The 41,592-nt window shown below is 66.6% G+C and carries 38 protein-coding genes and 1 tRNA gene; 11 read left to right on the forward strand and 28 right to left on the reverse strand.

Going from position 1 to position 41,592, the window contains the following annotated elements:
* A partial coding sequence (locus AC5RWX_RS17655; RefSeq protein WP_494097679.1) for a LysM peptidoglycan-binding domain-containing protein occupies window positions 1-1,304 on the forward strand: 1,304 nt, incomplete at its 5' end.
* A gap of 81 nt (window positions 1,305-1,385) precedes the next feature.
* Complete coding sequence (gene pknB, locus AC5RWX_RS17660; RefSeq protein WP_493957917.1) at window positions 1,386-3,368, forward strand: Stk1 family PASTA domain-containing Ser/Thr kinase; 1,983 nt, start codon at window positions 1,386-1,388, stop codon at window positions 3,366-3,368.
* 129 nt (window positions 3,369-3,497) lie between these two features.
* Here the strand turns inward: pknB and AC5RWX_RS17665 are convergent, their stop codons facing one another.
* Window positions 3,498-4,883, reverse strand: a complete 1,386-nt coding sequence (locus AC5RWX_RS17665) for a class II 3-deoxy-7-phosphoheptulonate synthase (RefSeq protein WP_493957918.1) — start codon at window positions 4,881-4,883, stop codon at window positions 3,498-3,500.
* Window positions 4,884-4,965: 82 nt separating this feature from the next.
* Window positions 4,966-6,015: a lysophospholipid acyltransferase family protein gene (locus AC5RWX_RS17670; RefSeq protein WP_493940307.1), complete on the reverse strand. Its 1,050-nt coding sequence runs from the start codon at window positions 6,013-6,015 to the stop codon at window positions 4,966-4,968.
* A 156-nt stretch (window positions 6,016-6,171) separates the two neighbouring features.
* Here AC5RWX_RS17670 and AC5RWX_RS17675 point away from each other — a divergent pair, with 156 nt between their 5' ends.
* Window positions 6,172-6,960 (forward strand): alpha/beta hydrolase, encoded by a 789-nt coding sequence (locus AC5RWX_RS17675; protein ID WP_493957919.1) that lies wholly within the window; start codon window positions 6,172-6,174, stop codon window positions 6,958-6,960.
* Window positions 6,947-7,414, forward strand: coding sequence for a hypothetical protein (locus AC5RWX_RS17680; RefSeq protein ID WP_493940305.1), 468 nt, complete (start codon window positions 6,947-6,949; stop codon window positions 7,412-7,414). Before AC5RWX_RS17675 ends, AC5RWX_RS17680 begins: the two co-directional genes overlap by 14 nt.
* 17 nt (window positions 7,415-7,431) lie before the next feature.
* On the opposite strand, the gene AC5RWX_RS17685 is transcribed toward AC5RWX_RS17680, so the two are convergent.
* Window positions 7,432-8,391, reverse strand: a complete 960-nt coding sequence (locus tag AC5RWX_RS17685) for an ROK family glucokinase (RefSeq protein ID WP_493957920.1) — start codon at window positions 8,389-8,391, stop codon at window positions 7,432-7,434.
* A gap of 174 nt (window positions 8,392-8,565) precedes the next feature.
* On the opposite strand from AC5RWX_RS17685, the gene AC5RWX_RS17690 reads away from it, so the two are divergent.
* Window positions 8,566-10,374 (forward strand): AMP-dependent synthetase/ligase, encoded by a 1,809-nt coding sequence (locus tag AC5RWX_RS17690; protein ID WP_493957921.1) that lies wholly within the window; start codon window positions 8,566-8,568, stop codon window positions 10,372-10,374.
* Window positions 10,375-10,460: 86 nt separating this feature from the next.
* Here AC5RWX_RS17690 and AC5RWX_RS17695 read toward each other — a convergent pair whose 3' ends face one another.
* Window positions 10,461-13,892, reverse strand: a complete 3,432-nt coding sequence (locus AC5RWX_RS17695) for a pyruvate carboxylase (RefSeq protein WP_493957922.1) — start codon at window positions 13,890-13,892, stop codon at window positions 10,461-10,463.
* Between the two features lie 314 nt (window positions 13,893-14,206).
* Here AC5RWX_RS17695 and AC5RWX_RS17700 point away from each other — a divergent pair, with 314 nt between their 5' ends.
* On the forward strand, window positions 14,207-15,046 hold the full coding sequence (locus AC5RWX_RS17700; protein WP_493940301.1) for a ParA family protein: 840 nt from the start codon (window positions 14,207-14,209) through the stop codon (window positions 15,044-15,046).
* Window positions 15,047-15,151: 105 nt separating this feature from the next.
* On the opposite strand, the gene AC5RWX_RS17705 is transcribed toward AC5RWX_RS17700, so the two are convergent.
* From AC5RWX_RS17705 to AC5RWX_RS17770, 14 genes are all read right to left on the reverse strand, one after another.
* Window positions 15,152-15,748, reverse strand: a complete 597-nt coding sequence (locus AC5RWX_RS17705) for a MerR family transcriptional regulator (protein ID WP_493940300.1) — start codon at window positions 15,746-15,748, stop codon at window positions 15,152-15,154.
* Window positions 15,749-15,978: 230 nt separating this feature from the next.
* Window positions 15,979-16,482, reverse strand: a complete 504-nt coding sequence (locus tag AC5RWX_RS17710) for a bifunctional nuclease family protein (RefSeq protein ID WP_493940299.1) — start codon at window positions 16,480-16,482, stop codon at window positions 15,979-15,981.
* Window positions 16,483-16,493: 11 nt separating this feature from the next.
* A complete protein-coding gene (gene ftsR / locus AC5RWX_RS17715; protein WP_493942932.1) occupies window positions 16,494-17,237 on the reverse strand; it encodes a transcriptional regulator FtsR in 744 nt (247 codons plus the stop codon).
* A 9-nt stretch (window positions 17,238-17,246) separates the two neighbouring features.
* Window positions 17,247-17,726, reverse strand: coding sequence for an FHA domain-containing protein (locus AC5RWX_RS17720; RefSeq protein ID WP_493957923.1), 480 nt, complete (start codon window positions 17,724-17,726; stop codon window positions 17,247-17,249).
* A 73-nt stretch (window positions 17,727-17,799) separates the two neighbouring features.
* Window positions 17,800-18,186, reverse strand: a complete 387-nt coding sequence (gene gcvH / locus AC5RWX_RS17725; protein ID WP_127514488.1) for a glycine cleavage system protein GcvH — start codon at window positions 18,184-18,186, stop codon at window positions 17,800-17,802.
* Between the two features lie 316 nt (window positions 18,187-18,502).
* Window positions 18,503-18,576, reverse strand: a tRNA-Pro gene (locus AC5RWX_RS17730).
* A 128-nt stretch (window positions 18,577-18,704) separates the two neighbouring features.
* The gene (der, locus tag AC5RWX_RS17735) at window positions 18,705-20,258 is read right to left on the reverse strand and encodes a ribosome biogenesis GTPase Der (protein ID WP_493942930.1); all 1,554 of its coding nucleotides are present in this window, start codon (window positions 20,256-20,258) and stop codon (window positions 18,705-18,707) included.
* Between the two features lie 189 nt (window positions 20,259-20,447).
* Window positions 20,448-21,152: a (d)CMP kinase gene (gene cmk / locus AC5RWX_RS17740; RefSeq protein WP_493957924.1), complete on the reverse strand. Its 705-nt coding sequence runs from the start codon at window positions 21,150-21,152 to the stop codon at window positions 20,448-20,450.
* A complete protein-coding gene (locus AC5RWX_RS17745; protein ID WP_493957925.1) occupies window positions 21,149-22,267 on the reverse strand; it encodes a prephenate dehydrogenase in 1,119 nt (372 codons plus the stop codon). Before AC5RWX_RS17745 ends, cmk begins: the two co-directional genes overlap by 4 nt.
* A gap of 3 nt (window positions 22,268-22,270) precedes the next feature.
* A complete protein-coding gene (locus AC5RWX_RS17750) occupies window positions 22,271-23,584 on the reverse strand; it encodes a pseudouridine synthase (protein ID WP_493957926.1) in 1,314 nt (437 codons plus the stop codon).
* 59 nt (window positions 23,585-23,643) lie between these two features.
* On the reverse strand, window positions 23,644-24,279 hold the full coding sequence (gene scpB, locus AC5RWX_RS17755; RefSeq protein ID WP_493942926.1) for an SMC-Scp complex subunit ScpB: 636 nt from the start codon (window positions 24,277-24,279) through the stop codon (window positions 23,644-23,646).
* Window positions 24,272-25,204 (reverse strand): segregation and condensation protein A, encoded by a 933-nt coding sequence (locus AC5RWX_RS17760; RefSeq protein ID WP_493940291.1) that lies wholly within the window; start codon window positions 25,202-25,204, stop codon window positions 24,272-24,274. The genes scpB and AC5RWX_RS17760 overlap by 8 nt, the downstream gene beginning before the upstream one ends.
* Complete coding sequence (locus AC5RWX_RS17765) at window positions 25,204-26,094, reverse strand: ParA family protein (protein WP_493940290.1); 891 nt, start codon at window positions 26,092-26,094, stop codon at window positions 25,204-25,206. Before AC5RWX_RS17765 ends, AC5RWX_RS17760 begins: the two co-directional genes overlap by 1 nt.
* Before the next feature lie 137 nt (window positions 26,095-26,231).
* Window positions 26,232-26,621: a VOC family protein gene (locus tag AC5RWX_RS17770; protein ID WP_493940289.1), complete on the reverse strand. Its 390-nt coding sequence runs from the start codon at window positions 26,619-26,621 to the stop codon at window positions 26,232-26,234.
* A 313-nt stretch (window positions 26,622-26,934) separates the two neighbouring features.
* Here AC5RWX_RS17770 and AC5RWX_RS17775 point away from each other — a divergent pair, with 313 nt between their 5' ends.
* Genes AC5RWX_RS17775 through AC5RWX_RS17790 form a run of 4 tightly spaced genes read left to right on the forward strand, consistent with a single transcriptional unit; the run spans window position 26,935 to window position 31,262 of the window.
* Window positions 26,935-27,654: a GntR family transcriptional regulator gene (locus tag AC5RWX_RS17775; RefSeq protein ID WP_493957927.1), complete on the forward strand. Its 720-nt coding sequence runs from the start codon at window positions 26,935-26,937 to the stop codon at window positions 27,652-27,654.
* Complete coding sequence (locus AC5RWX_RS17780) at window positions 27,654-29,174, forward strand: MmgE/PrpD family protein (protein WP_493957928.1); 1,521 nt, start codon at window positions 27,654-27,656, stop codon at window positions 29,172-29,174. The genes AC5RWX_RS17775 and AC5RWX_RS17780 overlap by 1 nt, the downstream gene beginning before the upstream one ends.
* Entirely contained in the window at window positions 29,175-30,080 is a 906-nt protein-coding gene (prpB, locus tag AC5RWX_RS17785; protein WP_494077318.1) for a methylisocitrate lyase, read from the forward strand.
* Between the two features lie 21 nt (window positions 30,081-30,101).
* Window positions 30,102-31,262: a bifunctional 2-methylcitrate synthase/citrate synthase gene (locus tag AC5RWX_RS17790; protein WP_493957930.1), complete on the forward strand. Its 1,161-nt coding sequence runs from the start codon at window positions 30,102-30,104 to the stop codon at window positions 31,260-31,262.
* Here AC5RWX_RS17790 and AC5RWX_RS17795 read toward each other — a convergent pair.
* From AC5RWX_RS17795 to AC5RWX_RS17840, 10 genes are all read right to left on the reverse strand, one after another.
* Complete coding sequence (locus AC5RWX_RS17795; RefSeq protein ID WP_493942920.1) at window positions 31,259-31,762, reverse strand: 8-oxo-dGTP diphosphatase; 504 nt, start codon at window positions 31,760-31,762, stop codon at window positions 31,259-31,261. The two genes, AC5RWX_RS17790 and AC5RWX_RS17795, sit on opposite strands and share 4 nt — an antisense overlap.
* A 50-nt stretch (window positions 31,763-31,812) precedes the next feature.
* Window positions 31,813-32,706 (reverse strand): site-specific tyrosine recombinase XerD, encoded by an 894-nt coding sequence (gene xerD / locus AC5RWX_RS17800; protein WP_493957939.1) that lies wholly within the window; start codon window positions 32,704-32,706, stop codon window positions 31,813-31,815.
* Between the two features lie 93 nt (window positions 32,707-32,799).
* A complete protein-coding gene (locus AC5RWX_RS17805) occupies window positions 32,800-33,468 on the reverse strand; it encodes an NUDIX domain-containing protein (RefSeq protein ID WP_493943747.1) in 669 nt (222 codons plus the stop codon).
* 7 nt (window positions 33,469-33,475) lie between these two features.
* Window positions 33,476-35,197 (reverse strand): CTP synthase, encoded by a 1,722-nt coding sequence (gene pyrG, locus AC5RWX_RS17810; RefSeq protein ID WP_493942919.1) that lies wholly within the window; start codon window positions 35,195-35,197, stop codon window positions 33,476-33,478.
* Window positions 35,198-35,316: 119 nt separating this feature from the next.
* The gene (gene recN, locus AC5RWX_RS17815) at window positions 35,317-37,029 is read right to left on the reverse strand and encodes a DNA repair protein RecN (RefSeq protein WP_493957931.1); all 1,713 of its coding nucleotides are present in this window, start codon (window positions 37,027-37,029) and stop codon (window positions 35,317-35,319) included.
* On the reverse strand, window positions 37,026-38,021 hold the full coding sequence (locus AC5RWX_RS17820; protein ID WP_493940280.1) for an NAD kinase: 996 nt from the start codon (window positions 38,019-38,021) through the stop codon (window positions 37,026-37,028). The genes recN and AC5RWX_RS17820 overlap by 4 nt, the downstream gene beginning before the upstream one ends.
* The gene (locus tag AC5RWX_RS17825; protein WP_493940279.1) at window positions 38,018-38,890 is read right to left on the reverse strand and encodes a TlyA family RNA methyltransferase; all 873 of its coding nucleotides are present in this window, start codon (window positions 38,888-38,890) and stop codon (window positions 38,018-38,020) included. Before AC5RWX_RS17825 ends, AC5RWX_RS17820 begins: the two co-directional genes overlap by 4 nt.
* A 4-nt stretch (window positions 38,891-38,894) precedes the next feature.
* Complete coding sequence (locus AC5RWX_RS17830) at window positions 38,895-39,098, reverse strand: hypothetical protein (protein WP_493940278.1); 204 nt, start codon at window positions 39,096-39,098, stop codon at window positions 38,895-38,897.
* Between the two features lie 61 nt (window positions 39,099-39,159).
* Window positions 39,160-40,140: an HAD-IIA family hydrolase gene (locus AC5RWX_RS17835; protein WP_493940277.1), complete on the reverse strand. Its 981-nt coding sequence runs from the start codon at window positions 40,138-40,140 to the stop codon at window positions 39,160-39,162.
* Window positions 40,130-41,017: a hypothetical protein gene (locus tag AC5RWX_RS17840; protein WP_493940276.1), complete on the reverse strand. Its 888-nt coding sequence runs from the start codon at window positions 41,015-41,017 to the stop codon at window positions 40,130-40,132. The genes AC5RWX_RS17835 and AC5RWX_RS17840 overlap by 11 nt, the downstream gene beginning before the upstream one ends.
* Before the next feature lie 141 nt (window positions 41,018-41,158).
* Here AC5RWX_RS17840 and AC5RWX_RS17845 point away from each other — a divergent pair.
* Window positions 41,159-41,592 (forward strand): hypothetical protein (locus tag AC5RWX_RS17845; protein WP_494097680.1); only part of this gene is annotated, 434 nt, incomplete at its 3' end.

Raw genomic sequence — 41,592 nt, forward strand, 5'->3', positions numbered from 1 at the left:
GCGATACGCTCTCCGGCATCGCCGCCAAGCACGGGATGAGCCTGAGCGCGGTCCTCTCGGCCAACAACCTCAAGATCAACTCGGTCATCTACCCCGGGCAAAAGATCAAGGTCAACGGCGCAGCGTCCTCCGTTTCCAGCGCCTCGGTCAGGACCACCGCTAAAGCCTCCCCCAGGGTCGGCCAAGCCTCCAGTTCCGGCAACTACACGGTTAAGTCCGGCGATACGCTCTCCGGCATCGCCGCCAAGCACGGGATGAGCCTGAGCGCGGTCCTCTCGGCCAACAACCTCAAGATCAACTCGGTCATCTACCCCGGCCAAAAGATCAAGGTCATGGGCGGAGCGGCTTCCGTAGCCAGCAGTTCGCCCAAGACCAGGTCGAAAGCTTCCACCAAGACCGGCAGCACCTCCGCCAGCGGCAACTACACGGTCAAGCCGGGCGACACGCTCTCCGGCATCGCCGCCCGCCACGGCATGAGCCTGGCCGCCGTCCTCTCCGCCAACAACCTCAAGGTCACGTCGGTGATCTATCCCGGGCAGAAGATCAAGGTGACCGGCGCCTCCGTATCCAGCGCATCGACGTCGTCCAAGGCACCGGTCCAGAGCAGCACCGCCACCGGCTCCGGCAGCTACACGGTCAAGTCCGGCGACACGCTCTCCGGGATCGCCGGCAAGCTCAATGTGACGCTCTCCAGTCTGCTGCAGGCCAGCGGCCTGAAATCGACGTCAATCATCTACCCGGGCCAGAAGATCAGCGTCCCCGGCAACTCGACGGCCTCGCAAACCACGACGTCGAACGTCGGCACTGCTTCCACCGCCCCGCTGGTGCCGAGCACCTTCCTGCACTACACCTACCCCGAGGCAGTGGTGTCCAGGGCGAACGAGAACAAGCGGTTGTTGCTCTCCACGCCGCAGCCCAGCCAGGCGCAGATGAAGGACATCATCGCCGAGACCGCCCGCAAGATGGGCGTCGATCCCAAGCTGGCGCTGGCGCATGCCTATCAGGAATCCGGCTTCCAGCAGACCGCCGTATCGCCGGCGAACGCGATCGGCGCCATGCAGGTCATCCCCTCCTCGGGCGAATGGGCCTCGGGTTTGGTGGGCCGCAAGCTCAACCTGCTGGATCCCTATGACAACGCAGCCGCCGGGGTAGCGATTATTCGGTCCCTGGTCAGCACCAGCCGGTCCTTGGACATCGCCATCGCGTCGTACTACCAGGGCCAGTACGGCGTGCTGACCTACGGCATGTACGAGGACACCAAGGCCTACGTGGCTGCGGTGAAGTCGCACATGAAGAAGTTCTAGCCGGCCACCGGCCCACGGCGAAAAGGACCCGAATTACACAGTTGATTCGGGTCCTTTCGCACATCGGACTAGGATCGTAGAGTGCAGCAACCGGCAACTGATTCACTGGTCGGCGCCCTGATCGACGGGCGCTACCGCGTTGTCTCGCGCCTGGCGCGCGGCGGCATGTCCACCGTCTATCTGGCGTCCGACACCCGGCTTGACCGCAATGTTGCGCTCAAAGTCCTCTATCCATATCTGGCAGAAGACCGAAGCTTCCTTGAGCGGTTTGAGCGCGAAGCCAAATCGGCTGCCCGGCTTTCACACCCGCATGTGGTGGGCGTTTACGACCAAGGGATTGACGGCAACGTCGCCTATCTGGCGATGGAGTACGTACGCGGGCACACGCTCCGCGACTTGCTGAACGAGTCTGCGCCGCTGACGCCCCGGCACGCGCTGGCCGTGCTGGATCCTGTCGTCGAGGGGCTCTCCGCCGCGCACGCCGCCAACCTGGTCCACCGGGACATCAAGCCGGAGAACGTTTTGATGTCCGACGACGGGCGGATCAAGCTGGGGGATTTCGGCTTGGCGCGCGCCATCACCACCAGCACCAGCACCGGCACCCTGATCGGGACGGTGGCCTATCTGCCGCCCGAATTAGTCACCGGCACGGCGGCCGATGAACGCAGCGATGTCTACTCCGTAGGGATCATGCTGTTCGAGATGCTGACCGGACGCCAGCCCTTCACTGGCGAGGTGCCCATCCAGGTGGCCTTCCAGCACGTCAATTCCACCGTTCCGGCGCCCTCCACCCTGGTGCCCGGGCTCGCTGCCGATTTGGACGAACTGGTGCTCTGGTGCACGGGGTCGGACCCGGAACAGCGGCCGGTGGATGCAGCGGCCCTGCTCGGCGAACTGCGGCACGTGCACAAGTCGCTCAGCGACGCACAGCTGGATCTCCAGGCCGGACCGGCCAAACCGGCGGGGGCATCGGCCACCGAGGTGATTGCCTCCGATCCACACCGCACCACCGTGATCTCCCGTCCCACCCAGCACACACAGATTTTCAGCGCTGGCGAGGCCGCCGCGCCGCCGGCGGACGAGCAGCGGCCGCTGTCCACTCGGGAGGCGAAAAAGCGCCAGCGGGAACTCACCCGCAACGCCCGGCGTCCCGAACAGAACCTGCGTCCCGGCAACCCGCGGCGCCGCGGCGTGATCTGGATTGTGGTGCTGGCGATCCTGGCCGCACTGGTTGCCGCCGCGGGGTGGTTCTTTGGCATGGGTCCCGGCGCGCTCGTTTCCGTCCCCGACGTCGCCGGAAAACCAGTGGCGGAAGCCCAGAGCATGCTCCAAGAGCAAGGGCTGGAGTACAGGCTCCAGGAAGTCTTCGATGAGAAGGTGGCCAAGGGGATCGCCGTGGGCACGGAGCCGGATGCGCCCATCGAAGTGCGCCGGTTCGAGCATCTGGCGCTCGTCGTGTCGAAGGGGCCGCAGCTGTTCCCGGTCCCGCCGCTGGCCGGAATGACCCTAGACAAGGCCACCGCCGCCCTGGAAGAGGCCAATCTGAGCGCCGGCAAGGTCAAGAAGGCCTACGACGAGGACGTGGCCGCGGGCACGGTGCTCGGCCAGAAACCTGCCGAAGGCGAACAGCTCAGGCGGGGCACCGCCGTCGAGCTGACCGTTTCGAAGGGGCCCAAGCCTTTTGACGTCCCGCAGGTAATAGGCCAGTCCCAGGGCGACGCCGTCGCCGCACTGGAAGGAGCCGGGCTGAAGGTCGAGATAGCACCTGAGGCCGTCTTCGACCGCAATGTCCCGGAGGGATCGGTCGCCTCGCAGGCTCCCGCCGGGGGCCAGGTGGTCCGCGGCGACACGGTCACCCTGACCCTCTCCAAAGGACCGCGGATGGTCGACGTTCCGGACATGGTGGGCAAGCAGCTAGACGATGCAAAGCGCCAGCTGAGGGAACTGGGCTTCGAGGTGGAAGTCAACAAAATCCTCGGCGGCTTCTTCGGCACCGTCCGGGCCCAGGATCCGGTCAATGAGTCGGTGCCCGAAGGCTCCGTCATCACGCTGACCGTGGTGTGATTCCGGCAGCCCGGGCCGTGCGCCGGCCGGGCGGACCGTCGACCCCGCGGCACGTCAGGACGCCAGAAGGCCCGGAACCTGTTCGATGGTTCCGGGCCTTCTGCGGTTTGTTCGGCGCAGCTGCGGCAGCTACCGCTGGCGGGACAGTGCTCCGGCCACCAGGAACGCCATCTCCAGCGACTGCATGTGGTTGAGCCGCGGGTCGCAGACGGACTCGTAGCGGTCCAAGAAGGCGTTCTGGTCGATTGGATCGGCGCCGCCGAGGCACTCGGCCACGTCGTCTCCGGTCATTTCCACGTGCAGGCCGCCCGGGAAGGTGCCGAGTTCGTGGTGCACGTCGAAGAAGCCGCGGACTTCGTCGATCACGTCGTCGAAGTTCCGGGTTTTGTAGCCGTTCGGCGAGGTGACGGTGTTCCCGTGCATGGGGTCGGTCACCCACAGCACCTTGGCGCCGCTGTCCGTCACCCGCTTGACCAGTTCCGGCAGCTTCTGGCGGATATTGCCGGCGCCCATCCGGGTGATGAACGTGAGCCGCCCGGGCTCGCGTTCCGGGTCCAGCTTGTCGATCAGCCGGAGGGCTTCGTCGGCCGAGCTGGTCGGTCCCAACTTGACCCCGATCGGGTTGCGGACCTTGGACAGGAATTCCACGTGCGCGCCGTCCAACTGCCGGGTGCGTTCGCCGATCCAGAGGAAATGCCCCGAGGTGTTGTAGGGCAGGCCGGTGCGCGAATCGATGCGCGTCAGGGCCCGCTCGTAGTCCAGCACCAGCGCTTCGTGGCTGGCGAAGAACTCCACCCGCTTGAGCGCATCGAAGTCGGCTCCGCAGGCGTCCATGAATTTCACCGCGCGGTCGATTTCGCGCGCGAGCGATTCGTAGCGGGAATGTGCCGGGTTGGCGGTGAAGCCCTTGTTCCAGTGGTGCACCAGCCGCAGGTCGGCGAATCCGCCTTGGGTGAAAGCGCGGATCAGGTTCAGCGTGGAGGCGGAGGTGTGATACGCCTGCACCATTCGGCTGGCATCGTGCGCGCGGGACTCGGGGGTGAAGTCGAACCCGTTGACCATGTCGCCGCGGTAGGCCGGCAACGTCACGCCTTCGCGGGTCTCGTCGTTGGACGAACGGGGCTTGGCGAACTGGCCGGCCATCCGGCCCATTTTGATCACGGGCAGCGAGGCGCCGTACGTGAGCACCACGGCCATTTGCAGAATGGTCTTGACCCGGGCGCTGATCTTGTCGGCAGTGGCTGCGCCGAACGTCTCGGCGCAATCCCCGCCCTGCAGCAGGAAGGCCTTGCCATCTGCTGCCTGGGCCAGACGTTCCCGCAGGACGTCGACTTCGCCGGCGAAGACCAGCGGCGGCAGAGTGTTCAGTTCGGCAACGGCGGAGGCGTGGACCGAGGCGTCGTGCCAGCTCGGCTGCTGCACCACCGGCAAATCGCGCCAGTCATCCAAACCGGGGTAGTTCGCCGCCGTGGGCAGCTGGTCGGGAACGGAAGCAGTGAAGGTTGTATCGGTCACGCCTCAATCGTAGACCGCGGCTCTGCCCGGATTCATGTGGGGAAGTCATGCTCCGCCAGCCTGCCGTCACATTGCGGCTGGATTAGCGCGGGAGGTCCTGACCTGATCCCCTGGGTGTTCCGCCGTCCGGGAGCCCGCTTGCATCGGGTTGCTGGGCGGCGGTTTGGCCAGCTGCTTCATTCCGCCCGGCCGCGCCCTCTGCGGCGGGTGAAGGGGCTACGGAGGGTGCGGCGGCGGCAGGGGCGGCAGGTGTGGCGCCGTCAGCGTCGCCGGAAGCCGCCACGGCCGGTCCGGGCTGCTTCGCTGCCCCGGGAGGGACGGGCACCTCGGCGGCAGGGGTCGCTGCGCCGATCACCGTGATGCTACCGGGCGCTTTCGTCTTCGGCGGTTCCGGTTGCTCCGCGGGCAGTCCGACGGCGGTGTGGCGCTGGCCTTCGCCGCGGGCCGGTTTGCGGGCCGATTGCCGCGCCTTGACCGTGCTGGCGTAGGAATCGACGTATTCCTGCCCGGAGAGCCGCATGATCTCGTACATGATCTCGTCGGTGACCGAGCGCTGGATGAACCGGTCGTCTTCCAGTCCCTTGTAGCGGGAGAAATCCAGCGGCTTGCCCATGATGATGCCGACCCGGCGGATGTTGGGGAGGCGCCGGCCGATCGGCTGGACTTTGTCCGTGCCGATCATCGCCACCGGAATGACGGGCACTCCGGTGCTCAACACCAGCTTGGCCACGCCGGTCTTGCCACGGTACAGCTTGCCGTCCGGCGACCGGGTGCCTTCCGGGTAGATCCCCAGCAGTCCGCCCTCCTGCAGCGCGTCCCGTCCGGCCAGCAGGGACGTGGCCGAAGCTGCCCCGCCGGAGCGGTCCATCGGCAGCTGGTTGGTCATCTTGAAGAACGCTGCCGTGAGCTTGCCCTTGATGCCCTTGCCGGTGAAGTATTCGCTCTTGGCCAGGAATACCACGGGCCTGGAGACCGCCAACGGCAGGAAAATCGAATCGGAGAAAGAAAGGTGGTTACTGGCCAGCACGGCGGGCCCGTTATCCGGAATGTTGTCCAGGCCCTTGACCCACGGCCGGAAGAGCAGGCGAACCACCGGCCCCACGACAATGGTCTTCATAAACCAGTAGAACACGTGTGCCTTTCCATTCCGCCGCCGCAGGCCGCATAACAATTCCGTTTGAGACTCTACTCCAGCTTGGCGTCCGTGTGGCGGCGCCGCGTGCAACGCGGGCAAGGAAGAGGACGGCAATCAATGGCCGAACGGCTCCCATAATGACACGATAGTGCCATGACTTCTGCTCTCGACGGGGCCTTTTCCAGTTCCGGGCACGGCCCCAATTCCCGTGTGGGCGTGGTGCTGCTGCATGGCTTTACCGGTTCCCCGCGCAGCATGCGGGGCTGGGCGGAGAGCTTGGCCGCTGCCGGCTTCGCGGTGCGGCTGCCGTTGCTGCCCGGCCACGGCACCACATGGCAGGAGCTGGGAACGTCACGCTGGCAAAGCTGGTACGGAGCGGCCGAGCAGGCTTTCTCCGAACTCGCCCGCGAGCGCAGCCAGGTCTTCGTCGCCGGCCTGTCCATGGGCGGCGCGCTCGCGCTGCGGCTGGCTGCGCACCGCCCGGTCTCCGGCGTACTGCTGGTGAACCCGGGACTGACCATCGCCGATCCCCGCGCACCGTTCAGCGGAGTGATGAAGTACGTCCTGAAATCGGTGCCGGCCATTGGCAATGACATCAACATGCCAGGCATCGACGAGGGCGCCTACGACCGCACCCCGGTGGCAGCAGCCCACCAACTGGGCCAGCTCTTCAAGACGGTGGTGGCAGACCTGCCCCGGGTCACCGCTCCGACGCTGGTCTTCCGTTCCGCCGTGGACCATATTGTGCCGGAATCATCCATGCGGGTGCTGCAGCGCCGCATCGGCACTGCCCGGCTGGAAGTGGTGCCGCTCGCGGACAGCTACCACGTGGCCACCATGGACCACGACGCCGAACTGATCTACCGCCGATCGGCGGAATTCATTCAGGCCGTTGCGGCCACGTCACCAATGCACACAGGAGCCACCCGTGCCGGGACATGATCAGGACCGGGACGACGCCGTCTGGCAGGATCTGGTAGCCCGGCTGGAAGAAACCGACTCCGGGAGCCCGGACGGCCCCTTGCCGGAGCAGCCGGCCGCGGACAGCGGTACGGATCCGCAGCGTCTGCGCGCTATCTTTGAGCACCGCCTGCCCGAGGTCCCCGCGCCGGGGGGCGCCGGGCCGCGGGATTACTTCGTCGAGGAACCGGATGAGGACGAGGGCTACGTACCGCCTGAACCCGAGCCGCTGGGAGCCGGTGAGCCGCTGCTGGTGCTGGCCTGGATCGGCGCCGTAGGAGCTCCGCTGGGCCTGCTGCTGACCGCCATGCTGTGGCGCGGCGCACCGTTCGCTGCGGTGCTGGGAATGGTGGTCCTCTTCGTGGCTTCCGCCGTCTACCTGCTTTTCCGGCTGCCGAAGGAGCGCGACGGGTACGACGACGGGGCGCGCGTCTGACGCGACCGGCAGCAGGATCAGCCGGCGGCAGCCCGCGCGAGGTCTGCTGCCCCGATCATCCCGGCCTTCGGCCCCAGGGCTGCCAGCCGGACGTCCGCCAGCGGGCGGAACCCGCGGCCGGTCAGGTTCCGCTCCAGCGCATGGCGGGCCGGCCGCAGCAGCAGATCGCCGGCTTCGCACAGTCCCCCGCCGATCACAAACATGCCCGGATCCAGCGCCGCGGCCAGATTGGCCAGCCCCAGCCCCAGCCATTCGCCGGTCTCCTCCAGCAGCCGCACACTGGCGGGGTCGGCTTGCTTGGCCTGTTCCGTCACCACCGCGCCGGTAATGTCGTCCACGACGCCGCCCGCGGCCTGCAGCCACCGCTGCGCCACCGGCGAATTGGCGGCGGCCAGCTCCCGCGCTTCGCGGCCCAGGGCATTGCCGGAGGCATACTGCTCCCAGCAGCCGCGGTTTCCGCACGCACAGCGGTGTCCCCCGGGCATGATCACCTGATGGCCGAATTCCCCCGCGACTCCCCAGCGGCCCCGCTCCAGACGGCCATCCATCACCATGGCGCCGCCGATGCCGGTGCCCAGCGTGATACACACCAGTCGCGGCTCTCCCCTGCCCGCACCGAACCGAAATTCACCCCAGGCGGCGGCATCGGCGTCGTTGACTACAGTGACGGGCCGGCGCAGCAGCCGTTCCAGATTGTCTCGCAGCGGTTCGTTCCGCCAGGCCAGGTGCGGGCTGAACAACACGGTGCCGCCGGTCAGGTCCATCCAGCCGGCCGCACCGATGCCCACGGCCACCACAGGGTGCTCCGACGCCACCTCGCGCACGAGCGCCGCGATAAGATTTTCCACGTCCCGCGGATCGTGACCCGGAGTAGGACGGACCAGCTCCGCGATCACGTTCCCGGAACCGTCGACGGCGCCGGCCGCCACTTTGGTGCCGCCGATATCGATGCCCACGGCCAGTCCGCTGTTCTCCACTTCACCATGGTAGGCAAGCCGAACGCGCGCACCGGGCAACTGGAGCGGGAAGGACCGTTACCGTTTCGTGGGTTACCTGCCGGTAAGCGCTGTGATTTAGGTTATAGGCTAAAGGCAACCTCCGTCAGGGAGGCTGAGCAGAGCTGGCCACAGCTGAAGTAGTGAGGAGCTAACGTGCGCGAATACAGCGTGCCCGTCTTGGTTGACGTTCCGCGGGATGCCAACATCGCCGACTTGGTCGTTGAGCAGGCGCAGAAGGCATCAAACCCGGCATTGTTCTCCCGCAAGGATGCGTCCGGGGCATGGCAGGACGTCCGTGCCACCGACTTCCTCGCCGACGTGACACGGCTGGCCAAGGGGCTCATCTCCAGCGGCGTCCAGCCGGGCCAACGCGTGGGCATCATGGCCCGCACGCGCTACGAATGGTCCCTGGTGGACTTCGCGGTCTGGTTCGCCGGCGCTGTGTCGGTCCCAATCTATGAGACCTCCTCCCCCAGCCAGATCGCGTGGATCCTGGGCGATTCAGGCGCAGTGGCAGTGTTCGCCGAAAGCGCCGCGCACGAAGCCAAGGTGCGCCGGGCCGCCCTCGACGAGGGCTTGGAAGACCTGAAGCACGTATGGCAGCTGGACGAAGAATCGCTGGATGCGCTCCGCACCGCCGGAAACGATGTACCGGACGCTGACGTGGAGGAACGCCGCCGCATTGCCGGCCTCGACGACTTGGCCACCATTATCTACACCTCCGGCACCACCGGACGGCCCAAGGGCTGCGAGCTTACCCACGGAAATTTCGTGGAGCTGTCCAAGAACGCCGCTGCAGCACTGCCGGATGTTGCCCACGAGGGCGCCCAGACCATTATGTTCCTGCCGCTGGCCCACGTCTTCGCGCGGTTCATCTCCGTGCTCTGCGTTGCTGCAGGGGCGACAGTGGCGCATACCCCGGACATCAAGAATCTGCTGCCGGATCTGCAGAGCTACCGGCCCACGTTCATCCTGGCCGTTCCGCGCGTCTTCGAGAAGGTCTACAACAGTTCCATGCTCAAGGCGGAGGATGGCGGCAAGGGCAAGATCTTCCACGCCGCCGCGGACACTGCCGTCGCCTGGTCGCGGGCCGACGCGGCCGGCAAGGTACCGCTGACCCTCAAGCTCAAGCACAAGCTCTTCGACAAGCTGGTGTACCACAAGATCCGCGAAGCCATGGGCGGCCGGGTTGAGCACGCCGTCTCCGGCGGCGGTCCGCTGGGTGAACGGCTGGGGCACTTCTTCCACGGCATCGGCCTGCTTGTCCTGGAGGGCTACGGACTCACCGAGACAACGGCGCCGGTCTCCGTCAACACGCCCCAACTGATCAAGATCGGCTCGGTCGGGGCACCGCTGCCCGGCAATGCCGTCAGGATTGCGGACGACGGCGAGATCCTCGCCAAGGGCGTCTGCGTGCTCCGCGGCTACTACAACCGCCCGGATCTCACCGCGGAGGCGTTCACCGACGGCTGGTTCCGCACCGGCGACATCGGCGAACTGGATGCGGACGGCTTCCTGAGTATCACCGGCCGGAAGAAGGAAATCATCGTGACGGCCAGCGGCAAGAACGTTGTCCCGGCACAGCTTGAAGACCAGATCCGTGCGGACGCGCTGGTGTCCCAATGCGTGGTGATCGGCGACAACCGCCCGTTCATCTCCGCACTCATCACGCTGGACGAGGAAGCGCTGCCCGGCTGGCTGGAACGCCACGGGCTGCCGGCCAGCACCACGATGGAGCAGGCGGCCGAGCATGAAGCCGTGAGGACCGCAATCCAGTCGCTGATCGACCAGGCCAACCAGTCGGTCTCCCAGGCGGAGGGGATCAAGGCCTTCCGGGTTATCCCGTCCGACTTCACCGAAGCGTCCGGACACTTGACGCCGTCACTGAAGATCAAGCGGTCACAGGTTCTGGCCGATTTCGACGAGTATGTGGAGCAGATCTACACCAGCGTCCGGCAATAACCACTCCGGCGCGACGGAAGGGCTGCCGCTTCACAGCGGCAGCCCTTCCGTTGTTTGACTGGCCGTTCTGCGGACCGGCCTTTCGGCTACGCCGGGTCGATGACCAGCAGCAGGTCGCCACCCTGGACCTGTTCGACGGCGGAGACCGCCAGCCGCGCCACGGTGCCGCCGGTCGGGGCAGTGATACCGGCTTCCATCTTCATCGCCTCGATGGTTGCCACCGTGTCGCCGGCCTTGATGGTGTCCCCGGCCTTGACGATGACCGTGACCGCGCCGGCGAACGGAGCCGCCACGTGTCCGGGCTGCCCGGGGTCGGCCTTTTCCGCGACCTTGACCTCTGATTCGACGCTGCGGTCGCGCACCATCACGTTGCGCTGCTGGCCGTTGAGCGTGCAGTGCACGGTGCGCATGCCCTTTTCATCCGGCTCGGAAATAGCCCCGAGCATGGCGATCAGGCGGACGCCTTTCTCCAGCGCGATCACATGTTCGGACCCCGGCTGCAGCCCGTAGAGGTAGTCCAGCGTGTCCAGGACGGAAACGTCCCCGTAGGTCTCGCGGGTCTTCTCGAATTCCTTGGCCGGGCCGGCAAAGAGCAGCCGGTTCAGCGTGGCCCGCCGGGTGGCCGGATCCGCGGCCAGCGCTGCCGAGTCCTCCTCGGACAGCACCTCGTTGCGGGGCTTGGGGTTGCGGCCCTCCAGGGCTTTCGTCCGGAACGGCTCGGGCCATCCGCCGGGCGGATCACCCAGTTCGCCGGAAAGGAAGCCAATGACGGAGTCCGGAATGTCATACTTCCGCGGGTCGGCTGCGAAATCCTCGGGGTCAACATTGGCACCGACCAGCTGCAGGGCCAGGTCGCCCACCACCTTGGACGACGGAGTCACCTTGACCAGCCGGCCCAGGATCTTGTCGGCAGCCGAGTACATGTCCTCGATCGCCTCGAACCGTTCGCCGAGTCCCAGCGCGATGGCTTGCTGCCGCAGGTTGGACAGCTGGCCGCCCGGAATTTCGTGGGCATACACTCGGCCGGTCGGCCCCGGCAACCCCGACTCAAACGGAGCGTAGACGCGGCGGACCGCTTCCCAGTACGGCTCCAGCGAACCCACCGCGGCCAGGTCCAGGCCGGTGTCGCGTTCGGTGTGGGCCAGGGCAGCGACCAGCGCCGACATTGACGGCTGGCTGGTGGTGCCGGCCATCGCGGCGCTGGCAGCGTCAACGGCGTCCACTCCGGCTTCGACGGCAGCCAGCAGCGTGGCCAGCTGACCGCCGGCCGTGTCGTGGGTGTGCAGGTGCACCGGGAGATCGAACCGTTCACGCAGCGCCGAGACCAGCTTCGCTGCTGCCGCCGGACGCAGCAGGCCGGCCATGTCCTTGATCGCCAGGATGTGGGCCCCGGCGTCGACAATCCGGTCGGCCAGGTTGAGGTAGTAGTCCAGCGTGTAGAGGTCCTCAGCGGGGTCCAGCAGGTCGCCGGTGTAGCAGAGCGCAACTTCCGCCACGGCCGTTCCGGTCTCCCGCACGGCGCGGATGGCCGGTTCCATCTGCGAAACATCGTTGAGCGCATCGAAAATCCGGAAAATATCGATGCCGGTGGCTGCCGCTTCCCGGACGAACGCCGTGGTGACCTCCTCCGGGTACGGTGTGTAGCCCACCGTGTTCCGGCCACGCAGCAACATCTGCAGGCAGATATTCGGCATCGCCTGACGCAGCGCCGCCAAGCGCTCCCACGGGTCTTCGCCCAGGAACCGCAGTGCCACGTCGTAGGTCGCTCCGCCCCACGCCTCTACCGAAAGCAACTGCGGGGTCAGGGCCGACACGGCAGGTGCCGCATTAAGCAGGTCCTTGGTGCGCACGCGGGTGGCCAGCAGCGACTGGTGCGCGTCGCGGAAGGTGGTGTCCGTGACCGCCACGGCAGTTTGCGCCCGCAGCTCGGCGGCAAACTTCTCCGGGCCCAGCTGCTGAAGCCGCTGCCGCGAGCCAGCCGCCGGCACCGCGGTCAGGGCGCCGGTTGCCTCGAGCGCCTGCCGCGCCGGTTCCGGCAGCTTCTCCACCGGTGCGGTGGTCACCGGGAGCTCCCCGTTCGGCTTGTTGACGGTGACGTCCGCCAGCCAGGTCAACAGCTTGGTGCCGCGGTCGGCGGAGACACGGGCCTTGAGCAACTCAGGCCGTTCGTCAATGAAGGATGTGGCCACGTTGCCGGCCAGGAAATCCGGGTCCTCCAGCACAGCCTGCAGGAACGGGATGTTGGTGGAGACGCCGCGGATGCGGAACTCGGCCAACGCACGCTTGGCGCGGGCGGCCGCCGTCGCAAAGTCCCGGCCACGGCAGGTGAGCTTGACCAACATCGAGTCGAAGTGCGGGCTGATCTCGGCGCCGGTGTAGATGGTTCCGCCGTCCAACCGGACGCCCGCGCCGCCGGCAGAGCGGTAGGCGGTGATTTTGCCGACGTCGGGCCGGAAGCCGTTGGACGGATCCTCGGTGGTGATCCGGGACTGCATGGCTGCGCCCTTGATGGACACGGTCTGCTGGGACAGTCCCAGATCCGCCAGGCTCTCACCGGCGGCAATGCGCATCTGCGACTGCACCAGGTCGACGTCGGTGATCTCCTCCGTCACCGTATGCTCCACCTGGATCCGCGGGTTCATTTCAATGAAGACATGCTGCCCGGCCCGTTCGCCCACGGTATCCACGAGGAACTCAACCGTACCCGCATTGGTGTAGCCGAGTGCCTCGGCGAATTTCACCGCATCCTGGTACAGTGCCTGGCGGATGTTCTCGTCCAGATTGGGTGCGGGGGCAATTTCGATGACCTTCTGGTGCCGGCGCTGGAGCGAGCAATCGCGTTCGAAGAGGTGCATGACGTTGCCCTGGCCGTCGGCCAGGATCTGCACTTCGATGTGGCGCGGCCGCAGCACAGCCTGCTCCAGGAAAACGGTAGGGTCGCCGAAGGCGGTGTCGGCTTCGCGCATGGCAGCCGCCAGCGCGTCCGGCAGGTCCTTCCGGTCATCGACCCGGCGCATGCCGCGCCCGCCGCCCCCGGCCACAGCCTTGACGAAGATCGGGAAGCCGATGTCCTCGGCCTCGGCCAGCAGTTTCTCCGCATCTGAGCTGGGGTCGGTGGACTTCAGCACAGGAATGCCGGCCTTGCGCGCCGCCTGCAAGGCGTGGACCTTGTGCCCGGCCAACTCCAGCACGTCTGCCTGAGGGCCGACGAAGGCTATGCCCGCCCCGGCAGCCGCACGTGCCAGATCGGGATTCTCCGACAAGAACCCGTAGCCAGGGTAGATGGCGTCTGCGCCGGACTCCTTGGCTACCCGAATGATCTCGTTGATGTCGAGATACGCCCGCACCGGGTGCCCGGGCTCGCCAATTAAATACGCTTCGTCGGCCTTTTGCCGGTGGATCGAGTTTCGGTCCTCATGGGGGAACACGGCCACGGTCTTCGCGCCCAGTTCGTAGGCCGCGCGGAAAGCCCTGATGGCGATTTCGCCACGATTGGCTACCAGGATCTTTGAGAACATTTCACTCCTGCATCATTGCCGGGTCCGGACTGAGGATTTAAGACATGCCCGTCCGGCGCCGGCGCCGGCGGACTCGGTGAGCCAAGTCTCACGGACGGCCCGCTTAACTGGCAAGCCAGTGTTGCACAGATCACCCTCCTGCTGTTGTTCGCGGTCGGCATGTTACGGGACCGCGGCAGTCGCCGGAGAGAAACACCACCGGGCCGCGCCGATGGCACAGTCTCCTGCGGTGCTCCACCTATGATGGATAGGGTGCCGTGGACAAGTCCGGCGCAGAAGCCCCACGACTCGATACGTTAGGTTTTGGTTTTTACGTGCAAGTAGTGAGCATCAGCAGCCTCAAGGGCGGGGTTGGCAAGACCTCGGTCACGCTGGGTCTGGCCTCTGCGGCGCTGGCAGCGGGAATTCCTACTCTGGTCATCGATCTGGATCCGCACGCTGATGCCACCACAGGGCTTGGCGTCAAGCCGTCCCACCAGACGGACATCGGGCGACTGCTCAAGAATGCACGCAAAGCCGATCTGGCCGGGAACGTCGCTCCGAGCGGCTGGGTGGGTGCTGCAGAATCCGAACCGGCCACGTCGTCGGGCCGGAACGTCTTGGATGTGGCCGTCGGCTCGGCCTACTCCGGCATCTACGACCGCCCCGACCTGAGCCGCCGGGACCTGCGCAGGCTTTCCACCATGCTCTCGCGCGTGAATGGCTACTCACTGGTGCTCATCGACTGCCCGCCGTCCCTCAACGGCCTGACGCGCATGGCGTGGACTGCCAGCAACCGGGTGTTGCTGGTGGCGGAGCCCAGCCTCTTCTCGGTTGCCGGCACCGAGCGCACCATGCGGGCGATCGACCTGTTCCGCGAAGAATTCGCGCCAGACCTCAAAACCGCAGGTGTGGTGGCCAACCGCGTCCGGCCCAGCTCCAACGAGCATAATTACCGGCTGGCGGAAATGAAGACCATGTTCGGCGACCTGTTGCTCTCCCCCACCATCGTGGAGCAGGCAAACTGGCAGCAAATCCAGGGCGCAGCGCATTCCGTCCATCAGTGGCCGGGTGAATCGGCCAGGCAAGCCGCCTCGCTCTTCGACGACCTGCTCAAGAACATCACTGATTCGGGGCGCATGCGCAGCCGTGCGCTGCGCCGCCAGCCCGTTTGACCGCACGGCTGGACGCCACCCGGCGGCAACCGCCCAAAACAGGTCTAAACAGCGGGAGGGGCTCCGAAACCGGAGCCCCTCCCGCTGTGATTAAGCGGTAGCAGGTCAGCTGATCTTGCGCGCTGCGCGCCGACGGCTCAGTTCGTCGTCGGGGAACTCGTGCTGCTCGGCTGCGTGTTCGCTGGGGAGTTGCGCGAGGCTGCCCTCGACCTCCCGCCACACTCGGCCAACTGCGATGCCGAAGACGCCCTGTCCGCCCTGGACCAGGTCAATGACCTCGTCCGCGGAGGTGCACTCGTAAACGCTGGCGCCGTCGCTCATGAGGGTGATCTGGGCCAAGTCCTCCACACCGCGTTCACGCAGGTGTTCAACGGCGGTGCGGATCTGCTGTAGTGAGACACCAGTGTCGAGCAGGCGCTTGACCACCTTCAGGACCAGAATGTCCCGAAAGCTGTAGAGACGCTGCGAGCCCGAGCCCGATGCGCCGCGGACGGCGGGTTCCACCAGTCCGGTACGTGCCCAGTAGTCCAACTGCCGGTAGGTGATGCCGGCGGCCTTGCAGGCTGTGGGGCCGCGGTAACCGGCGTCCTCGTCAAGCACGGGCAAGTCTTCGGTGAACAGCAGGCCCTGGGCGCTTGCGGGTATGGCAGCACCGGTCGTTCGAGCGTGCGGCATCTCGCCTGCATCACCTTTAGGACTCACGTGAACCCTCCTTGTCGAAGTTCCCTGTGGGGAAGTGAGCATCGCAGTCAGCCCAGAGGTCTGGTTTCAGTCTCCCCTGAGTTGGCCTGCGGTGCAATGGGAACTGTATGCTTCGACGTTAGAACGGCGGGGGCCGCCGGTCAAAGACGCTGGCATTTTTGCTGCGGCGTGTCGGAACCGGCCCCTGTGGTTCGGCCGGTTGGAACCCGGGAAGCCAGTCCCCACTGCGCCTATTTTTCGAAGTCCTCGGGCTCGACATCGGCGAGGAATTCGCGGAACTGGCGCAGTTGGCTTTCCGCGTTGTCCTGCGCCTCGCCGCCGGATTCCTCATCGTCGGAGGCTTCGGCGATCTTGACCCCTGCTTCCTCCATCACTTCGTCCGCGCAGTAGATGGGGCACGGCACGCGCAATGCCAGCGCAATGGCGTCCGAGGCACGGGAACTGACTGTAGCGCCGCCGTCGAAAACCAGCTCAGCGAAGAATACGGTGTCTTGGACAGTGACCAGGCGGACTTCGGTGATGCGCCGGCCCAACGCCTCCACCACGTCGTTCAGCAGGTCGTGCGTCATAGGGCGCGGCGGCTTAATCCCTTGCTGGGCGAATGCAATCGCGCTGGCTTCCGGAGCGCCTATCCAGATGGGAATATGACGTTCCCCGTCGGTTTCTTTAAGCAGCACCAGCGGCTGGTTTGACGGAAGCTCGATGCGGACTCCGACTACCTCTAGTTCGAGCATTGTTCCTCCGTTCAGCGCTCCATCTGCGCCAAATGCCCATGGACCAGGGCAGTGTGCAGATTCAGGCACAGATCGCTGATTTCCTTGGCGGTTTCCGCAGCACGCGCCCGCGAGGCGACGTCGCGGCGGGAGGCCAACGGCGCCACGGCGCGCTCCACCAGCCCCACCTCGCGGTCCGCCGCGGCCCGGAAGGACCGCAGGTGGCGCGGTTCGATTCCGTGGCTGCCCAACTGCATGCAGGCGCGAACGACTTTAAGCGCATGTTCGTCGAAACGGGAGTCCTGCTCGTGGATCAGTCCGTAGGCGAGCAGGTCGTCCACCAATTCCGCCGATGCTTCACTGACCTGCAGGAGCTCCCCCCTGGTCAATGCCCGGCCGCGGCCATTGAGTTCAGCGGCCAGCGGATCCGAGACCATCCGAGGTGCCAACGTCATGCCGCCGGGCAGCGCATCCGGCCGCTCGCCGCGGTCGATCGCGTCCAGGTAGTCCTTGATCACCTTGAGCGGCAAGTACTGGTCCCGCTGCAGCGCCAGCACGAAACGGAGCCGTTCAACGTCTTGGCCGGTGTATTTCCGGTAACCGGCCGGCGTGCGCTGGGGGCTGATCAGTCCCTTTTCCTCCAGGAACCGGATCTTGGAGGCGCTGATCTGCGGGAACTCGTCCGTCAGCTGCTGCAACACCTCGCCGATATTGAGGACGCTGCTGCGGTAGCCCTCCCGGGACGACCCGAGGGTGCGCCGCGCTGGCTGGGACACCGGCACCGGTTAGCCCTGCCCCTTTGCCGCCGTGCCTGCGTAGAAGGTCAGGCGGAACTTGCCGATCTGCACTTCATTGCCGGTCCGCAACTGCAGGCTGTCCACCCGGTCGTTGTTGACGTAGGTGCCGTTGAGGCTGCCCGAGTCCACGACCATAAAGCCGTCGCCCGACCGGCGGAATTCGACGTGTTTGCGGGAGACCGTGACATCGTCCAAAAAGATGTCCGCATCCGGGTGCCGGCCTGCCGTGGTGATGTCCTGGTCCAGCAGGAACCGGGCACCGGCATTAGGGCCGCCGTGGGCTATCAGCAGCGCCGACCCTGCCGGCAACGCTGCCACCGACGCTTCCTCCTCGGAGCTGAGGTTCGGCTTGGCTGCGTGGATCAGCGTCTGCGGCGGCAAAAAGATGGATGTGGTTTCCGCATTCGCCTCCGGGTTCCGGCCGTCGCCGTTCCCGTTGTTTGCGGCGTTGCGAGCATCGCCCACCATCAATAGATCCTCCGTAAAAATGTAGCGGCCAACCGGTCCAAGACCGGCTGGCCGTTGTTTGGTTCCGGTAGCTCTAGCCTACCTGCTGTTCATACTCCGGGGCACTGAGCAGGGTCTCCAGGGCCCCCGGATCCGAAAGCTTGACCTCCAGCAGCCAGCCCTCCCCGTACGGATCGGAGTTGATCAGTGCCGGGTCGGACTCCAGCGCGTCGTTCACGGCCACGACTTCGCCGCTCACCGGGGCGTAGATATCGCTGACGCTCTTGGTCGATTCCACTTCGCCAACCACGTCGTTGGCGGTGATGGAGGAGCCGGCTTCCGGCATCTGCACATAGACCACGTCACCGAGAGCGTCTTGGGCAAAGTCGGTGATGCCGAGGCGCACAGTGCCCTCAGCATCTGCGGCAGCGACCCACTCGTGCTCAGCGGTGTACTTCAGGTCGGCGGGAATATTGCTCATCGGTTGCCTTTCTCGCACCATGAAACGTCCAATTGCTGCAGGCGAGGAACCGAGTTCCCGCCATCGCTGAAAGTATAGGCACACAAGTCCCTGCACAAGCTAATGGGAAGGCGACTGGCGACCTCTGGGGCGCCAAACCGAAAGCCGTCGGAGGCTCTCACCGGACTGCCTCCGCGTCGTCTCTCGGAGCGCCGGCAGCAGGACAGCGGCTAACCGGGGAGAGGGACAAGCGCGGGGCTCGGTCCGCGGGACTCGCACCATCCCCCGGACACGACAAAGCCCTGATGAGACTTACCGTCCATCAGGGCTTATTCTGTCGGGTTGACAGGATTTGAACCTGCGACCCCTTGACCCCCAGTCAAGTGCGCTACCAAGCTGCGCCACAACCCGAAGTTCCGCCTTCATGCATCCGGCGGAACCACCTCAAATACTGTACAGCATTTTTGCGCGCCCGATGACCACAGAGCGTGGCACGGAGGCCGTGGCCGCCGGCACGGTGTCCGGCAGCCACAGCCAGGTCAGCGCTTGCGTGCCCGCTTCTCGCGGACCCGCATGCTGACTTCGATCGGGGTGCCTTCGAAACCGAAGGTTTCACGCAGCCTGCGGGTGATGAACCGGCGGTAGCCCGGATCCAGGAAGCCGGTGGTGAACAGCACGAACTTGGGCGGCCGGGACGACGCCTGCGTGCCGAACAGGATGCGAGGCTGCTTGCCGCCGCGCACCGGGTGCGGATGGGCGGCTACCAGTTCGCCCAGGAACGCGTTGAGGCGCCCGGTGGGGATGCGCTTGTCCCAGGACTCAAGCGCACGGTCCAGCGCCGGGACCAGCCGGTCCTTGTGCCAGCCGGTCTTGGCAGAAATATTCACCCGAGGCGCCCACTCCACGTGGGCCAGGTCCTGTTCGATCTCGCGTTCGAGGTACCGGCGGCGGTCGTCGTCCAGCAGGTCCCACTTGTTGAAGGCGAGCACCAGCGCCCGGCCTGAATCGATAGCCAACTGCAGGATGCGCACGTCCTGCTCGCTGAGCACTTCATCCACGGCCAGCAGCACGACGGCGACCTCCGCCTTTTCGAGGGCGGCCTGCGTGCGCAGCGAGGCGTAGAAATCGGCGCCCTGCTGCATGTGCACGCGGCGGCGGATGCCGGCTGTATCGACGAACCGCCAGGTGCGTCCGCCGAGCTCGATCATTTCGTCGACGGGATCGCGTGTGGTGCCGGCGATGGAGTCGACCACCACCCGCTCGCTGCCCGCCAGCTTGTTGAGCAACGACGATTTGCCCACGTTCGGGCGGCCAATCAGTGCGACCCTGCGCGGACCGCCGGTGCGCTCCAGTCCCCCATAGGCGGAAAATTCGGGCAGCACGTCCATCACGGCGTCGAGCATGTCGGCCGCGCCCCGTCCGTGCAGTGCCGACACGGGATAGGGCTCGCCGAACCCGAGGCCCCACAAGGTGGTGGCCTCAGCTTCCTGAGCGATGTCGTCCACCTTGTTGGCCACCAGGATGACCGGCTTCTTCTTCCGGCGCAGCATCTTCACCACTGCCTCGTCCGTGGCCGTGGCGCCCACGTTAGCGTCGACCACCAGCAGAACGGCGTCGGCCATGTCCACGGCGATCTCGGCTTGATCGGCCACTCGGGCGTGAATTCCCCTGGCGTCGTGTTCCCAGCCGCCGGTGTCCACCAGCGTGAAGGGGCGTCCGTTCCAGTGGGCCGAGTAGGAGACGCGGTCGCGGGTTACACCGGGGGTGTCCTCGACCACGGCCTCGCGCCGGCCCAGGATCCTGTTGACCAGGGTCGATTTGCCCACGTTGGGCCGGCCCACGATCGCCAGCACCGGTGCGACGTGCAGCGGTTCTTCCTCGGAGATGGGCTCGTCCGCGGCGGCCAGCAGTGCGGCGTCTTCGTCGTCCAGTTCGTAGTCCGCCAGGCCGGCGCGCAGCGATGCCGCCCGCAGTTCGGCGTCGTCGTCGTCGAGCGCAAGCATGTGCTCAGCGATCTGGTCTTCGCCCGCCGGACGGTATTCCTCGTCGGCCGTCCGTTCCGCCGGGGACGGTCCGGGCTGGGTCTCACTCATCGTCTGTTCCTTCTGGGTAGGCTGCAAGCCGTTTATCGTCGCGGGTGTGGGTGGGCCGGAAGCCGCTGCCCGGTGAACGCCTCGCTGCGCCGGACATGGCCGGACAACTGCCGGCGGATCGCTTCGGCTGCAGTGTCCATTGAAACACGCCAGGAGGCCAAGGGCAGCCGTCTTCCGGCCCGGGTGGGCTCAGTGCGCGGCATGCCGAACGACGGCGAGCACCGCTTCCACGGTCTGGTCGAAGTCCAGGTCGGACGAATCGACGGTGAAAACGCCGTCGGCGGCCTCGGAGAAATTCACCACCGTCGAATCCTTGGCGTCACGGGCCAGCACCTGCTCGTGCAGGTCGGCGTCGCTCTGCGTTCCGCCCAGCTGGAGGCCGCGCCGGCGCAGCCGTGCCTCTTCGCTCGCGGTCAGCAGCAACCGCACCTCCGCGTCGGGGGCGACTACGGTGGTGATGTCGCGGCCCTCGGCAACAATCCTGCGGCCCGAATCCGCGATGATCTGCTGCTGACGCCGGACCAGTTCAGCCCGGGCACCCAGCGTGGTGGCCACGGCACTGACCGAGGCGGAGATGGACGGCTCGCGGATCTCGTCGGTGACGTCGGTCGAGCCGATGCGCACAAATTCATCGTCCGGGTTGGTGCTGATCTGCAGGTCCACCTCCTTGCAGGCTTGCTCGACCGCTGCCGCATCAGCCAAGTCCACACCGGTGTTGACGCAGAACCACGTCACGGCGCGGTACATGGCGCCCGTGTCCAGATAGGACGCGTGCAGCCGGCGCGCGGTTTCCTTGCTCACCGACGACTTGCCGGAGCCCGACGGCCCGTCGATGGCAACCACCAGCGCCTTGCCCTGCCGGTAACGAGCCATGTCCACTTCCGCCGCGCTCATTGCACAACCTTCCATCCATGTGAGGTGAGATATTCGATCAATTCGTGCCGCTTGCTGGGCAGCACCGCGATCTCCGCCAGCCCCACCGGCTGTCCTGCCGAGTGCCCCAGGCGGAAATCTTCCAGGTTGATACCCTCCTCACCGATTTCGGTCAGCAAGCGGGCGATCTGGCCAGGGGTATCGTCGACCAGCACGGTCAGCCACGCGAACGCCTGCGGAGGTGCGCCGTGCTTGCCCGGAATCCGAGCCTGGCCGGCGTTGCCCTCGCTGATCAACTGGGCCATATCCAGCCGTGCGCCATCGGCCTCCGGCTGTTCCAGAGTCCTGATCAGCCGCTCCAGGTCTTCGCGCACGCCGTACAAAAGGTCCACCAGCCGGGCCGCATTGGCGCCGAGGATCTGCACCCACAGTGCGGGATCGCTGGCAGCGATCCTGGTCACGTCGCGCAGGCCTTGGCCGGAGAGCGACAAGGCATGCGCCGGCGTGTCCTGCAGCCGGCTGGCCAGCAGCGAGGACATCACCTGGGGCAGGTGCGAGATCATCGCCACGGACGTGTCATGTTCGTCCGCGGACATCCGCGAAACCACCGCGCCCAGATCGATCGCCAGCGCCTGCGCGGTCTTCACGGCGCCCGGCAGCGACAGTTCAGACGGGCACAGAACCCACGGCATCGACGTGAAGATCTCGCCGCGGGCGGCGACCGGACCGGATTTCTCGCGGCCGGCCATCGGGTGGGTGCCCACGTAGCGGCCAAGGTCGGCCTCGGTCAGATCCGGGTCCTTGGTCAAGGCCTCGTAAACGGCCGTCTTGACGCTGGCAATGTCCACCACGACGGCGTCCGGGTAATCGCGCAGGGCCTGGGACACGACGACGGCGGTGACGTCCGGCGGCGCCGCGACGACCACCAACTGTGGCTCCACGCGCTCGCCCTGCGCCAGGACGCGTCCGGCGCCGATGTCCTGTGCCACGGCCTGGGCCGACGGCGACGGATCCGACAGCAGGACGTCAATGCCGCGGGCACGCAGGCCGAGGCCAATGCTGGCTCCCAGCAGCCCGGTACCGATCACCAGGACCGGCCCGGACAGATGGGTAGCCTGCACATGTGCTGGATTCACCTGCTACATCCCCACCAATGCCAGCAAATGCCCGGCCTCCTGGCGGCCCAGCGCGCGAACGCTGCCCTGGCGCTGATCGCCCAGCCGGATGGGTCCTACTTGGGTCCGGACCAGCCGTTCCACCGGGTGCCCGACGGCGTCGAACAAGCGCCGCACCACCCGGTTTTTGCCCGAGTGCAGCACGACTTCCACCAGGACGTGGCCCGGCGTGGAGTCCACCAGCTTGAACGAATCAACCGAGGAAACGCCGTCTTCCAGCTCGATGCCGGCTTTCATCTGCGCGCCTACACCGTGAGCCATCGGCCCCCGGACCTGCACCAGGTACGTCTTGGGGACCTCGTAGGACGGATGCGTGAGGCGGTTGGCCAGTTCGCCGTCGTTGGTCAGCAGCAGCAGCCCTTCGGTGGCCTGGTCCAGCCGGCCGACGTGGAAAAGACGCTGGCCCTGCTGGGGCTTGAGGTAGTCGCTGATGCAGGGGCGCCCTTCGGGGTCCTCCATCGTGGAGACAACCCCCTTGGGCTTGTTGAAGACCAGGTAGGTCAGCGTCTCGTCCATCTGCACCCGGATACCGTCCACGTGGATGACCGCGTGGGCGGGATCCACCCGCACGCCGAGCTCGCGCACCACAACGCCGTCCACTTCAACCCGGCCGGCCTGGATCAGCTCTTCGCACACCCGGCGCGAGGCGACACCGGCCCCGGCGAGGACCTTCTGCAGGCGCACTCCCTCGGGATCGTGCAGGTCGGAAACTGCTCCGGTGCCGCGCGAAGGACGCTCAGCTCGGCTCACCGGGCCCAGATTCTGGCCGAAGCGCTCCCGGCCGAAGGCCTTGGGCCCGGCGGGGCGCTGCGGCTTCGCGCCGCGGGCCTTGCCCGCGCCGGCCTTGCCGGCTGCCTTGCTGCCGTACGGTTTGCCGGTGCCCGGCTTGCCTGCGCCGGGCTTACCGGCACCGGGTTTACCTGCAGCGGCACCGGCCGACGACGGCTTGCGGCTCCCCTGCTTGCCCGCAGCCGGTTCGGCCGGTCCCCTGCGGCCACCCGGCCCGGCGCTCTTGCCGTATTCGTTGCGGTCCTGGTCCCGCCCGGCACCGGGGCGGCCGCCACCCGGCCTGCCGGCACCGGTCCGGTCTGCGCCGGTCCGGCCTGCGCCGGTCCGGCCTGCGCCGCCGGAACCGCTGGCCTGACCGGCCCGGCCGCGTCCCTGGGCAGAGCCGCCTTCCGGCCGGCGCTGGGCGTCGTCCGAACGGCGGGCGTCGCCGGGATGCTTTCCGCCGCGGGGATTATTCCGTCCGGAACCGGAACGAGGCGGTTGTGTCATGGTGGATCCTTACCCGTGGGAACTACGTCATTGGTCTGGCGCTGCCGGGTGCCGGCAGTCTAGAGCGAAGCGTCGTCGTACTCGGACAGGTTTTCCAGCCCCGGCAGATGCGGGGCGATCTCCGGCAGTTCGCCGATGCTTCCTATACCCAATCTTTCCAGAAAATACGAGGTGGTCCGGTACAGGATGGCTCCGGTCTCCGGATCGGTGCCGGAATCCTCGATCAGCCCGCGTTGCGTCAGCGTCCGAACCACCGAGTCAACGTTGACTCCGCGGATGGCTGAAACCCGGGCTCGCGAGACCGGCTGGCGGTAGGCGATGACCGCCAGCGTCTCCAAGGCAGCCTGGGTCAGTCGGGCGGTCTGGCCTTCCAGCACGAAGCTGGACACCAGCGGAGCGAAATCGCTGCGCGAGAAGATGCGCCAGCCACCGGCGATGTTGCGCAGTTCGAAACCCCGAGGCGCGGTGGCCGGCTGGCCGTCAAAGGAGGCACCGCCGTCGTAATCCCGCTGCAGATCCAGCAGCAGGGACTGGACGGTCTCCACTGGCAGGGAAAGCGCGGTGGCCAATTCGATCTCCGAGGCCGGTTCATCGATGACCATCAGCACCGCCTCCAAGGCAGCGCGGGCGCCGCCGGGCAACTGGTCCACGTCGATCGCCGGCCCGCCCGCTGCATCCGTCACAGGATCAGTCATGGGTCTCCTCCGTTCCGTCCGCGGCCGTTTCCGGCACCGGGGTGTCTTCGTACTCCTCGCTCAGGTTCTCGCCGGTCCATTCCGAGTCCGGGCCGGTCCAACGGACCGTCAGTTCGCCCAGCGGCGCGGCCTGGTCGAACGCGATGACCGCGTCGCGGAACATCTCCAGCAGCGCCAGGAAGCGCGCGACCACCACCAACGTGCTGTCTGCGTCAGCGGTCAGCGAGCGGAAGGACAGCGGGCCGCCGGCCTGCAGCCGGGCGCCCAGAATGGCGGCTTGCTCCTTCACACTGACCGGCGGCGCATGCAGGTGGGAGAGCCCCACCCGGGTGGGGGCAGGTTCCTTGGGCTCCAGCGCCTTGGCCGCGAGGGCGGCGAATTCGGCCAACGGCGTGCGCCAGATCAGCTCCGGCAACAACGCCGCGAAGTGCGGTTCCAACGAGACCTGGCGCGGAAAGCGGTCAGCTTCGCGGACCAGTCGCTGTCCCAAGAGCGCCGCGATTTCCTTGAAGGCCTTGTACTGCAGCAGCCGGGCAAAGAGCAGGTCGCGGGCCTCCAGCAGGGCGATGTCTTCGTCGTCTTCGACCTCACCGGTCGGCAGCAGCCGGGCGGCCTTGAGATCCAGCAGGGTGGCTGCGATGACCAGGAACTCGCTGGCTTCGTCCAGGGCTTTGTCGTCGCCGGCGGCCTGCAGTCCACGGATATAGGAAATGAATTCGTCGGTGACGCGGGAGAGCGCCACTTCCGTGATGTCCATTTCGTGCTTGGAAATCAGTCCCAGCAGCAGATCGAAGGGCCCGCTGAAGTTGTCCAACGTCACAGCGAATCCGGCCGTCTTGTGGCCGTCTTCCGGGCCGGCCGGTACCGTTTCCGGAACTGCCGGAGGACGGCCAGCAGGCTGGTCGTCCGCCGGCGCCAGCGTCATCAGGGGGCGCCGCCGCGCGAAATGAGCTCCCTGGCCAACTGGCGGTAGGCAGTTGCACCGGCGTGGTTCCCGGCATAGCTGGTGATCGGCTCAGCGGCGACGGTGGCATCGGCGAACTTGATCGTGCGCTTGATGACGGTTTCGAAGACTTTGTCTCCGAACGCCTCAAGCAGGCGGCCGATCACCTCGCGGCTGTGCAACGTGCGCGGGTCGTACATGGTGGCCAGCACGCCGTCGATCTGCAGGCGCGGATTCAGCCGGTCCTGGACCTTCTCAATGGTTTCCACCAGCAGCGCCACCGCCCGCAGCGCAAAAAACTCGCAGATCAGCGGAATGATCACGCCGTGGGCCGCGGTCAGCGCGTTGACGGTCAGCAAGCCCAAGGAGGGTTGGCAGTCGATCAAGATGATGTCGTAGTCGTCTTCGACTTTGCGCAGCGCATGCGCCAGAACCTGCTCGCGTGCCACCTCGTTGACCAACTGCACTTCCGCGGCGGATAGGTCAATGTTGGCCGGCAGCAGATCGATGTTCTCCACCTCGGTGGGCTGGATCGCCTCGCGGATGTCCGTTTTGCGGTCCATCAGCACGTTGTAGACGGTCAGGTCCAGCTCATGCGGATTGGTGCCGAGCCCGGCGGACAGCGCACCCTGCGGGTCAAAATCGACCAGCAGCACCTTGCGGCCGACCTCGGCCAAGGCGGCGCCCAGGTTGATGGTGGAAGTGGTCTTACCCACCCCGCCCTTTTGGTTGACCATTGCGACGATCCGCGCGGGGCCGTGCGATGTTAGGACGGGCGGTTCAGGGAACTCGGTCAGCGGCCGGCCGGTGGGGCCCAGGACATCCTCGTCCGCTGGCCGCAGAGTGGTTGTCGAACCTTGTTCGCTGTTCACGTATCAAACCCAGCTTCCATCGTTTCGCTGCCGTACTTCTTCCTGACAAGGTTACAGCGACGGTCCTGCCATCGATCGACAGGACGCTGACGATCGGCGAGCCTTTAGCTTCAAGTAGAGGTATAAGGTTCGGCCCGTCATCCCGCAGCGGGGTCGGTCTGCCACAGGCCCATCACGTTCCCCTCACTGTCCCGGAAGTAGGCGAAGTACCCCATCTGCGGTACTGCGTCCTTGGCCTTGACCGTCGATCCGCCATGACTGCCGATTTTTTCCAATGCGGCGTCGATATCATCGACGTCGACCGTGATAATCGGGCCGGTCAGTTCGCCCTCGCGGCGGAACATGCCGCCGTTGATGGCTCCAGGCTCGGTTGGCATGCCTTGGTCGTCGGTCGGGGTTGTCCCCAGCGAGGTGTAGTCGATCTCCGGCATCGTGCCGATATTCCAGCCAAAGGCCGAAGCGTAAAACTCTCTCGCGCGGTCCAGGTCCTCCGCTGGAATTTCGAAATGCACCACACGTCCGGCCATTGCTCTCACCTGCATTCTGCGTGAAGGGATGGCGTGGTGATCCACACCACATCGACAAAGTGTAGGGCGACAACCGCTCGGCCACTAGTGGCCGGGAACTGCCTTCGGGAAGCGATGGGAACAACGCTTCTGCCTGCGCGCGCTGCACCCAACCCTGCACCGCCGACGGGTTTGGTTCCGGCCCGGCGGCGGAGCGCCAGCGGGGCTGGCAGGCGGACCGGCCAACCTCGCTTCTGTATACATAAACAAACGAATTTGGTGTCCCACGCGCCTCCTCTAGCGAAAACAGGCCCGCCGTGTATACAGTAGGACGGTGAGCATCGTGGAACGGCAAGCGCCAGCGACAGCAGGTGGTCCGCCCCTCAGGGCCAGCGAGCGGGCGTACTGGGCGCTGCGCGAGGACATCGTCGAATGGCGGCTGCCTCCGGGTACCGTCTTGGGCGAGGTTGAACAGGCGGCGCGGCTGGGCATCTCCCGCACTCCCCTGCGCGAGGCACTGGGCCGGCTGAATGCAGAAGGGTTGACCGCGCCTCATGCTGGACGCGGCGTCGTCGTCGCCGCTATCTCGCTGGAGAACGTCACCGAGCTTTTCGAATTGCGTACAGCACTGGAATGCCAAGCGGCGGCCTTGGCCGCCCAGCGCGGCGAGCCGGCCGTTTTCCGCCAGCTGCAGCAGGAATTCTTGGCCGCCGCGGACGCCATGCGCGGCTCTGCGCCGGATCCGCAGGACTACTACGAGCTGGTCGGCCGGCTGGACACCGCCGTGGACCGCGCGGCAGGAAACACGTACCTGCACCAGGCGATGACCAACCTCCGCGTCCATCTGGTGCGGATCCGACGGCTCGCCCGGGACAATCCAACCAGGCTGCTGGCTTCCGCCGCAGAACACGCCAACATCGCCGGCGCCATTGCCGACGGCGACAGCCAGGTGGCGGCGGCGGCGACCCGGATCCATCTGCACCAGAGCCTGAAACACTTCAAGTCCACCAATCCACACCATCGACCCGATTTGCCAGCCGAGAGGACAGTTTAATGACCGTCGAGAACCATGTGCGTGTCTACCGCAGCGAAGAGAACCTGCCGCGCGAAGACCAGCTTGCCTACAAGATCGCCCGGGTGGCCACGGACCCGGTGGAGGTGTCCGCCGACGTGGCCGAAATGGTGATCAACCGGATCATCGACAACGCTTCGGTGGCCATCGCGTCGTTGAACCGCGGCCCGATCGTCGCGGCGCGGGCCCAGGCGCTGAGCCACCCGGTCTCCGCTGGCGGCCAGGGCGCCGGTATCTTCGGCATCGCGGAGAAGACTTCGCCGGAGTGGGCGGCGTGGGCCAACGGCGTGGCCGTGCGAGAACTGGACTACCACGACACGTTCCTGGCCGCGGACTACTCGCACCCGGGCGATAACATCCCGCCGATCCTGGCGGTGGCCCAGCACGTTGGTTCGAACGGCCGCGACCTGCTCCGCGGCATCGCCACGGGCTATGAAATCCAGGTAAACCTGGTCAAGGCCATCTGCCTGCACAAGCACAAGATCGACCACGTGGCCCACCTGGGTCCGTCGGCTGCCGCGGGCATCGGCACGCTGCTGGGCCTGGACGTGGAAACCATCTTCCAGGCTGTGGGCCAGGCGCTGCATACGACGACGGCGACCCGCCAGTCGCGCAAGGGCGAGATCTCCACCTGGAAGGCCCATGCACCGGCCTTCGCGGGCAAGATGGCGGTGGAAGCAGTGGACCGGGCGATGCGCGGGCAGACTTCGCCGGTGCCGATCTACGAAGGCGAAGACGGCGTGATCGCATGGCTGCTGGACGGGCCGGACGCCTCCTACACCGTCCCGCTGCCGGCCCCGGGCGAGGCGAAGCGCGCCATCCTGGACACCTACACCAAGGAACACTCCGCCGAATACCAGGCCCAGGCCTGGATCGACCTGGCCCGCAAGCTGCACCGCGAGCATCCGGAAGCCACCGACGCGGACAAGGTGAAGTCCGTGCTGATCAAGACCAGCCACCACACGCACTACGTGATCGGCTCCGGCGCCAACGATCCGCAAAAGTACAGCCCGACGGCTTCGCGCGAAACCCTGGACCATTCGATCCCGTACATCTTTACCGTGGCGCTGCAGGACGGCGCCTGGCACCACGTTGACTCCTACGCCCCGGAGCGGGCCGCCCGGCCGGACACCGTGGCGCTCTGGAACAAGGTCAGCACCGAGGAAGACCCGGAGTGGACCCGCCGCTACCACTCGCTGAACATCGCCGAAAAGGCGTTCGGCGGCTCGGTGGAGATCACGCTCACCGACGGGACCGTCATCACCGACGACATCGCGGTAGCCGATGCCCACCCGCTGGGCGCCCGCCCGTTCACCAGGGAACACTACGTCAACAAGCTGCGCACCCTGTCCGCCGGGATCGTCGACGATGCCGAAATCGACCGGTTCCTCGCCGCCGTCGAGCGGTTGCCCGAACTGGCCGCCGGAGAGCTGGACCAGCTGAACATCCAGGCCGCCGACGGGGTCATCGACCTCTCCGCCGGCCCGAAGGGACTGTTCTAAATGCTCTACCCGGCAACAACACCCGAGCAGAAACGCCGGACACTGCGCGAGGGACTGGCCTCGGGTGCGCTGCAGCAGTTTCCCGGCGCGTTCAACCCGCTCTCGGCCCGGCTGATCCAGGAGAAGGGTTTCGACGGCGTCTACATTTCCGGCGCCGTGCTGGCCAATGACCTGGGCTTGCCGGACATCGGCCTGACCACGCTGACCGAAGTCGCCACCCGGGCCGGGCAGATCGCGCGGATGACCGACCTGCCCGCCCTGGTCGACGCCGACACCGGCTTCGGCGAGCCGATGAACGTGGCCCGCACGGTGCAGGAACTGGAAAACGCCGGCCTGGCCGGCTGCCACATCGAAGACCAGTTCAACCCCAAACGCTGCGGCCACCTGGACGGCAAGAACGTGGTGGACCTGGAAACTGCCAGCAAGCGGATCCGGGCCGCCGCGGATGCCCGCCGGGACGAGAACTTCCTGATCATGGCGCGCACCGACATCCGGGCCGTGGACGGCCTGGCCGCGGCACAGGACCGCGCCCGCGCGCTGGTTGACGCCGGGGCGGACGCCATCTTCCCCGAAGCCATGCGCACCCTGGAGGAATTCGCTGCCATCCGCGAAGCCGTTGACGTGCCGGTGCTGGCTAACATGACCGAATTCGGCAAGAGCGATCTGTTCACCGCAGAGGATCTGTCCTCGGTAGGCGTGAACATGGTCATCTACCCGGTGACCCTGCTGCGCAGCGCGATGGGGGCCGCCGAGCGTACCCTGGACGCGATCAAGGCGGAGGGAACCCAGCAATCGCAGGTCGGGAACATGTTGACCCGTGCGCGTTTGTACGAATTGGTGGATTATGAGGCGTATAACCAATTCGACACCTCTGTATTCAATTTCCAAGTGCCCGGTCAGCACTGACCACAAGACATAGGAGTCGCAATGAGCACGGATGCAACCACCGAAGCACCGCAGATCCACAAAGGGCTGGCCGGCGTCGTCGTCGACACCACGAAGATCTCCAAGGTCAACGCGGAAACCAACTCGCTGCTGTACCGCGGTTACCCGGTCCAGGACCTGGCCGCACGCTGCAGCTTCGAAGAGGTGGCGTATCTGCTGTGGAACTCGGAGCTGCCGGACGCGGACCAGTTGCGGGACTTCACCGCGTCCGAACGCGGCGGCCGCGCACTGGACCCGGTGGTGAAGTCGGTCATCGATTCGCTGCCGGTTGAGGCCCATCCCATGGACGTCTGCCGGACGGCGGCCAGCGTGATCGGAGCCCGCCACCGGCTGGCCGAGGATTCCTCACCCGAGGCGAACATGGCCAAGGCGCTGGAGCTGTTTGCGGCGTTCCCGGCGGTCGTCGCCTACGACCAGCGCCGGCGCCGCGGGCAGGACCTGGTGGAACCGCGCGACGACCTGGGCTACGCGGCGAACTTCCTCTGGATGTCCTTCGGCGAGGAGGCAGCGCCGGAGGTGGTGGAGGCGTTCAACGTCTCCATGATTCTGTACGCCGAGCACTCGTTCAACGCCTCCACCTTCACCGCCCGGGTCATCACCTCCACGCTGGCCGACCTGCACTCGGCCGTCACCGGTGCCATCGGTGCGCTGAAGGGCCCGCTGCACGGCGGGGCCAACGAAGCGGTGATGCACACCTTCGAGCAAATCGGCATCCGCACCGACGAATCCCGCGAGGACGCCGCCGCCCGGGCCCGGGCCTGGATGGAGCAGGCACTGGCGGAAAAGAAGAAGGTGATGGGCTTCGGCCACCGGGTCTACAAGCACGGCGATTCCCGGGTACCCACCATGAAGGCCGCGCTGGACAAGATGATCGACCACTACGGGCGCCCTGAAATCCTCGGACTGTACGACGGGCTGGAGCGCGCGATGGCCGAGGCGAAGGACATCAAGCCGAACCTGGACTACCCCGCCGGCCCCACCTACCACCTGATGGGCTTCGACACGGAGATGTTCACCCCGCTGTTCGTGGCCAGCCGGATCACCGGCTGGACGGCGCACATCATGGAGCAGCTGGAAGCGAACTCGCTGATCCGGCCGCTCAGCGAATACAACGGTCCCAGCCAGCGGGCGCTGGGCCGCTAGAACTGCCAGGCGACGCGGTGGCCGGTGTCGAGATTCTCGACGTCGGCCACCGTCTCGTTATCGGGCCGCATCACCACGCGGAGCCGCGGCTGCTCCCCCGACAGGGCCAGCGGCAGCCAATGCCCGGCGTCCTGCCACATCTGCCCCAGCGGCAGCTGGTCAACCCGGTGCCAGGACGGGGCAATTTCGACCGACTCGACCGGCACGCCGCTCCAGCGCCGTGCGACAAAGAGGGCGGTGTCCATGTTCCACGCCGGCCGCGCCGGGAAGTCGAAGAGAATCCGTCCGGCCGGTTCCAGGTCCTCAAGCCTGACCCGCGCCCCGGTCTCCTCGTGCATTTCCCGGCGCGCGGCCTCGGCGTCGGACTCCCCTGCTTCCAGTTTCCCGCCGACCCCCACGACTTTCCCGGTGCCGAAGCCGGTCTTCTTCCGGCCGAGCAGCACATAACTCTGCCCGGATTCTTCCCACAGCAGGAAGCACAAGGCGACGGCAACGGTCATGGCAGCGAGTCTAGCCCGGAACCGCTGCCCGGCCGCTCCGCTCCGCCGGCTTAGCCCAGCGCGCGCGGATGAGCCGCGGCATAAACCTCGCGGAGCGTATCGGCGGTGACCAGCGTGTAGATCTGCGTGGTGGTGACGGACGCGTGGCCCAGCATCTCCTGCACCACGCGGACATCCGCGCCGCCCTCCAGCAGGTGCGTGGCGAAGGAGTGCCGCAGGGTGTGCGGGGACACGGGCTGGGTGATGCCGGCCTTCTCCGCAGCCGCCTTCAGAATGGTCCAGGCACTTTGCCGGCTCAGCCGGCCGCCGCGCGCGTTCAGGAACAGGGCCGGTGTCCCGAGCCCCTTTGCGGCCAGTCCCGGCCGGCCACGGACCAGGTACGCGTCGGCCGCCTGCGCAGCATAGGAGCCCAGCGGCACCAGCCGCTCCTTGGACCCCTTGCCAAAGAGACGGACGACGGCGGGTCCGTCGCCTTGCGGTTCGACGCTGACATCGTCAACGTCCAGGCCGACGGCTTCGCTGATCCGGGCGCCGGTCGCGTAGAGAAACTCCAGCAGCGCCCGGTCGCGCAAGCCGGTGGGGCTGTCCGAGCCGGTGGACTCGAGGATCCGTGTCACGTCGGCCACGGAGATGGCCTTGGGCAGGCGTTTGCCGGGCATCGGCGGATGCACGTCGGTGGCCGGGTCGGTTTCCGTGATGCCTTCCAGCGTCCAGAACTTGTGCAGGCCGCGCACTGCCACGATGGTCCGGGCCGCCGATCTGACGCTCAGGGCGGCGGCGCCGTCGGACCCGTCGGAAAGTGCCTGGGCAAAGGCCGTGACATCGTGGCGGCTGACCGCGGCCGGCTCGCTGACGGAACGTTCCTGCAGGAACTTCACGTAGCGGCCCAGGTCCCGGCGGTAGGCCGCCACGGTGTTGGCCGCCAGCCCGCGTTCCACCGCCATATGCTGCAGGTAGTCGCCCGCGGCGCGACCCAGCGCCGTCGCGGTAAAGGCGTCTCCCTGGGCTGGCGCGGCCTGCACCGGCAACACCGTTGCTCAGTCCCGGCCGGAGTCAGCGGCGCCGGGACGCTGGCTGGGATGCTCCGGCCAGGGAGCATCCGCCGGACGCAGATTGTCGAAGCCCGTGGCGGCGGCCCGGGCAGCGGCGAGCAGCCCGGCCACGGCCGACGGATTATGCAGCCGGCCTGCCATCACCGCGTCCACGGCATCATCCAGGTCCACCCAGAGGTGCTCGATCTCGGCTTCCTCTTCGGTGCGCTCATGCCGCTGGTCTTCGGGGACCTCGGAGAGGTCCCTGGCCAGGTAGATCCGGATCGCCTCGCTGGAGGAACCGGGCGAATTGAAGAAATCTACCAGCACGTTCCAACGGCCGGCCACCAAATCAGCTTCTTCGGCCAGTTCCCGCGCAGCGGCATCCACGAAGTCCTCGCCGTCCATGTCCAGCAGGCCCGCGGGAATCTCCCACAGCGACATCTTGGCGGGCTGCCGGTACTGCTTCAGCAGCAGCACGCGCCCCTCCGGGTCCATCGCGAGGATGGCCACCGCACCGGGATGCGCAATGTAGTCGCGCACCAGCGTGGTGCTGTCGCCCTGGCTCAACGTGAAGGTGTCGGTGACCACGTCCCAGATCCGGCCGCGGTACACCGTTCGGCTTTCGACCAGCGGACGCGGATCCGAGACATCAGCAAAGGCGTCCGGCTGCACCTGCACCTCAGACCCTGGACTTTGCCGGTGTCTTGGCTTTGCCATGGTTCAAGGCGGCCGCGATCAGCCCGGCGAACAGCGGATGCGGCCGCGTGGGGCGTGAACTCAGCTCCGGGTGTGCCTGGGTGGAGACATAGTACGGGTGCACCTCGCGGGGCAGCTCAACGAACTCCACCAACGTGCCGTCCGGCGAGGTGCCGGAGAACACCAGGCCCGCAGCAGCGAGCTGGTCGCGGTATTCGTTGTTGACCTCGTAGCGGTGGCGGTGGCGTTCGCTGACCTTGGTGCTGCCGTAGGTTTCGGCCACCACGGACCCCGACTGCAGGGCCGCCTCGTACAGCCCCAGGCGCATCGTGCCGCCCAGGTCGCCCTTGCCGTCGACAATGTCCAACTGCTCGGCCATCGTAGCGATCACCGGGTGCTTGGTGTCCGGATCGAACTCGGTGGACGAGGCGCCTTCCAGTCCCACGATGTTGCGGGCGTACTCCATCACCATCGACTGCAGGCCCAGGCACAGGCCCAGGGTGGGGAGCTTGTGTTCGCGGGCGTACTTGAGTGCGCCGAGTTTGCCTTCCAGGCCGCGGATGCCGAAGCCGCCGGGCACGCAGATCGCGTGCACGCCCTTGAGCGCAGCGGCAGCGCCTTCCTCGGTGGCGCAGTCGTCGGAGGGAACCCAGCGGATCTTCACCCGCGTCTGGTTCGCGAAACCGCCCGCGCGGAGTGCTTCGGTCACGGAAAGGTAGGCATCAGGCAGGTCGATGTACTTGCCCACCAGCCCGACCTCAACGGTGTGCTGCGGGTTGTGGACCGCCGCCAGCAGCCGGTCCCATTTGGACCAGTCAACGTCCTTGAACTTCAAGTCCAGGTGCTGCACGATGTACGCGTCCAGGTTCTGCGAGTGCAAAGTCTTGGGGATGTCGTAGATGCTCGGCGCATCCGGGCAGCCGATGACCGCGTCGATATCCACGTCGCACATCCGGCCGATCTTTTCCCGCATTGCGGCCGGGACCTCCCGGTCGGACCGGATCACGATGGCGTCGGGCTGGATACCGATCGACCGCAGCGCTGCCACCGAGTGCTGGGTGGGCTTGGTCTTGAGTTCGTGCGACGGACCGATGTAGGGCACCAGGGACACGTGCAGGAAGAAGACGTTGTTGCGCCCGACGTCCTGGCGGACCTGGCGGGCCGATTCAAGGAACGGCTGCGACTCGATGTCGCCTACCGTGCCGCCGATCTCGGTGATGATCACGTCCGGGGACTTTTTGCCCGCGGCCGGCTCGGAAGGCAGGCGCATCCGGCGCTTGATTTCGTCCGTGATGTGAGGAATGACCTGGACGGTGTCACCGAGGTATTCGCCGCGGCGCTCCTTGGCAATCACCGTGGAGTACACCTGGCCGGTGGTGACGTTGGCCGAGCCGTCCAGGTTCTCGTCCAGGAACCGCTCGTAGTGTCCGATATCCAGATCGGTTTCGGCGCCATCATCCGTGACGAAGACTTCACCGTGCTGGAAGGGATTCATGGTGCCCGGATCCACGTTCAGATATGGATCGAGCTTCTGCATGGTCACGGAAAGGCCGCGCGCACGGAGCAGGTGGCCGAGGCTTGAAGCCGTCAGTCCCTTCCCGAGCGAGGACGCGACGCCGCCGGTGACGAAGATATGTTTGGTCGTCTTGGACGACTTGGAAAACCGGGAATTTGTTCGCTGCACCACGGAATTCGAGCCTATCACCTTTCTGGACGCCCTCGGATCTCAAGGCCGCTCCGACCGCTGTCGTGTGCGCGAACACACGTCAGCTAAGTCAACTTCTCCCCCGCCGGCGGCGGGGCTGGTTGTGCCTGCAGCTGGTGCTACAGCGCCCTGGCACCGTCAATCAGTTCCTGGGCATGTGCCCGGGCGGATTCGGATTCTTCCTGGCCGGCGAGCATGCGGGCCAATTCGGTCACCCGTCCCTCGTCGTCGAGCAGGCGGACGTCGCTGGCGGTCATCCCGCCGTCGCCGCTGCCTGCTGTCTTGATCACCCGGATGTGCTGGTCGGCGAACGCCGCCACCTGGGGCAAATGGGTCACCACGATGACCTGCACAAAGCGCCCCAGCATGGCCAGACGCCGGCCGATCTCGACCGCCGCTTTGCCGCCTACGCCGGCATCCACTTCGTCGAACACGAAGGTCGGCACCGGATCCACTTCCGCGAGCACCACTTCGATGGCCAGCATCACACGGGAGAGCTCGCCGCCGGATGCGCCCTTGCCCAGCGGGCGCGGCGGAGCGCCCCGGTGCGGTTTCAACAGGAAAGTGATGACGTCGGCCCCGTGCACTGCCAAAGCCGGCGCAGGTTCAATCTCGATCACCAATTCGGCCTCGGCCATGGCCAGCGCCGACAGTTCCGTGCCCACCCGGTGGCCCAGTTCAGCAGCAGCTTCCCGACGCAGCGCCGTGACCTCGGCGGACTGGGTGGCCAACGCCGCGTCCAGTGCCGCCACTTCCGCCTCCAGCCGCTCGATCCGGCTGGAGTCGTCGGTCAGGTCTTCCAGCCGGGCGCGGGCCTGGTCGGCCCAGTCGAGGACTTCGTCGATGCTGGGCGCGTACTTGCGCACCAACCGTGCCAAGTCGGCGCGGCGCGCTTCGACCTCCTCCAGCCGGCCCGGTCCTTCGCTGTCCAGCGATGCTCCGTAGCTGGCCAATTCGGCGGCCACGTCGGCGAGGATGATTCCCACTTCGGCCAACCGAGCGGCTGCCCGTCCCAGTTCGGCGTCTTCGTCCTGGACCTGCTCCAGCGACCGCTTCGCCGCGTCCACCAGGGTTACTGCATCCGGCGAGTCGGTGAATTCTTCGGCCACCAGCGCCTGGTGCGCTACGGTGGCAGCCGCGCGCAGTTCCTCGACGTTGGCCAGCTTGACGGCCACGGCTTTCAACGCGTCGTCTTCGCCAGGCTGCGGATCCAGCCCGTCGATCTCCTCGAGGGCCAGCTGCAGCGCTTCGGCTTCGCGCAGTCGTTCGCGTGCTTCAGTCCGCAGGGTCTCCAGCTCGGCCTTGGCTTCCCTCCAACGCACGAATGACGCGGCGTACCCGGTCAAGGCCTGCGACAGGGCGGCGCCGGCAAATTTGTCCAGTGCTTCGCGCTGTGCCTGCTGGCTTTTAAGCCGCAGCTGGTCGGTTTGGCCGTGCACCGCCACCAGATGAGCGCCGATCTCGGCCAACGTTCCCACCGGAGCTCCGCGTCCGCCTACATGCGCGCGGCTGCGGCCGTCTGCGTTCACTGTCCGGGCGAGCATCAGTTCGGCCCCGCCGTCGAACTCGTCCATGTCAGCCCCGGCTTCTCCCGCACGGGCAAGGGCGGGGCTGTCCGCGGCCAGCCGGACCACGGCCTCGGTCACTGCGCTGGCCGCCCCGCTGCGTACCGCGCCGGCGTCGGCGCGTGCTCCCAGCAGCAGGCCCAGCGCGGTGACAACCATGGTTTTGCCGGCGCCGGTTTCCCCCGTCACCACCGACAGGCCGGGCCCCAGCGGCAGGGTGGCCTCGGTGATGACGCCGAGGTTGCGGATCCTGATTTCTTCGATCACTTCAGCTCCTGCTGGGCGGGCTGGGTATAGTGCGGTTCCACGGTGCGAACCGTGGGCAGGGACGAGGTGGGCGGTTGTTCCTCTGAGGGGCTGACGGGGCCGCGCCACCCGGACGTGGGCAGCTCGAACTTGCGGACCAGCCGTTCCGAGAACGGGGTCCGCCGAGTGCGGGCCAGCCGGACCGGTTTGTCCGAGCGGGTCACCTCGATCCGTGATCCCGGCGGCAGCTCAAGACTGCGGCGCCCATCGCACCACAACACCCCATTGGCGTCGCTCCGGCTCAAGACTTCCACCGCCATGATGGAGTCCGGCGCAACCACCAGCGGCTTGGCGAACAAGGCGTGCGCGCTGATCGGCGTCATCAGCAGTGCTTCAACTTCGGGCCATACCACCGGGCCGCCGGCCGAAAACGCATAGGCCGTCGAGCCGGTGGGGGTCGCCATCACTACGCCGTCGCAGCCGAACGAGCTGATGGGCAGGGCATCGACTTCGACGACCACTTCCAGCATCCGCTGCCTATTGCCCTTTTCCACGGCGGCTTCGTTCAGCGCCCAAGTGTGCCCGATCTTGCGTTTGCCAAGCCACACTTGGACATCGATGGTCAGGCGTTCTTCCACCGTATATTCGCGGTTTACCACCCAGTGGACGGTCTGCGCCAAGTCCGCGCGTTCGCTCTCAGCCAAGAAGCCGACGTGGCCCAGGTTGACCCCGAGCAGCGGAACATCCGATTCGCGGACCAGCTCGGCTGAACGGAGGATGGTTCCGTCGCCGCCGAGGACCATGCCTAGATCCACGGAGTCAAGAGTGACGTCCTCGTCCAGCGTCTCGCAGGGAACGGCCAGTTCGCCATACTTTTCCCGTATGGGCGCTATCTCTTCACGGCGCATCACCGGAACCAGCCCGGAGGCATGCAGTTGGGCGCAGGTTTCCTGGGCCGCCGCCATGGCATCTACCCGTCCGGTGTGCGCGAGCACCAGTATCCGCCGGCTCATCGCTCCACTCCCGGTTCCTGCCCTCTCGGTTCGTCCGTCTTGTCCGGCGATTGTCTGGATCCATGCGGGAAATCGGCCATCGCTGCGTCTACTTCCCCTGCCAGCACACTACCCGTTTTGCGCTCCGGTTTGCCCGCCGGAACACTTATCCACAGGAAATATTCGACGTTTCCGTCCTGCCCGGGAAGAGGGCTGGCCGCCAATCCGCGCACCCGCAGACCCGCTTCGAGGGCCGACGAGACAACGTTTTTTACCGCCCGGAAGCGTTCGGATTCTGAATTGACGACGCCGGTGCGCGCCAGGCTTTCCCGGCCCACCTCGAACTGCGGCTTGACCATCAGCAAGAGGTTTCCGTTTGGCCGCGTGGCGTCGGCCAAGGCTTCGATGACCAGGGTCAGGGAGATGAACGACAAGTCGGCGACGGTCAGGTCCACCGGGCCGCCGATCTCCGCGGCTTGGAGATAGCGGACGTTCATCCCTTCGAACACGCTGACCCGGCTGTCCGTGCGGATCTGGTCAACGAGTTGGCCGTGTCCCACGTCCACGGCGACTACCTCACGTGCCCCGGATCGCAGCAGGACATCGGTGAAGCCGCCGGTGGAGGCTCCGGCGTCGAGGCAGCGCAGGCCGGTCGGATCCACCGCCGGGAAAGCTGCCAGTGCACCCGCCAGCTTGTGTCCGGCCCTGCTGACGTAGTCGGGGCCGGCGTCAGGGGCTACGTCCAGCGGGTCCCCCGTGCCGACGGCCGCCGATGCTTTGGTCAAAACAGTTCCGGCGCGGCTGACCCGCCCGGACGCGATGAGTTTGGCAGCATGCGTGCGGGAGCGTGCCAGTCCCCGGGATACTAGCTCCTGGTCGAGTCGCGGCATCGGGTCAATCAGCCTCGGTCTCCAAGTCGGCCAACAAACCGTCGTGGATCCGCTGGTACACCTGCTCGTGCTCGCTGACGGAGAGGTCCGGGATCTGGGTCAGTTCGCCGACGATGCTGTTCACGGACTCGTCCGCGGTCGGCTCAGCCGGGGCGGGCCATTGCGGCGGCGTTGGGGTGCCGCTTTCCCTCGATTCTGGCAGGTCCAAGCTTTCCTCCCTTGCATCGGCCGGCGTACCCAACCGCCGTGAATCAGTGTAGTAGCGGCGTTCAGTCGGCAAGCTCAGGCGTGGCCGCTGCAGTCTGGTCCGGGTGGGTATTCCACCACGCCGTGCAGGCTGCCCGCCACGTGTCCACATCATCCCGGCTGCCGGAGATGCGGAGTCGGCCGTTCTCGACGGCGGCCATCGCGCCACCGCACCGGAACCCGGCGCCGTCGCGTGTGACCGCAGGGTAGGGCAGATACAGTTCGGCTAGGCTGCCCAGCAAGTAGCGTGGCCGTTCGGCGGTGCGGGCGCCGAGGACCGCTTCGGGGCCGTCAACGCCGGTGAGCACCACCGCTGTGTCCATGCCGGCATTGTTCCCACCCAAAATGTCCGTGTCTAAACGGTCCCCCACGACCAGCGGACGATGTGCGCCCAACGCTTCCGCCGCCGTCGTAAAGATGCCCGTTTCCGGTTTCCCCGCGACGAGTGGCGCCGCCCCGGTGGCCGCCTGCACGGCGGCCACCAATGCGCCGTTTCCGGGGGCGATGCCACGCTCCCGGGGGATGGTCATATCCGTGTTGGTGGCGATCCAGAAGGCGCCAGCTGCGATTGCGAAGGACGCCTCGGCCAGTTCCTTCCACCCCAGCCCCGGGTCGAATCCCTGGATCACAGCCGAGGGTGCTTCGAGGGCAGAACTGACCGGAATATATCCCTGGGCAGCTGTTTCGTCAGCCAATGTCTGGCTGCCCGTGACCAGCACCTTGGAACCCGCGGGGACGTGCTGGGCCAGCAGCAGTGCGCCGGCTCGTGCCGATCCGAAGACCTGATCGGCGGTGGCCGGCGCGCCGAGCTCGCGCAAGTGTGCGGCTACCTGCTCGGACGACCGGGACGCGTTGTTCGTGATGTAGCCCAGAGCCGTTCCGGTGTCCGCAAGACGTTCCAACGCCTCGGTAGCTCCAGGGACAGCCTGCTGCCCGGCATAGACCACTCCGTCCAGGTCGGACAGCAAGGCATCGTAGCCGGAGATCAGCGGCTTACTCGTCATCGTCCCTGCTGTCCGGCGTGTCCACCGGAGCCGGAGCGTCCTTCTCCTCGGGCTCGATGGAAGCTGCCGCGTCGTGTTCCCCCTTTGGTTCATCCGTCGGAGAACCGGCCACGGGCGCAGCCTCCTCCTCGTTGGAGGGCCCGGCTTCGCCGGCCTCTGCGAGCTCGGAGTCGGACGCCGCGGCTTCGTCGGCGTCCCTCTCTTCTTCAACGACAGCATCAGCGCGTTCCTGGGCCGGGCTGCCGGACCCCTGACGCGGACTGCCGACAGGTTCCGTTTCCTCACCGACCAAATCGACGATCTCCGGCTCGGCGAAATCACCAACACCAAGGGCATTCTCCGCCACGGCTGCCTGGCGCCGCCATTGCTGGGCTTCATCACCGCGGTTGGCTGCGTCCAGAGCGTCTGCATAAGCGCGGAAGAGTCGCGGGCTGTATGAAAAGGCCCGGTTCCGGTCCAACTGAGGAATCTCCAGAGCTGCGACCGCCGCATCGAACTGCTGCAAATCGGACCGCGCGCCGGAGGCCACAATGGCCAGTTCCACTTTGCCTGCGGTATCAAGCGACTCTGCGTCTTCTGAACGGGTTAGCTCCAGCGCCCTGTCGGGACGTCCGAGCCCACGTTCACAGTCCGCCATGATGGGCAGGTGTTCGTTGGAACCGCTGATCCTTCGGAACGTGCGGAATTCCCTGAGGGCTTCGCCATAGTGGCCGGCCGCATAAGCAGTCAGGCCCACCGCTTCGCGCACAGGAGCCATACGTCCGCCCCTGCGGCTAGCTGCCAGCGCATGCTGGAAGGCCAGTTCCGGATCCTCGTCGAGAAGCCGGCCCGCCATGACCAAGTGCTTGGCTACCCACTCTGCGTTCTTCGATTCCAAGGTCCTCAGCTGTGCGCGAGTAACTCGGTCCAGCTCCGACCCTGACACGTCCTCGTCAATTTCCGGCGACCGCGGACGGTCAACGCGATTGGCACTGCGGAGGTCGCTGGCGCTGTGCTCACGGGGGCCGGCCGGACGGCCATGGGACCGCTCGCCGCGATCCTGACGAGGCCGATCACCCTGCGGACGCCGATCACCAAAATCGCCGCGCTCACCACGATCCTGACGAGGCCGATCACCCTGCGGACGCCGATCACCACGATCCTGACGAGGCCGATCACCCTGAGGACGCCGATCACCAAAATCGCCGCGCTCACCACGATCCTGACGAGGCCGATCACCGAAGTCACGCCGCTCACCACGGTCCTGACGAGGCCGATCACCCTGCGGACGCCGATCACCAAAATCGCCGCGCTCCTGACGGGGTCGGTCGCCGAAGTCACGCCGCTCACCACGGTCCTGACGAGGCCGATCACCAAAGTCACGCCGCTCACCACGGTCCTGACGAGGCCGATCACCAAAGTCACGCCGCTCACCACGGTCCTGACGAGGCCGATCACCAAAGTCACGCCGCT

The sequence above is a fragment of the Arthrobacter sp. SPT-J7 genome, assembly GCF_059089965.1.

Coding starts and splice junctions, on each gene's coding strand:
- AC5RWX_RS17760 (WP_493940291.1), bottom strand. CDS start 25,204: ATGACGCTGGCGCCGGCGGACGACCAGCCTGCTGGCCGTCCTCCGGCA.
- AC5RWX_RS17835 (WP_493940277.1), bottom strand. CDS start 40,140: ATGACGAGTAAGCCGCTGATCTCCGGCTACGATGCCTTGCTGTCCGAC.
- AC5RWX_RS17695 (WP_493957922.1), bottom strand. CDS start 13,892: ATGTTCTCAAAGATCCTGGTAGCCAATCGTGGCGAAATCGCCATCAGG.
- AC5RWX_RS17825 (WP_493940279.1), bottom strand. CDS start 38,890: ATGCCGCGACTCGACCAGGAGCTAGTATCCCGGGGACTGGCACGCTCC.
- der (WP_493942930.1), bottom strand. CDS start 20,258: ATGAGTGAGACCCAGCCCGGACCGTCCCCGGCGGAACGGACGGCCGAC.
- scpB (WP_493942926.1), bottom strand. CDS start 24,279: ATGACTGATCCTGTGACGGATGCAGCGGGCGGGCCGGCGATCGACGTG.
- prpB (WP_494077318.1), top strand. CDS start 29,175: ATGCTCTACCCGGCAACAACACCCGAGCAGAAACGCCGGACACTGCGC.
- cmk (WP_493957924.1), bottom strand. CDS start 21,152: ATGAGCGCGGCGGAAGTGGACATGGCTCGTTACCGGCAGGGCAAGGCG.
- xerD (WP_493957939.1), bottom strand. CDS start 32,706: ATGGCGGTGGAACGCGGGCTGGCGGCCAACACCGTGGCGGCCTACCGC.
- gcvH (WP_127514488.1), bottom strand. CDS start 18,186: ATGAGCAATATTCCCGCCGACCTGAAGTACACCGCTGAGCACGAGTGG.
- AC5RWX_RS17770 (WP_493940289.1), bottom strand. CDS start 26,621: ATGGCCGGACGTGTGGTGCATTTCGAAATTCCAGCGGAGGACCTGGAC.
- AC5RWX_RS17790 (WP_493957930.1), top strand. CDS start 30,102: ATGAGCACGGATGCAACCACCGAAGCACCGCAGATCCACAAAGGGCTG.
- AC5RWX_RS17795 (WP_493942920.1), bottom strand. CDS start 31,762: ATGACCGTTGCCGTCGCCTTGTGCTTCCTGCTGTGGGAAGAATCCGGG.
- AC5RWX_RS17710 (WP_493940299.1), bottom strand. CDS start 16,482: ATGCTCGAACTAGAGGTAGTCGGAGTCCGCATCGAGCTTCCGTCAAAC.
- AC5RWX_RS17750 (WP_493957926.1), bottom strand. CDS start 23,584: ATGACACAACCGCCTCGTTCCGGTTCCGGACGGAATAATCCCCGCGGC.
- AC5RWX_RS17780 (WP_493957928.1), top strand. CDS start 27,654: ATGACCGTCGAGAACCATGTGCGTGTCTACCGCAGCGAAGAGAACCTG.
- AC5RWX_RS17720 (WP_493957923.1), bottom strand. CDS start 17,726: ATGGTGGGCGATGCTCGCAACGCCGCAAACAACGGGAACGGCGACGGC.
- AC5RWX_RS17820 (WP_493940280.1), bottom strand. CDS start 38,021: ATGAGCCGGCGGATACTGGTGCTCGCGCACACCGGACGGGTAGATGCC.
- AC5RWX_RS17675 (WP_493957919.1), top strand. CDS start 6,172: ATGACTTCTGCTCTCGACGGGGCCTTTTCCAGTTCCGGGCACGGCCCC.